This window comes from Solimonas soli DSM 21787, assembly GCF_000474945.1.
GTDB lineage: Bacteria > Pseudomonadota > Gammaproteobacteria > Nevskiales > Nevskiaceae > Solimonas > Solimonas soli.
The window spans coordinates 1-56,245 of sequence record NZ_AXDW01000001.1; the positions used below are offsets into that span (position 1 = coordinate 1).

Genomic DNA, 56,245 nt, shown 5'->3' on the forward strand with positions numbered 1-56,245 from the left:
CGCCTTCGGTGGCGTCGTCGGCGCCTTGCTCTGCGCGGTGATCGCGTGCGCCGGCGGCGGCGTCGCAATGTTGATCTCCGGCGGCGGCACGAACGGCGGCGGTGGCTCCTCGAGCTTCGGCGGCGGCGGCGGCGGTGGCTCGTCCGGCGGCTTCACTTCTTCGATGATCTTCGTTTCGATGGGCGCCGGCAGAATCTCGATCGCCTTGCGCGCCAGTCCGGACACCAGCGCCCAGATCAGCAGAGCGTGGAAAATCACCACGCCCGCAAGACCGATCATCCGGCGACTGTTGTCTGGCTGCGCTTGTCCCAGCTGCATGGCTTGGCTCCGGCCTTACTGCGCAGCAGGGACTTCGGAGGACGGATCAGGAATTTCCGGATCCCTCGCTGCTTCAGGCGCGGAAGCTTCGGGCGCCGCCCCTGCACTCGGCGCAGGCGCCTCGATCGCGCCATCCGCGGTCGGCACCGGCGTCACCGCAGTCGAGCCCGTGGAACCGGTGATCTTCAGCTCCACTCGGCGATTCAGCTCACGGCCTTCGTCCGTGTCGTTGTCGGCGATCGGTTGCGACTCTCCGTAACCGACGGCGCTCATGCGCGAGGCCTCGACGCCGTGCTCGGCGAGGTACTGCATTACCGCACGCGCACGCTCTTCCGACAACTTCTGGTTATAGCTGTCGCTGCCCTTCGAGTCCGTGTGACCACCAATCTCGAACTGAATACCAGGAGCCGCCTGCAGCGCCGCGACCACATCGTCGAGGATCGTCTTCGCATTCAGCGTCAGCGTCGCCCTGTCGAAGTCGAAATTCACGCCGCGCAGGACGATGGTGTCGCCCGCCGCGCAGCCCGACAGATCCGCCTTCTGCCCCGGCTCCGGTGTCTTGCACGGCGGCGGCAGCGGACAGCCCACCTCGTCCACCTGCGTGCCCGGCGGCGTGTTCGGGCACTGGTCCTTGTCGTCGGCGACGCCGTCGCCATCGCTGTCGACCGGTGCCACCGGCGGCACCACGGCCACCGGTTCCGCGGCCGCTGCCACGACCGGCGGCTTGATGCCGAGCGGCAGCTGCAGACCCAGGTTGACGAGCACGTCGTTGAAGTCGTTGGGCGCAAAGCTGTCACCGAAACGGCTGTTGACCGTGGTCGCGCGGTGGCCGTAGCGATACAAGGCCTCGGCGCGCACCGCGAACTCGTAGCGGCCCAGGCGCAGCGGCAGCATGTCGCCGATGCCGACCGAGTACGTGGTCATCAGGAAGTTCTGCGGCTCGACGTCTCCGGGCTTGCCATTCGCCTGCGGCAGGCTCGCCGGGAAGCCGTCGTTCTGCAGCAGGCCGAGTCCGGCCACGCCGTACAGATTGCGGATGAGCGACGAGGACGACGCGCTGAAGGGAAACGCCAGGCCGTAGACGCCGCCGCCGTACTGCTCGACCGAGCCGCCGGCCTTGGCCGACACGCGATAGGTGTCGCCGCGCATTTCCATCGCCCACCAGTCGCGCCGGTAGCCGATGCCGAGCAGGCCGCCGACGGACGACTTCAGTCCCTCGCTGGAGCCCGGAAACATGGCGCTGGCCATCGGCGCGAGATAGCTGCCTTCGTACAGCGGACCGTCGAACAGCGCCGACGTGTCGTCCTGCGCGAGCGCCGCCGTGGTCGCCGTCGCCGCCATGAGACCGACGCCTGCCGTGGCGCAGCGATTGAGAAAATTCTTCATGTTGATCCCCAGATTCGCACTGATTTGAGTAAGCACTTCGTCATCCGCCGGCGAGGATCAGAAATCCAGGCCGAAGCGGATGCCGAACGTGCGCGGCGGGGCGAGATACTCGAGCGTGCCGGTGTCGAGAACGAACTTCGAATACGTGTACTGCTCGTCGGTGAGGTTCTTGCCGAACAGCGTGGTGCGCAGCCGCCAGGGCTGGTACAGGTAGCTGATGGAGGCGTCGACGACGTAGTAGCTGTCCTGCTTCGAGGTCGCCGAGTTCTGCGCGAGGTAGTAGAAGCCGCTGTTGTAGTAGAGGTTCGCCGCCAGTTCGAGATTGCCGTCGCCGATGCCGTCGATCAGCTGGTTGAGACCGAAGCTGCCGCTCAGTTTCGGCGTGCGGGTGATCCTGTTGCCGCTGAAGTCGCGGCCCGTGTCGAGCAGCGGGATCGCATTGCCGCCCGGCAGCGTGCCGAAGAAGATGCCGGTCTGCTCGTCGTAACCGCTGCCCTTCGGATACTTGGTGAAGATGCCGTCGAGATACGTCAGGCCGCCGGTGACGACGAGGCCCGGATCGAGATTGCGCAGCGGCGTCCACTGCGCGTCGAACTCGGCGCCGCGAATGCGCGCGCCGTCGGCGTTCTCCAGCTGCGCGACGCCGCCGCCGAGCACCGAGATGAACTGCACCTGCATATCCTTGATCTTGTTCTCGAACGCGGCTGCGTTCAGGCGCAGCGCGCCGTCGAACAGGGTCGACTTGATGCCCACCTCGGTGGTCTTCACCTCCTCCGGCTTGATCCAGTACGGCTGCGTGTAGACGTTGACGGTCTTGAACGTGCCGCTCTTGTAGCCCTTGGTCCACGAGGCATACGCCATCACGTCCTTGGCGAGCTTGTAGTCGAGCACGAATTTCGGCGCGAGGTTGTGCGTCTTGCGGCGCGGCTTCGAGAACTGGAGCAGCGACGATTCGCTGCCGTCGCTGTTGATCAAGAGCACGTCGGACTGGATGACGTTGCGCTTTTCCTGCGAGTAACGCAGGCCCGCCGTGAAGCTCAGCGAATCGGTGAAATGAATGGTTTCCTGCGTATAGGCCGAAACCGAATTGCTGCCGAGCCGGTCGTGCAGCGAAACGTCCACGCCGTTCGGCAGACCGAGATTGAGCGGAAGGTTCAGCGCATCCAGCAGACGGGTGAAGCCGCTGTCCGTCAGCAGATTGATCAGACCGTTCGGCAGCGGGATGCCGGCGATCTCGCCGTTGGAGAGGCCGCCGAGCACCGAGAGCCGGTTGTCCGGAAAGCCCGACGTTTCATCAAAATAGTAGAGTCCCGCGATAGCGTCGAGCCAGTCCGGCAGGATGCCGCCCTTCTTCGAGACGAACTGCAGCTCGCCCGTGGTCACGTCCGCGAACTGGCCCGGCGCGCCGAACTCGATGAACGGCACGCGCGTGCCGTCGAAGTCGAAGTAGTTGTCGGCGACGATCTTCTGGTGGCTGCCGAGCAGCTTCACGTCCAGCCAGTCGGGGTGATAGTTGAGCGAGCCGTAGACGACCTTGTTGTTCGAGCGGAAGTAGCCCGGCACGTCGCTGTCGGCGCGGTAGGTGCCCGGCGCAACCGTGCTGACGCCGTAGACCGTGTCCAGCACCGATTGCAGGAGACTGGGCGCGACGTTCGGCATCAGGCTCGAGCTGAGGCCAGAGGTCAGATCGATGAAGCCGGCGACGTTGAAGTCGAGATCTTCGCTGATGTCCCACTTCAGCTTGAGGCGCGCCGCGTTCTCGGTGGTGTCCGGCAGTGGGCGCGCCGTCGCGGCATCGCCGCCGATACCGAGCAGGGGCAGCGCCGGATTGTTGATGGTGCCCTTGTAATAGCTGCTGCTCTCGTTGTGCACGATCGACAGGCTGGCCGCGAGCGAATCGACGATCGGGATATTGATATACCCGCGCAGCTTCATGTCGTTGTAGCTTTCGTAGCTCGTGAGCAGCGAGGCTTCGAAGTCCGGACCCGGCGACTTGGTGACGGTATTGATGGCGCCGCCCGTCGAGTTGCGGCCGAACAGCGTGCCCTGCGGACCCTTGAGCACTTCGACGCGCTCGACCGCGCCGAATGCCTGCGAGGCACCGTTCGCGAACGGGTAATAGATGCCGTCGATATAGGTCGCGATGCTCGGATCGGAGTCCGGCAGGAAGGCATCGGAGCCGACGCCACGGATGTAGATGACCGCGAAGTTCACCGTCTGGCCGTAATACATGCCCGGTGTCGCCTGCGCGAGCGCCTTCGGATCGCCGATGCCCTTGGCATCCAGCGCATCCGCGCTGAACGCCGTGATCGAGATTGGCACGTCCTGGATGTTTTCCTTGCGCTTCTGCGCGGTGACGATCACTTCCGCCGTCAGGCGATTGGTGGCGCCGGGCTTCTCGACCTGCACCGGCGCGGGCGGTTCGTCGCCAACCGCCACCGTGTCCTGATATGGCGCCGGCGTCGCGCCATCGCCCTGCGAAGCTTCCGGCTGGGCGACGCTTGCGTCGGTGGCCGACAGCGTGTCCGACGCCGCCGGCGCGAGACCGGGCTCGGCGGCGTTCACTTCTGATTCCGCGGCGGCGGGTGTTGCCGGCTCCTGTGCCCAGGTCGCTGCCGGAAGGGCCGCGGAAAGAGCGAGGGCCAGGGCAAACCTGGATTCGGTGGACATTCGTGCTTCTCCTCTACGCGTTTTCGTTTTCGTTGACCGTCACTTGCGGCCTCGGCGACGGCGGGCCACGCACACACCCCAACCTCCGTCGCCAGTAAATCTATTGATCTTAGTTACAGAAGTCAATATTTGTATCTTGATAAACTGGCTTACCATTGGGGGATGCACAGACGGCCGTCGAGAACCGCCACAGGGATGAAAAAATGAAGAACACAGGCTCAGCGTTTCATCGTGACGCCGAGATCGAGAACCGGATCATCGATGCCACCGTGAAGTGCTTCCATCGGTTCGGCATCCACAAGACGTCGATGGATGACATTGCCGGCGCGGCGAAGGTGGCGCGGCCGACGATCTACCGCTATTTCCCTTCGCGCCATCATCTGGCGGTGGAGGTGCTGGTCCGTGAAATTCGCGATCACGTGCGCATCACCGCGCCCGTGCTGCAGGAGGAAAAATATCCGCCGCAGGCGATGATCGACGCGATCATCCTCGCGGTGTCGACCTCGCGCGATCATCCCTATACCGGCATCATCACCAGCGACGCGGGCAGCGAGCTGCTGGCGCGCGTGCCCGGCTCCGACAAGGCGCTGCTCGACGCTATGGGCGAGATGTGGCTGCAGTACCTGAGCCTGTGGCGCAAGCAGGGCTACATCCGCGCCTCCGTGCGCGACGACGATCTGCTGCTGTGGATCACCTTCTACATGTACACGTCGGTCGGCAAGGGAGATTTCCTCGCCATCACCGAGGATCGCATGCGGCGCATGCTGGCGAGGCTGCTCGCGCCTTCGGTTTTCGACTACGAGAAACTCGCCGTCGACTTCCCGGCGAAGCACAAACGCTTCCTGTCGAAGACCTGAGCCCCCGCAAAGCCCGGCGCCGGGCGCTGCCGCCTCAGCCCATCGCCGCGAGCGATGCCTGCAGACGCTCGCGGCACTCGCGCACCATGCGCTGCACGAGTTCCTCGCAGCTCGGAATGTCGTCGATCAGGCCGATGACCATGCCGGCCGTGATGATGCCTTCGTCGGGCTTGCCGGCATCGAGCGCCGCCTTGCCGCGCGCGCCGGCGACCAGATGGCGGATGTCGTCGAACGTCGCCCCGCCCGGTCGGTTCTCGATGGCGACGGTCTCGTCCGACACGGCATTGCGGAACACCCGCGCCGTGTTCTTCAGCGTGCGGAAGATCAGCTTGGTGTCGCGCTCAGTGCCTTTCACCAGCGCTTCCTTGATCGCCGGATGAATCGGCGCTTCCCGGGTGACCTCGAAGCGCGTGCCCATGTTGACGCCTTCGGCGCCGAGCGCGAGCGCCGCCGCCATGCCGCGTCCGTCGCCGATGCCGCCGGATGCGATCACCGGGATCTTCAGGGCCTTGGCGGCGATCGGAATCAGCACGAGGCCCGGGATATCTTCCTCACCCGGATGGCCGGCGCATTCGAAACCATCGATGCTGATCGCGTCGACGCCGGCGCGCTCGGCCGACAGCGCATGACGGACGGCGACGCACTTGTGCACGATCTTGATGCCGGCGTCCTTGAGCCGGGCCCAATGCTCGGATGATTTCGGCCCCGCCGTCTCGACCACCTTGATGCCGCCTTCGATGATCGCGTCGATGTACTCGCGGTATGGCGGCGGCGAGATCGTCGGGAACACCGTCAGGTTGACGCCAAACGGCTGGTCGGTCATGTCGCGACAGCGCGCGATCTCGGCGGCGAGGGCTTCCGGGGTCGGCTGCGTGAGACCGGTCAGGATGCCGAATGCGCCGGCATTCGACACCGCCGATGCCATCTCGGCGCGACCGACCCATTGCATGCCGCCCTGGATGATCGGATAGCGCACGCCGAGCATCTCGGACACGCGGGTCTTCATCGCCGCCTGCTGCATCGGCGTCTCACTCATATCGTTCATGGCAGGAAACTCGATTGGGTTGGAAATTCTCTTGCATGCCCTACGCCGCCCGCGCCGCCGGGGCTGCTGCCGCGGCGAGCAGGGCATGCATCTCGACCAGCTTGATGCGCGGACGGCCGGCCGCGAGGCCGAGGCGCCGCTCGCAGGCGTCGATGCGCCGCCAGCCGGCGTGATCGACACGCATCGGCGCCTTCTGCGCCAGCAATGCCGCGAACGCCTCGTCGCCAGCGTCGCGGCGCGGCAGCGCCCGCTCGCGCACGTCGTCGAACAGGCATCGCACGGTTTCGTTGGCGCACTGCTTGTTGGTGCCGATGACGCCGCGCGGCCCCCGCTTCCTCGTACGTCGATTCCACATAGCGGTCGCCGACACGCTTCATCGGCCTCGTCAGGCGGCGCGGATGGCGGATGACCTCGGCCGCGGTGCGGCCCTTGCGGCAGAAGTCGCGCCAGCTGAAAGGGTTCTCGCGATCGGGCTCGATGCCGATCACCTTATTGTCGTCGACGGTGATCTTGGTGCCGCACAGACACATGCAGTAATGGCAGTAGCTGTAGACCGTTTCGGTCATTGGCGGCTCCTCGTGCGCCGCCTGCTGGCGGTCTGGCCCGGGCACTATAACTAATGGTGATAGTCTGGTAAATCGCCGTCGCCGGCGTGGCTCAGGGAACGACGACCGCCTTGATGACGTCGCCGCGCTTCGCGGCCGCCATGGCGACGTTGACGTCGGCCAGCGCGAACCGGGTGAGCAGCCGCTCGAACGGGAATCGCCCTGCCCGCCAGTGGCCGATCAGCTGTGGAATGAAGGTCGCCGGGTCACTGTCGCCTTCCATGACGCCGTGCACGCTGCGGCCGTTCAGCAGATGCAGCATCGGCAGCGACACCTCCACGCCGACGGCCGGCAGTCCGAGCATCGCGCAACTGCCGCCGACACGCAGCACGCGCACGGCCTGCGTCAGCACGTCGGGCACGCCGGTGCATTCGACGCTGCCATGCACGCCGCCGCCCGTCAGTTCGGCGATCCGCCGCACGGGGCGCTCGCTGGCGGCGTCGATACAGCAGGTCGCGCCGAGTTCCATCGCCAGCCGCAGCCGCTCGCGGTGGCGATCGACGGCGATGATCGTCGTGCAGCCGGCGATGCGCGCCGCCATCACCGCCGCCATGCCGACCGCGCCGACGCCGAATATGGCGATCGATTCGCCCGCGGACGGTTCCAGCACCCTGAGCACCGCGCCGGCGCCGGTCTGCAGGCTGCAGCCGAACGCGCCCATCAGCGCCAGCGGCACATCGTGCGGAACGCGTACGACGCAGCTGCGATGCGCGAGCGTGTGCGTAGCAAACGAGGATTGTCCGAAGAAGCGCCCCGTGACCGGCGCGCCCGTCGACGTCGCGTAGGCACTGCCGTCGTCGCGATGCCCGCTGAAATTGAGCGTCTGCCCATGCTCGCAGTACGGCGGCCGCGACTGCCGGCAGGCCGGACAATGACCGCAGGCGGCAAACGTCAGGACGACCGCATCGCCCGGCTGCACGTGCGATACCCCGGTGCCGATCGCTTCGACGATGCCCGCACCTTCGTGGCCGAGGATGGCCGGCAGCGGAAACGGCAAGCCGCCGTCGCGGATGTGCAGATCCGTGTGGCAGATGCCGGTGCCGGCGAGCCGCACCCTCACCTCGTCGCGCGCCGGTGCCGCCAGTGTCAGCGTTTCGAGGGCGAAATCCCCGCCAGGCTCACGCAGCACGGCGGCGGTGATCAGGGACATCGCCGGATCGCTTCGCTCAGAAGCGCTCGATGATCGTCGCCGGCGCCATGCCGCCGGCGGCGCACAGCGTCACCAGGCCGGTCGCCACGTCGCGACGTTCCATTTCGTCGAGCAGGGTTCCAAGGATCATCGCGCCGGTCGCGCCGATCGGATGGCCGAGCGCGATCGCGCCGCCATTGACGTTGACGATGTCCGGGTCGATATCGAGATCGCGCATGAACTTGAGCGGCACGACGGCGAACGCCTCGTTGATCTCGAACAGATCGATATCGCCGACCGACATGCCGGCCATCTTCAAGGCCTTGCGCGCGGCCGGGCCCGGCGCGTTGAGCATCAGCGTCGGATCGTCGCCGGCCGTCGCCAGCGCGCGGATGCGCGCCCGCGGCCTGAGGCCATGCGCCTTGGCGTACTCGGGCGAAGCGAGCAGCACGGCAGCGGCGCCGTCGACCACCCCCGAGCTGTTGCCGGCATGATGCACGTGGCGGATCTGCACATCGGGAAAACGCTGGCGGACCAGCTTCGCGTAGGTCGTGCCGCTGTCGTCGAACTCGCGTTCGTACATCGCCTCGAACGCCGGCTTCAGCTGGCGAAGCCCTTCGAGTGTCGTCTGCGGTCGCGGAAACTCTTCATGATCGAGCGCGACGCTGCCGTCATCGCGCTTCACCGCCACCAGGCTGCGCGCGAAGCGACCTTCGCGGATCGCGACGTCGGCACGCTGCTGGCTCTGCAGCGCCAGCGCGTCGACGGCCTCGCGCGAAATGCCTTCGAGCGTCGCGATCAGATCGCCGCAGACACCCTGATGCGGTTGCGGGACGCGCACGCGCAGCGACAGGTTCCAGGCATCGAGGAACGGCATCGGCGGCAGCGTCGTGCTGTACGACATCGACTCGACACCGCCGGCGATGACGAGCTGCTGCATGCCGGACATGATGCCCATCGCCGCCAGATTGACCGAGCTGAGGCCTGAACCGCAAAAGCGGTCGATCGCCATGCCCGGCGCCTTGCAATCGAAGCCGGCGTCGAGCGCCGCCATGCGCGCGATGCAGGCCGACTGCTTGCCGCTTTGCGTGCCGCAACCGGCGATGACGTCGTCGAGATCGGCCGTGTCGAGCCTGTTGCGCGCGGCGAGCGCGCCGAGCACGCTGCTCAACAGACGCTGCGGATGAACATCGGCGAGCGCCCCTTTGCCGAGCTTGCCGATGCCGCGCGGCGTGCGCGCCGCATCAATGATCCAGGCTTCCTGCGTCAAGCGAATCTCCTTCCGTATTATTATCTAACAATAATAGATAGAATGCCGGATGATTACGAGTCGCGCCTGCCGGGTGCGGCCAAGAGGACTTCACAAGCGATGATCACGCTCTACCACAGCCCTGACGCGCGCTCCTTCCGCTGCCTCTGGGCACTCGAAGAAGCGCGGGTGGCGTATGACCTCAAGGTGATGGCCTTTCCGCCGCGCGCGCACGCGCCAGACTATCTGGCGCTGAACCCGTGCGGCACGGTGCCTTTGCTCGTTGACGGCGACAGCACGCTGTTCGAGTCGGCGGCCATCCTTGAATGGCTGTCGGTGCGTTACGCACCGACCACGCTCGGCGTCGGCAGCGAAGACAAGGCCTACGGCAGCTGGCTCAGCTGGCTGCACTTCGGCGAAGCCTCGCTGACGACACTCCTGTCGACGATGCTGCGCTATGCGGTCTTCCTGCCGGAGGCGCAGCGCCAGCCGGCCGTCGTCGCCGACTTCCGCGGTCTGTTCCTCGAACGCCTGCAGCTCGTCGAGCGCGCGCTGGCGGATCACGAGTATCTGGCCGCCGACCGTTTCACCGCCGCCGACATCAGCGTCGGCTATGCGCTGATGCTGGCGCGTATGCTCGATCTGCATCGCGTGCTGCCGCCGGCGCTGCTCGCCTACTGGGCACGATTGCAGGAAAGGCCGGCCTTCAGGGCGGCGCGCGCCGCGCAGAAAGCCGCCGCGCCGGCCGCCGCCTGATCCAGGACGGCATGGTGATCTCGGCCGACGCCGTCAATCGCCCGCGGGGATTCATGGTCGCCAGGAAACAGATCGCCGATTGCATCGAGGGCGATGCCGCACAGCCGGCGGACGGGAGCTTCGCGCCGAAAGCGCAGCCGCCGTGAGGCCCCGACAGCGTGCCGCCCGCCAGCGATGCGGCGGACGGCGCTGCCGTGTCGCTTTTCAGTAGAAGGTCTGCCCTCTGGCCGCCATTTCGCGCAGACGCTGCGGCGCCACCCATTGCGCGCCGAGTCCGGCGTAGCGCTCCGACCAGGCAAGGACCCGCCCGGCGCCCAGCCAGTCGGCGTACTTCAGGGCGCCGCCAAGATACTGCGGCAGACCCAGGCCGAGCATCAGCGCCATGTCGAGCTCGGGCGCCGTCTCGACGACCTGCTCGTCGAGGCAGCGCACCGCTTCATTGATCATCGCCAGCATCATGCGCTCGACGATCTCCGCTTCGCTGAACTCGCGCACGCCGTGCGGCTGCACGGCTTTCAGCAGCTCGTAGCTGTCGGCCGCGACGCTGCGTTTCGGCTTGCCGGCCGGATCGGTGTCGTAGCGGTAGAAGCCGATGCCGTTCTTCTGCCCGTACCGCCGGTGATCGACCATCACCTGCAGCGGGTCGCGCCACGTCGTCTTCATGTGGCCGGGGAAGCCGGCGGCGATGATCTGCGAAACATGGAGCGCCGTGTCCATGCCGATCACGTCGTTCAGATACGCCGGCCCCATCGGCCAGCCGAACTTCTCCATGGCGGCGTCGATCTTCTGGAAATCCGCGCCTTCGGCGACCAGCTGGCCGAAGGCCTGCATGTACGGCGTGAAGACACGGTTGACGAGAAAGCCCGGGCCGTCCCTGACGACGATCGGCGTCTTGCCCATGGCCACGCCGTAGCCGACGATCTTGGCGACCGCGGCTTCGCTCGTGCGCGCACCGCGAATCACTTCGACGAGCGGCATCGCCGGCACCGGATTGAAGAAATGCATGCCGACGAAGTTCTCCGGCCGCTGCAGCGGCGCGGCGAGATCGTCGATGCGCAGGCTCGAGGTGTTCGAGGCGATGATCGCCTCCGGCGCGACGCGCCCTTCGACCTCGCTCAGCACGGCATGCTTGATGCCGAGATTCTCGACCACCGCTTCGACGACGACATCGACCGCATCGAACCCGCTGTAATCGAGCTGCGGGGTGATCGTGCCGATGATCGCGTCGGCGCGCTCCTGTCCGAGGCGGCCGATCTTGACCTGCCTGGCCAGCAGCTTGCGCGCCTCCGACAGCCCGAGGTCGAGCTGCTTCTGCTGGATGTCCTTCATGCGCACCGGCGTGCCGCGCAGCGCGCTGGTGTAGGCGATGCCGCCGCCCATGATGCCGGCGCCGAGCACCGCGGCGTGCCGCGTCGGCGCCGCCGCCTTTGCATAGGCCTTGAACTTCTTCTTCAGCAGCTGATCGTTGAGGAAGATCTGCACGAGCGAGGCGGCGGCCTGCGTCTTGGCGATCTTCGCGAACGCTTCGGCCTCCATGCGAATCGCCTCGCGCCCACCGCAGGGCACGCAGGCCTCCATCAGTTCCACCGCTGCGAGCGCGGCCGGCTGGTGCGGCGCGCTGCGCTTGGCGACCTTGACCTTGGCGTCCGCGAACAAGGCCTGCGCCGCACCCGCCGGCAGGGCCAGCGCGGCGGCTTTCCGGCGACGGCGCTGCTGCCATTCGGTGCCGGCCGACGCGTCGCGCAGCATGGCGAGCGCCGCCGCCCGCAGCTGTTCCGGCGCGACGACCGCATCAACGACGCCCGCCGCCAGCGCCGCCGGGGCTTTCGCCGGCGCGCCGCCGGCGATCCATTCGATCGCGACCTCGGCGCCGGCGATGCGGGCCAGACGCACCGTGCCGCCGAGCCCCGGAAACAGACCGAGCTTCACTTCCGGCAAGCCGATCTGCGCCGCATCCGCCAGCACGCGGTAGTCAGCGCTCAGCGCGAGCTCCAGACCGCCGCCGAGCGCGAAGCCATTGATCGCGACCACGACCGGCATCGGCAGCGCCTCGATCGCCAGCAGCGCCTCGTTGGAATTCATGTTGTAGGCGACCAGCTCGGCGATCGGCAGCTTGAAGGTTTCGCCGAACTCGGTGATGTCGGCGCCGACGATGAACACGTCCTTGGCGCTCGTGACCAGCACGCCGCGCAGCCGTGCCGTCGCCGCGATCGCCGCGACGGCTTCGCCGAGCTGCGTCATCGTGCGCCGGTCGAGCTTGTTGATCGCCTCGCCCTGCCGGTCGAAGCAGAGCTCGGCGTAGTCCTCGTCGAGCGCCTGCACGCGCACGCAATTTCCCTGGTAGATCACTGTCATGTTCCGTCTTCTCCTCGCCGCGCGCGGTATCGTCGTTGGGGGCCGCTCACATCGTCCGTTCGTCGAGCCCGAGGCCGCGGCCGATGATCTCTTTCATGATTTCGTTGCTGCCGGCGAAGATGCGGCTGACGCGCGCATCGCGGTACATCCGGCTGATGCGGTATTCCTCCATGAAGCCGGCGCCGCCATGCAACTGCAGGCAACCGTCGATCACGAGGTTCTCGGTCTCGGTCGCCAGCAGCTTGATCTGTGACGCGGCGGCCGCCGACAGCGCCTGCCGGTTGGCCAGCAGCACGCCCTGATCGACGAGCGTCTGCGCCGCGTCGAGCGCGGTGCGCAGTTCGGCCATCTTGAAGCGCGTGTTCTGGAACGCACCGATCGGCTTTCCGAACGCCTTGCGCTGCTTGACGAAGTCGAGCGTCAGATCGAAAGCGACCTGGGCATGCGCGATCGAGCCGACGGACGTCATCAGGCGCTCCGTGGCGAGGAACTGCGCCAGATACTTGAAGCCGAGCCGCGGATCGCCGAGCACATTGGCCTTCGGCACGCGCACGCCGTCGAAGAACAGCTCGGCGGTGTCCTGCGCGTCGAGCCCGAGCTTGTGCAGGCGGCGGCCGCGCGAGAAGCCGGGCATGCCGGCCTCGACGACGAACAGGCCGATGCCGTGCCGCGAGTCCGGCACCGTACGCGCCGCGACGACGATCAGATCTGCCTGCATGCCGTTCGATATGTAGGTCTTCGAACCGTCGAGCAGCCAGTGATCGTCGCGCTCTTCGGCGCGCGCCTTGATGCCGGCCAGATCGGAACCGGCGGCCGGCTCGGTCATGGCGATCGCGAGAATCTTTTCGCCGCGCACCGCCGGCGGCAGCCACCGCCGGCGCTGTTCCTCGGTGCCGAGTTTGGCCAGATACGGCGCGACGATCATCGAATGCAGGTTGCTGTAGAAGCCGGGATCGCCGTGGCGCACGTTCTCTTCGCAGACGATCTGCTCGTAACGCAGATCGTCGAGACCGGCGCCGCCGTATTCCTCGCCCGCCCACATCATCAGGTAGCCCTGCTCGCCGAGCGCGCGAAAAGCATCGCGATCGACGTGGCCCTGCTCGCGCCAGCGCGGCACGCGCGGCGTGATCTCGGCCTGGTAGAAGCGACGGACCGCGTCGCGGAACTGCTCGTGGTCCGCGTCGAAAATGACTCGCGGCATCATGAAGCCGGATCTCCTCGGTTCACTCGTGGGTGGCCCGCAGGCCATGGTCGTCGCTTCAGCGCGCCTTGCGCGGGCCGAATACCTGCACCACCTGCGCCTTCAGCAGGTCGTGCAGGTCGCGCATCGGCAGCTTCGGCGTCACCAGCCAGCGATAGATCAGGCCGTCGACGGTCGCGCAGAACAGGTCGGCGGCCAGCGCGGCGTCGATCCTGGCGTCGACCGATCCGGCCTTCTGCCCGGCCTCGATCCAGCGCTGCACGTCGCGTCGCTGCGCCTTGTGCGCCTTGGCCACGTTGGTCCGGAAATCGGCGCCGGGATCGATGCTGGCGTAGCGCAGCAGGTACATCGCGCGCATCTCGTCGGGTGCCTCGGCGACGAAGCCGTAGAGGGCGTCGACCACCCGGTCCAGCGCCTCGACGCCGTTGCGGTCGCCGACCGCGTGCTGCACGCGCGCGATCCAGTCGGCGACGAAGGTGTCGTGCAGGCTCGCGAGCAGGCGCGCCTTGGTGCCGAAGCGATGCGTGACGAGGCCACGCGAGTAGCCGGCGCGTTCACCGATGGCCGCCAGGGTCGCGGCGGCGATTCCGCCTTCCACCAGCAGCGACACGGCCGCCTGCGTCATGCGCAGATCGGACAACGCCGTGCGCTCTTCCTGTGTTCGCCTCGTCGGTGCGGTTTCGGGCATGGGCTAATTTACTTGTTGGCGACACGCAACTTATACTGCGACCCATTCTTCGTCAATGCGCGGCACGCGACGCGCCGACGAACCCAGAGGAGAGAACAGCCAGTGAGCGAAGCAGCCGCAGATGCGCCGGTACTCGTCGATCGCCGTGGCGCCGTCGCCATCGTCACGCTGAACCAGCCGGCCAAGCGCAATGCGCTGAACCGCGAACTGTCGTCCGCCCTCGCCCGCACGCTCGCCGAGCTGCAGGACGACGACGGCCTGCGCGCCCTGGTGCTGAGCGGCGGCGCGCACTTCAGCGCCGGCGGCGATCTCGGCGATCTGGCGATCCCGGCACTCGCGATGCGCCAGGCCATGCGCGTCGGCCAGCGCAACGTGCAGCTGCTCAGCGGCGGCCGTCTGCCGGTCGTCGCCGCCGTGCAGGGCAGCGCCTTCGGCGCCGGCTTTTCGCTGGCGATGGCCTGCGATTTCGTGGTCGTCGATGCCGGCAGCACTTTCGGCGCGGCCTTCGGCCGTGTCGGCCTGACGCCGGACTACGGCCTCATGTGGAGCCTGCCGCAGCGCGTCGGCATCGGCATGACGCGCGAGATCCTGATGTTCTGCGAGCCGATCAAGGGCGAGCGGGCCAAGGCGATCGGCCTCGCCGACCGCCTCGCCGAGCCGGGCCAGGTGCTGGCGACGGCGATCGCGCTGGCCGAAAAGCTGGCGAGCCTGCCGCCGGCGACCGTTGCCACGACCAAGGCCGTGCTGTCGCGTCTGCCGATGTCGCTCGACACCATGCTGGCCTGGGAAGCCGACACACAGGCGCTGCTGGTCGGCACCGAGGATTTCGGCGAAGGCATCAAGGCGTTCGGCGAGCGCCGCGCCGCGACCTTCCGGGGCCTGTGATGAACGCGCCGGACACCGTGCAGCTGCGCAGCGCGGCCGAGACCGTGCCGCAGGACTGGCCGCGCCTGCGTGACTATCTGAACACGCAGGGCCTGTCGCTGCAGATCGATCCGCCGCCGCGCCAGTTCGCCGGCGGCTTCGCCAATCTCAACTATCTGGTGCGGATCGACGATCGCGAAGCCGTGCTGCGCCGGCCGCCGATGGGTCCGCTGCCGCCCGGCGCCTACGACATGGCGCGCGAATCGCGCATCCTCGCCGCGCTGCAGCCGAAGTTCCCTCTCGCACCGCGCGCGCTGCACCTCTGCCAGGACGCCGAGGTGCTCGGCGCGCCGTTCCAGATCACCGAGTTCCGTCGCGGCCTGTCGATCCGCGATCAGCTGCCTGAGGCCTTTCGTGGCAACGCGACGATCGGCGCACAGCTGAGCGCCATGCTCGTCGACGTGCTCGCGCAGTTGCACCGCATCGATCCCGCAGCGGTCGGTCTCGGCGATCTCGGCAAGCCGCAGGGCTTCCTGCAGCGCGCCGTCGAGGGCTGGATCAAGCGCGCCACGCTGGCGACATCCGACTGGGGCATGCCGCGCACCGATGCGCTGATCGGCGATCTCGGCGCGTGGATGCGCGGCAAGCGCGTGCCGGATACCAACATCGTGCTGCTGCACAACGACTACAAGCTCGACAACGTGCTGCTCGACGCGCGAACGCTCGCGCCGGTCGCCGTCGTCGACTGGGACCAGGGCACGCGCGGCGAAGCGCTGTTCGATCTCGCCTCCCTGCTGTCGTGGTGGACGCAGGTCGGCGATCCGCCGGTCATGCACGCCCTGCAGCAGATGCCGACGGCGCAGCCCGGCTTCATGACGCGCCGCGAAGTGGTCGACGCCTACGCCCGCGCGACCGGCTTCGACGTGTCCGACTTCACCTTCCACCGCGTGCTGGCGATGTTCAAGACCGCGGTGATCCTGCAGCAGCTGCACTTGCGCTACCGCTCCGGCGCCACCACCGACCCGCGCTACCGCGCCTTCGCGACGATCGCCGAAGACCTGCTCGCGCTCGCGCTCGACGTTTCCGCCGGCCGCTTCTTCTAGAGACCACCGACATGGACTTCTCGCTCTCTCCCCGACTCGTCGAGCTGCAGCAGCGCACACGCGCCTTCATCGCCGAGCAGGTGATGCCGCTCGAAAACGATCCGCGCCAGGGCCCGCACGGCCCGGACGAAGCGCTGCGTAGCGAACTGGTCGAGCGCGCGCGGCGCGCCGGCCTGCTGACGCCGCATGCGTCGCGCGAACTCGGCGGGCTCGGCCTGCCGCACATCGACAAGGCCATCGTCTTCGAGGAGGCCGGATACTCGCCGCTGGGCCCGGTCGCGCTCAACATCCACGCGCCGGACGAGGGCAACATCCACCTGATGGAAGCGGTCGCGACCGCCGCGCAGAAGGAGCGCTGGCTCAGGCCGCTGATCGACGGCCGCATCCGCTCGTGTTTCGCGATGACCGAGCCGGCGCCCGGCGCCGGCGCCGATCCGTCGATGCTGCAGACGACGGCCGTGCGCGACGGCGACGACTACCTCATCAACGGCACCAAGTGGTTCATCACCGGTGCCGAGGGCGCGAGCTTCGCGATCATCATGGCGAAGATGGAGGACGGCTCGGCAACGATGTTCCTCGCCGACATGGCGCAGCCCGGCATCCGCCTCGAGCGCCTGATGGATTCGCTCGACGCCTGCTTCACCGGCGGTCACGGCGTGCTGCACTTCGAGAACCTGCGCGTGCCGGCCACTGATGTGCTCGGCGAGATCGGCAAGGGTTTTCGCTATGCGCAGATCCGTCTCGCGCCGGCACGGCTGACGCACTGCATGCGCTGGCTCGGCCAGGCGCGGCGCGCGCACGACGTCGCCCTCGGCTATGCGCGCAGGCGCCAGGCTTTCGGCAAGTCGCTCGGTGAACACGAAGGCGTCGGCTTCATGCTGGCCGACAACGAACTCGACCTGCACAGCTCGCGCCTGTCGATCTGGCACACGGCCTGGGTGCTCGATCAGGGCCACAAGGGCAATCTCGAATCGAGCATGAGCAAGGTGCTGGTTTCCGAGGCAACCTGGCGCATCGTCGATCGCTGCGTGCAGGTGCTCGGCGGTCAGGGCGTCACGTCCGAAACCATCGTCATGCGCATCTTCAAGGACCTGCGCGCCTTCCGCATCTACGACGGCCCCAGCGAGGTGCATCGCTGGAGCATCGCCAGGAAGGTCCTCGGCCACAGCGACGCGATTGGCGTTAACAGGCCCTAACATGCGAGCGCACTTTGCCGACCGGCTGTTCGATCTCGACGGGCACGCGGCGCTCGTCACCGGCGCCTCGAGCGGTCTCGGCCGTCACTTCGCGCTGCTGCTGGCGCGGGCCGGCGCCGCGGTCGCGGTCGGCGCACGGCGTGCCGACAAGCTCGCCGCACTGGTCGCCGAGATCGCGGACTTCGGCGGCCGCGCTGTCGCGGTCGGCATGGATGTCGCCTCGCGCGACAGCATCAATGCCGCGCTCGACGCCGCCGCCGCACAGCTCGGCACGCTCGACATCGTCGTCAACAATGCCGGCGTCACCGCCACCAAGCGCGTGCTCGAATACGGCGACGACGACTGGGACGCGGTGATGAACACCAATCTGCGCGGCGCCTGGATCGTCGCGCAGGAAGCGGCGAAGCGCCTCGTCGCCGCGCAGAAGAGCGGCAGCATCATCAACATCAGCTCCATCTACGCCAGCCGCGTATCGCCCGGCGTCGTGCCGTACACGGTCTCGAAGGCCGGCGTGAAGCATCTGACGAAAGTGCTGGCGCTCGAATTCGCGCGCTTCGGCATCCGCGTCAACGCGATCGCGCCCGGCTATATCGCCACCGACCTCAACCGCGATTTCCTCGCCAGCGAAGCCGGCCAGCGCCTGCGCGCGCGCGTGCCGGCGCAGCGCTTCGGCGAGGAACACGAACTCGACGGCGCGCTGCTGCTGCTGGCGTCGAAGGCCGGCGCCTACATCAGCGGCAGCGAGATCGTCGTCGACGGCGCCCATCTCTGCAACACGCTCTGAACCCACGCACCATGCATCACGGAGATTCACATGTCTGAAGCCTATATCGTCGCCGCGACCCGCACCGCCGGCGGTCGCAAGGCCGGTCGCCTGTCCGGCTGGCATCCGGTCGACCTGCTCGGTCAGGTCATCAACGGCCTGGTCGATCGCAGCGGCATCGATCCGGCCGCGGTCGAAGACGTGATCGCCGGCTGCGTCAGCCAGATCGGCGAGCAGTCGACGAACGTCGCGCGCAACGCGGTGCTCGCCTCGAAGCTGCCGGAATCGGTGCCCGGCACCTCGGTCGATCGCCAGTGCGGCTCCTCGCAGCAGGCGCTGCACTTCGCCGCGCAGGCGGTGATGTCCGGCACGATGGACGCGGTCATCGCCTGCGGCGTCGAGAGCATGTCGCGCGTGCCGATGTTCTCGCCATCGGCGCTGCCGCAGAAGGCCGGCATGGGCCATTACCAGAGCCCGACGATCAACGCGCGCTACCACGGCGTCGAGTTCAGCCAGTTCATGGGCGCCGAGATGATGGCGAAGAAGTACGAGCTGTCCAAGGCGCAGCTCGATCAGTACGCCTACGAGACCACGCAGCGCGCCATCGCCGCGACCAGGGCCGGCGCGTTCAAGGACGAGATCCTGCCGCTCGAGGTGCGCCGCTTCGACGGCTCGCAGCAGGCGGGCGAGCTGCACACCGTCGACGAGGGCATCCGCTTCGAGGCGACGCTCGAAGGCATCGCCGGCGTCAAGCTGCTGACCGAGAACGGCCGCCTCACCGCGGCGACCGCGAGCCAGATCTGCGACGGCGCATCGGGCGTGCTGGTCGTCAACGAGAAGGCGCTGAAGGCGCACGGCCTGACGCCGCTGGCGCGCATCCACCACATGACCGTGATCGGCCACGACCCGGTCATCATGCTCGAAGCGCCGATTCCGGCCACGCAGCTGGCGCTGGAGAAGGCCGGCTTGAAGATCGACGACATCGATCTGTTCGAGGTCAACGAGGCCTTCGCGCCGGTGCCGCTGGCCTGGCTCAAGGTCACCGGCGGCGATCCGGCGCGCCTCAACGTCAACGGCGGCGCGATCGCGCTCGGCCATCCGCTCGGCGGCTCCGGCACCAAGCTGATGACCACGCTCGTGTACGCCCTGAAGAATCGCGGCAAACGCTATGGCCTGCAGACGATGTGCGAAGGCGGCGGCCTGGCCAACGTCACCATCGTCGAACGACTCTGATCCAATCTTGAGGAGCAACACATGAAACTCGATGCATCGGTCGCCGCCGTCATCACCGGCGGCGCCTCCGGCCTCGGCGAGGCCACCGCCCGCGCGCTGGCCGCTGCCGGCGTCAAGGTCGGCCTGTTCGATCTGAACGAGGAAAAAGGCGAGGCACTGGCCCGCGAACTGGGCGGCGTGTTCTGCAAGGTCAACGTGACCTCGGATGCCGACGTCGACGCCGGCTTCGCGAAATCGCGCGCGGCCATCGGCCAGGAACGCATCCTCGTCAACTGCGCCGGCATCGGCAACGCGATCAAGACCGCGTCGCGCTCGAAGGAAGGCGAGATCAAGCACTTCCCGCTCGACGCGTTCGACAAGATCATCCAGATCAACCTCGTCGGCACCTTCCGCTGCATCGCCAAGTCGGCGGCCGGCATGCTGACGCTGGCGCCGCTCGAGGACGGCGAGCGCGGCGTGATCATCAACACCGGCTCGGTCGCCGCGCAGGACGGTCAGATCGGTCAGGCGGCGTATTCGGCGTCGAAGGCCGGCGTCGCCGGCATGACGCTGACGATCGCCCGCGACCTGTCCAGCGAGGGCGTGCGCGTCAACACCATCCTGCCCGGCATCTTCGCGACGCCGCTGATGAACGCCGCGCCCGAAAACGTCAAGGCCGCGCTGTCGGCGTCCGTGCCCTTCCCCAAGCGCCTCGGCAACCCGCCGGAGTTCGCTTCGCTGGCGCTGGAGATGTGCCGCAACGGCTACTTCAACGGCGAAGTCGTGCGCCTCGACGGCGCCATCCGCATGCCGCCGCGCTGACGCACACCCGGCCCGCTTCGCACGTGAGCACGCTGACGCTCCTGCGGCACGGACAGGCGGCCTTCGGCGCCGAGCGCTACGACGAACTGTCGGCGCTCGGCGCCGAGCAGGCGCGCGCGACCGGCGCCTTCTTCGCGGCGCGCGGCCTGGCTTTTTCGCGCGTGATCTGCGGCCCGCGTCAGCGCCACCAGCAGACCGCGCGCCTGGCGGTCGGCGGCGCGTTCGAAGTCGATGCGGCGCTGGACGAATTCGCCGAGGGCGAACAGGTCCTGCGCGCAGCGGTCCTGCGCACCGGCCTGGCCGCGTCGGGGCGGCCGGCGATGTCCCGTCACGAACAGCTGCGCCTGTACGCCGAGCAACTCGAGCTGTGGGCGCAGGGCCGGGCGTCCATCGACGGCGTGCTGCCGCCCGACGCCTTCCGCGCCCGCGCTTCGGCCTGGCTTTCGAGCATCACGGCCGCTGAGCAGCCGCGGCAGCATCTGCTCGCGGTGACGTCGGCCGGCGTCATCGCCGCCCTGGTCTGCGAGGCGCTGCGACAAGACGGCGAGGCGCTCGCGCGCTACATGCAGCCGATGCGCAACGCGTCGATCACGACCCTGCTCTTCTCCGGGCCGCGCCTTGCGCTGCAGGATTTCAATGCCAGCCAGCACCTGCCGCTGGCGCTCGTGACGTCGATCTGAGCGCCGCGCACCTTGGCGCGACGGCGCGCCGACGGCCCCGGCGCCTGTGCGGTCGGCGCGCCCCATACGGAGCACGGATCAGGCGCAATTCAGCTGCGTCGCTCTAGTTTCGCGCGCAAAGCCGAGGAGAGGCGTCGCCGGCATGGAAACCGTGGAGCAGACCGCCGCAGCCAGTTGCGCCACGGCCGGGCGCAGGCCGGCCGCATGATGCTGAACGAAATACGCGCGGCGAGCAGCGTGCACCTGTGCATCGACATGCAGCGTGTCTTCGCCGACGACACGCCGTGGCACACGCCCTGGTTCGGCCGCGTGCTGCCGCGCGTCGTCGAACTGAGCCGGGCCTGGGGCGAGCGCACGGTGTTCACGCGCTTCATGCCGCCGCGGCAGCCGCAGCAGCGCCCGGGCCAGTGGCAACGCTACTTCGAACGCTGGCGTTCGCTGACGCTCGAGCAGGCCGATCCCGGCCTGTTCGAGCTGGTGCCGGAGCTGGCGGCGCTGGTGCCGCCGGCCCGCGTGATCGACAAGCGCGCCTATTCGCCGTTCCACGACACGGCGCTGCGCGCCAGCCTGGAACAGGGCCGCGTCGAAACCGTCATCGTCAGCGGCACCGAAACCGACGTCTGCGTGCTCGCCGCCGCGCTCGGCGCCGTCGATTGCGGCTTTCGCGTGGTGATCGCCGAGGACGCCATCTGCAGCTCGAGCGACGCGACGCACGAAGCGATCCTCACGTTCTTCCGCCATCGCCTGCGCGAGCAGGTCGAAGTCGCCGATACCGCCAGCCTCGTCACGCTCGCCGGCCCCTAGCACGCGGCGTCAAACGGCGCGGTCTTGGATTTTGCACGACGCCTGCCGACGAACGGCGGCGGCCGGCGCGGCATTCCGCTGGTTTTTGCGAAGGACGACCGTACACTTCAAGGACTCCGTCCCCCCAAAGTGGAGTACCGATGCAGCAACGAGGGCTGGATCCGCTCGGCACGGCCGGCGCGAATGCGGCTGCGGCGGACGCGCCGTCCGAACTGTTGCGCGAAGTTCGCCAGCTCAGCCGCCTGCACGAGCTGACGCGCCGCCTGCTGGCCGCCGCGACCCTCGATGAAGCCCTGCAGGAAGTGCTCGACGCCTCGATCGAACTGCTCGGCGCCGATTTCGGCGCGGTGCAGCTACTGCAGGCCGACGGCGTGACGCTGAGCATCGCCGTGCAGCGCGGCTTCGCACCCGAATTGCGCGAGCCCGCCGAGCACGCGCGCCGCGCCGATGACGCGAGCGTCTGCGCCGCCGCCGCGCTGCGCACGCACGAGCGCTGCATCGTGCCCGATCTGCGGGCCGCCGCCGTCGACGATGCGCTGCGCCGGTTCGCGGCGCACGTCGGTTTTCGCGCCCTGCAGTCGACGCCGCTGGTCGGCAACGGCGGCCGGCTCTGCGGCGTGCTGTCGACGCACTGGCGCGAGCCGCACAGCCCCGCGGAACCGGAATTGCGTCTGCTCGACCTCTACGCGCAGCAGGCGACCCATTACATCGAGCGCATGCGCGCCACGCAGCGCTTGCAGGCGAGCGAGCGTCGCCACGGCTTCCTCGTCTCGCTGCACGAGGCGACGCAGAACCTCAGCGATCCGGCCGAGATCATGGCCGAGACCGCGCGCCGCCTCGGCGAGCACCTCGGCGCCGACCGCTGCGCCTACGCGCAGGTCGAAGCCGACGAGGATCATTTCGTCATCACCGGCAACTACGGACCGCGCGTGCCGAGCATCGTCGGCCGCTGGGCCCTGTCGCGCTTCGGCGGCGAAGTGCTGCGCCTGATGCGGGCCAAGGCGACCTGCGTGGTGCACGACAGCGCCAACGATCCCCGCACGCGCGGCTTCGCGGCCGCCTACGACGCCACGCAGATCCGCGCCGCCATCTGCACGCCGCTGCACAAGGCCGGACGTCTGGTCGCCTGCATGGCCGTGCACCAGGCCACGGCGCGGCAATGGACGGCCGACGACGTCGAACTGCTGGAGATCGTCGCCGCGCACTGCTGGGACGTGCTCGAGCGCGCCCGCGCGCTGCAGCAGCTGGCCGAGAGCGAAGCGCGCTTCCGCGAAATGGCCGACACCTCGCCGGTGCTGATCTGGCTCAGCGGCGCCGACAAGACCGCGACCTGGTTCAACCGGCCCTGGCTCGATTTCGTCGGCCTCTCGCTGGCCGCCATGCTGGACGGCGGCTGGAGCGGCAGCATCCATCCCGACGATCTCGGCCGCGCGCGACTGATCTACGGCAGCGCGTTCGACGCGCGCCAGCCGTTCTCGATGGAATACCGCCTGCGCCGCCACGACGGCAGCTATCGCTGGGTGCTCGATACCGGCGTGCCGCGCTACGGCAGCGGCGCGGTGTTCGCAGGCTACATCGGCTCCTGCATCGACATCACCGAGCGCAAGCTCGCCGAGCGGCGCCTGTCGCGCCGCGCCGCCGAGCAGAGCGCGCTCTACCGCTACACGGATCGCCTGCAGCGCGCCGAGACGCTGGACGAGATCTGCGATGCCGCGCTCGACGCGATCGGCGAAGCGCTGCGCTGCGATCGTTGCGCGATCCTGCTCATGCGCAAAGGCCGCATGCGCTTCGTCGCCTGGCGCGGCCTGTCGGAGCGCTACCGCACCGCGGTCGACGGTCACTCGCCCTGGGACGCCGACACCCGCGATCCGCTGCCGATCTGCATCGACGATGTCGCCGCCTCGGCACTGCCCGAGACGCTGAAAGCGACGATCGCCGGCGAAGGCATCGGCGCGCTGGCCTTCTTCCCGCTGCAGATCGACGCGCAGCTGATCGGCAAGTTCATGATCTACTTCGACGGGCGCCATGCGTTCAGCGAGCGGCAGACCGAGCTGGCGATGACCCTGGCGCGCCAGCTCGGCTTCGCCATCGACCGGCAGATGACGGAGGAGGAACAGCGCAAGGCCGAGCTTGCCCTGTTCGAAGCCAATCGCCGCAAGGACGAATTCCTGGCGATGCTCGCGCACGAGCTGCGCAATCCGCTGGCGCCGATCCGCAACTCCCTGGCGCTGCTGGCGCGCGAGGGCGGCGACCCGAGTGTGTTCAGCCATGCGCGCGACATCCTCGACCGCCAGACCCGCCATCTGGTGCGCCTGGTCGACGACCTGCTCGACGTCTCGCGCATCACCCAGAACAAGCTCGAACTGCGCCGCGAGCGCATCGATCTGGCCGACGCGATCGCCAGCGCCATCGAGACCTGCACGCCGGCGATCGACGAGGCCGGCCACCGCCTGCATCTCGATCTGCCGGACGAGCCGCTGCCGGTCGACGCCGATCCGGTGCGCCTGGCGCAGGTCTTCGCCAACCTGCTGAACAATGCCGCCAAGTACAGCGAACGCGGCGGCGACATCACGGTCAGCGCACGCCGCGACGGCGATAGCGTGAGCGTCAGCGTGCGCGACACCGGCGTCGGCATTCCGCCCGAGCTGCTGTCGCGCATCTTCGACATGTTCGTGCAGGGCGACCATTCGCTCGAACGCGCGCGCGGCGGTCTCGGCATCGGCCTGACGCTGGTGCAGCGCCTCGTGCAGATGCACGGCGGCAGCGTCACCGTGCACAGCGCCGGCGCGCAGCGCGGCAGCACCTTCAGCGTGCGCATGCCGCTGGCCAGCACGCCGATCACCATCGCCGCCGCCGGCACCGGCGCCGGCCGGCACAGGGCCGCCGGCCACGCGCAGCAGCTGCGCGTGCTGATCGCCGACGACAACGAGGACGCCGCCAGCAGCCTCGCGGAGATTCTCGAACTGGGCGGCCACGAAACGCGCATCGCCCACGACGGGCAGGCGGCCGTCGAACTGGCGGAGGCGTTCCGGCCCGACGTCGCCCTGCTCGATCTGGGCATGCCGCGACTCAACGGCTACGACGCCGCGCGCCGCATCCGCGCCCGGCAGCCGGGCGTGCGCCTGATCGCGCTCACCGGCTGGAGCCATGCGCAGGATCGCGCGCGCAGCCACGACGCCGGCTTCGACCATCACCTGGTCAAGCCGGTCGACCTCGGCGTGCTGCAGGACGTGCTCGGCGCGACACCGCACTGAACCGCGCTTCAGCCGCACTTCACCTTGTGCCCGGCCTACTGGCGCTCCGCCTCTTCCGGAGCCTGCCATGACCGACATCCTGCTGCGCCTGTTCGGCGAAGGTCGCGATCTGGACGCGCTGCAGATGGGCGCGCGCGCCGTCGTCGTCTTCATCCTCGTGCTGGTCATGGTGCGCGTCGCCGGGCGCCGTTCCTTCGGCCGCCGCACGTCGTTCGATCATGTCGTCGCCATCCTGCTCGGCGCCATCGTCAGCCGCGCCATCGTCGGCGTGTCGCCGTTCGTGCCCACCATCGTCGCCGCCTTCGTGCTCGTGCTCCTGCATCGCGCGCTCGCCTGGCTCAACGTCGTGCAGCCGGGACTCGACGCCCTGCTCAATGGCCGCGACCGCGTGCTCTTCGAGAATGGCCGCTGGCACGAGCGCGAGCTGCGCCGCGCCCTGATCCATCGCGAGGATGTGCTCGAAGGCGTGCGCCTGGCCGGCGAGTCCACGCTCGATGCCTTCCGCGAGGTGCGCCTGGAGCGCAGCGGTCGCCTGAGCCTGCAGAAGCGGCGCTGAGCGCCGGGCTGGGCACGCGGCCTGCTGCCGCCGTCCTCGCCGCTGGTCCGGCCGCGCTTGCACGGGCCGCGGCGCGCGTGCCACAACAACGCGCAGCACGGACGGCCAGGCATGCATGGAGGCGGCCGATGGACAAGTTCTTGCAGGACGCGGTGCGCGGTGCGCAGGCCGGCGCCTGGGAGTACCTGCGCGCCGACGATCAGGCGACGCACACGCCGTGGCGCTTCCGCCCGAGCAGCGAGTTGAAGGCCCTGATCGGCTTTGCCGATGCCGAGCTCGACGAGGCGCCCGAGCCATGGATGACGCGCGTGCATGCCGAGGACCTCGCCACGTTCCGCCGCGCCCTCGGCCACTGCTTCCACGGCCTGAGCGAGCGTCTCGACGTGATCTTCCGCGTCCTGCATCGCGACGGCGGCTGGCGCACCGTGCGCGCCTCGGGCGCGGTGGAACGCGACGACGACGGCCGCGCGCGCCGGCTCTGCGGCCTGACCTGGGACGTCAGCCACTACGTCGCCGCCCACCGGCGGGCCGGCATGATCACGCGCGCCTTCGACTCGGCGGTCGGCGGTCTTGCCATCTGCGACAGCGCTTTCAAGGTCCTCGAAGCGAACCGCGCCATGCACCAGGTCGCCGGCTGGCCGGACGGCGAGATCTGCAATCGCCCGCTCGACGACGTGATGTTCGGCGCGACCGGCCAGACCTTGCCCGAAGCGGCGGCCGCCGCCGTGCAGCGCAAGGGCCTGTGGATCGGCCGGGTCGAAGCCGTGCGCCGCGACCGCAACACCTATCCCGCCGAAATCCGCCTCAGCGCGATCCGCGGTGACGACGGCGCGATCAGCCACTACGTGGCCCTGGTCTTCGACCTGCAGACCATGCGCCCGCCACCGGCCGAGGCGGCGGCGGCACGCGCGCCGGCGCAGCACGGCAGCGGCCAGCTGCTGCCGATACTGGAGCTGGCGATCAAGGAGGCGGTCGGCATGCGCACCGGCCTGGTCGTGCTGCTGCTCGGCATCGACAGCCTCACGTCGATGATCGAGGCGTATGGGCGGCAGCGCGTCGATGCGATTCTCGACGCCTGCGCCGACCGCCTGCGCGAGGCGCTCGACGACATCGTCGTGGCGTCGCGCAGCGAGCGCGACCGCTTCGTCGTGGTGATCGCCGACGTCATGGAGGAGCGCGTCATCGAACAGGCCTTCGCGCGCCTGCTGCACGCGCTGGCCGGCGTCACCGTCGACGGCCGGCCCTACCATCTCACCGCCAGCGCCGGCGCCGCGGTGTTCCCGCTCGACGGCTCGCGCGGCGAGGTGCTGCTGCAGCGCGCCGAAGGCGCGCTCGAGGAGGCGCAGCGCCGCGGGCGCAGCGCCGGCCGCCTCGAGCTGTACCGGCCGCAGTTCAGCGACCACGCCTCGGACCGCGTGCATCTCGAGTCGAACCTGCGCCGGGCGATGAAGACCGGCGCCTTCGAATGCCATCTGCAGCCGAAGGTGCGCCTCGAGGACGGCCGCTGGGTCGGCGCCGAGGCGCTGATGCGCTGGCGCATCGGCGATACCTGGATCGCGCCGAGCCGCTTCATCCCGATCGCCGAGCAGAGCGGGCTGATCAAGGACATCGGCCGCTGGGTGCTGTGGGAGGCGGCGGCGCACATCGCCAGCTGGCGGCGCGACGCGCTGATCGGCGAGGACTTCCGCGTCGCCGTCAATCTCGCCGGCGCGCAGCTCGACCACGAGCTGATGCGCACCGTGCGCGCCGTGCTCAGCTACAACCAGCTGCCGAGCGAGGCACTGATGCTGGAGCTGACCGAGACCATCATCGTCAACGACCCCGAACGCGCGCGCAAGCTGCTCGAGGAACTGCGCCGCATCGGCGTGCGCATCTCGGTCGACGATTTCGGCACCGGCTACACCTCGATGAGCCAGCTGCAGACGCTGCCGGTCGACGAGCTGAAGATCGACCGCTCGTTCGTGCGCGGCCTGCCGGGCGACGACGCGTCGTGCGCGATCGTGCGCTCGGTCGCCACGCTCGCCCAGGGCCTGAAGCTCGATGCCGTCGCCGAAGGCGTGGAGACCGAGACGCAGCGCGCCGCCCTGCTCAAGCTCGGCTATCGCTATGGCCAGGGCTTCCTGTTCGCCAAGGCCATGCCGCCGCTCGATTTCGAGCGCGAGCTGCGCGCGCAGCGGCAGTCGCGCAGCGACGGCGCGCCTTCGCGCGGCCGGCGCGGCTGAGGGCGCGCCGTCAGCGGCGGCCGCGCGCCGCGCGCCGCTCGTCGCCGACCAGCACGCGGCTCAGCGGCGTCGCCGTCGTGCCGTGCAGCAGCAGCGAAACCAGGGCGACGAGACTGACCGCCGGCCACAGCCGGGGCAGATCGAGACGGCCGCCCCACTGCAGCGCGTAGAACACCGCGGCGATGCCGATCGGCCCGAACCAGCCGGCGAACAGGCGATCGCGCCGCGTCGCCAGCGACGGCAGCCAGCGGCCGAGCAGCAGCCAGGCGAGCGGGCGGCGTACAAAGATCAGCAGCAGCGCGAACAGCACGCCGCGCGCGCCGAACTCGCGCCACTGCGCCCACGGCAGCAGGGCGCCGAAGAAGACGAAGAACGGCAGCTCGAAGAAGCGGCTGATCGCCTGGTGGAAGCGGTCGTGGCGCTCCTGCTCGTTGTCGCGCAGCGCCTCGTTGAGCCAGGCGCCGGCCACGAAACAGGCGAGGATGCCGTCGGTGCCGAGCAGGCGGCAGGCCGTCATGGTCGCCACGGCGAGCGCCAGCGCCAGGGTCACCAGCGAGGTCATCTCGGCTTCACGGTGATGGCTGGCCCACTGCAGGAGGCGGCCGCTCAGATAGCCGGTGAAGGTGCCGACCACAAGCGCGACGGCGATCTCGTGCGCGACCGTCTGCCACCACATCGTCCAGGCCGCGTCGGCATCGCCGCCATGCGTCAGCAGCGCCGCCGGCACCAGCAGCAGCGGCAAGGCGAAGCCGTCGTTGGCGCCGGATTCGGCGCTGATCGTGTTGCGCAGGCGCTCCGGCACGACGCGCGAGGCGAAGCGGCCGTTGATGATCGACGCGGCCAGCACCGGATCGGTCGGCGCCAGCGCGGCGGCGAGCAGCAGGGCCGGCAGCGCCTGCCACTGCAGCAGCAGCATGGCGAGCCCGGCGCCGATCAGCCACACCAGCAGCATGCCGGGCAGCAGGATCAGCGCCAGCTCGCGCCAGCAGCGCCGCAGATAGCCGCTCGGCAGGCGCAGCGCCGCGCCGACCACGGCGATCGCCAGCGCGAAGCGCGCCGCTTCGACGGTGGCGCCGCCGCTGGCCGGACGGCGCGTGGTCTCGTCGAGCCAGCCGAAACCGAGCGGCCCGGTCAGCATGCCGACGATCACGCACAGCATCGGTTCGGACAGCCACAGGCGGTTGTTGACCACGCCGCTCGCGGCGCCGAGGAACAGCAGCACCAGCGAGACGATCAAGGCCGCGAGATAGAACTCGCCGGCGCCGCTCATCGCCGCGGCCCCAAGCCGCTGCCGCCGCCGCCCGCGTGATGACCGGCACGCATCGCGTCAGTCGTTCGAGGCGCGATTGCGCGCGACGTCGGCTTCGATGAAGCGCACCGCCTCCGCCAGGCCCTGCTCGCTCGCGCAGCGCAGCGCGCCCCCGATCATGCGCCGCAGGTTCTGCGGCGGCCGCGACTGCGAGAAGGCGGCCTGCAGGGCGCGATCGAGGCGTGCCGCGCTGTCGTCCTGGTGATCGTCACGCATGAGTGTTGCCTCCTTGATCGTCGCCGCCGAGGCGGGCGTCGTGGCGCGCGCGCCAGACCTCGGGCCGCTGCGGCTTGACGAACAGCATGAGCACTTCCGGGTGATGCTCGCGCACGCGCGACTCGATGTGGTCGACGCAGGCCTCGATGTCCGGCGTGCGCAGCGTGTCGTGGAATTCGGCGCTGAGCGCGCCGACCACCTGCTCGGGGCCGAGCTGCGTCGTCAGCACGCCATTGACGCGCACGATGCCCGGTGTCTGCGCGGCGATGCGGCGCAGCGCTTCGTCGAGCTGCGGATGCGCGGCCTCGCCGACCAGCAGGCCCTTGCTCTCGCGCGCCAGGAACAGCGCCGTGGCGCCGAGCAAGGCACCGATGCACAGCGAGGCGAGGCCGTCGAACACCGGCATCGCCAGCGCGTGCGAGAGCGCCACGCCGGCCAGCGCCAGCAGCAGGCCGAGCAGCGCCGCGCTGTCCTCGAACAGCACGGTGAAGGTGCTCGGGTCCTTGCTGTCGCGCACCGCCTGCAGATAGCCGAAGCGGCCCTTGGCGCGACGGAACTCGCGCAGCGCGAACCACCACGACACGGCCTCGAACACGAACGAGATCGCCAGCACTGCGTAGGCGGCGCGCGCATCGGCCAGCGGCTGCGGATGGCGCAGCTGCGAGATGCCTTCGTAGACCGACACGCCGGCGCCGAGCGCGAAGATCAGCAGGGCGACGATGAAAGTCCAGAAATACAGCTCGCGCGCGTGGCCGAGCGGATGCAGGCGGTCCGGCGGCTGCCGCGCGCGGCGCATGCCGTACAGCAGGAGCAGTTCGTTGCCGGTGTCGACCAGCGAGTGCACGCCTTCGCTGAGCATCGCCGAACTGCCGGAAAGGCCGGCGGCGACGAACTTGGTGAGGGCGATCGCCAGGTTGCCGGCGAGCGCCGCGTAGACCACCGGCTTGGCGCCGCCCGGCGCGGCGCGCGCCGACGCGCGCGTCGCCGGCTCAGTGGCCGCGCGGTTCATTCTTGTTGACGCCGCGCAGATTCAGCGCGGCGAGGCAGAACTGCAGGACGATCAGCGCATAGGCGTGGTCGTGCCAGCCCCAGACCACCCACAGCACATTGCTCAGCAGGTAGATCCAGAAACCGGCGCGGCGACGGCCCTTGTGCTGCGCGGCGACGAGCCAGGCGCCGGCGACGGTCGCCGCCATCGCGAGCCACTGCACGCCATCAAGCATCGGTGCCGGGCTCCGGCCCGCGCCGCCGCAGCCACCCGGCAAGTTCCTCGCTGCCGCCGATGCGCTCGCCGTCGGCGAATACCTGCGGCGCCGTCGGACGGACGCCGAGCGCGCCGAGCACGCGGGCCCGCTTCGCATCCGGCAGTTCGATGTTCTCGTAGCGCAGGCCGGCGCCGTCGAGCGCGCGGCGCGCGGCCGCGCAGTACGGACAACCCGGCTTGGCGAAGACCACGATGCGCGGCGGCCGCGGCGCCTGCGGCGCCAGGCAGCCGAGCATGGTGTCGGCGTCGGACACCTCGTAGGGATCGCCGTCGGCGTCGCGCTCGGCGAACAGGCGCTCGACGACACCGTCGCGCACCAGCATCGAATAGCGCCGCGAGCGGCGGCCGAGGCCCAGCGCGCGGGCGTCGAGCAGCATGCCCATGGCCGACGTGAACTCGCCGTTGCCGTCGGACAGCAGCTGCACTTCGCGCACGCCCTGATTGCGGCCCCATTCGTCCATGACGAACGGATCGTTGACGGAGACACAGAACACGGCGTCGACGCCGTGCCGCCGCATCAGCGGCGCCAGCTCCTCGTAGCGCGGCAGGTGCTGCGACGAGCAGGTCGGCGTGAATGCGCCGGGCAGCGCGAACACGACGACGCGGCGCCCGGCGAACAGCGCCGTGCTGCGCACGGCCTGCCAGTGCCCGTCGCGGCGCACGCGCAGCGCGCAGTCGGGAATGCGCCCGGGTACCGGCGGCCGCGCAGCCGCCACGCCGCCCGTCCGCCCGCCTGCCTGGTCGACGTCCGTCATGCCGGTCACGGGCCGCGGCGCCGCGCTCAGGCCGCGCTGCGCGGACGGATATCCTCGATCGACACCACACCGACCAGGCGCTTGTCGCGATTGACCACCGGCAGGCGACGGACCAGCAGCTGGTCCATGTTGCGCGCCACGTGCTCGCAGTCCTCGTCCTCGTAGCAATACTTCGGTTCGTTGCTGGCGATCGACTCGAGCCGCGTGCGGTTCGGATCGCGATTGTCGGCAAGCACACGGGCGACGATGTCGCGGTCGGTGACGATGCCGATGATGCGATCGTCGCGCGTGACCGGCACGAAGCCGATGTCGTGGGCGGCAAGACACTGCGCCGCCTGCAGCGCCGTGGCGTCGGCGGCGAGCGTCTGCACGTCGCGGCTCATCACTTCGGAAACTTTCATGGCGAATCTCCATCTGGCTGAGGTTGGCTCGGAAGCACAAGCCCGTGCGCCGGGACGGCGCCGGGTGTCGCGGATCCGCAATCGCGATGCCCACTCCGCCTCCACATTGTCGCGCGCCGATGAATAGCGGCTGACAGCGTCCGTTCAGCGCCGCGCCGCAATGCTCGGCAGCACCGCCACCATCCCGCACATCCCTTGAACTTCGCGACGCCTTCCCCCGCCTTGCGCCACTGCCCGCGGCTGCGCACGCGCGTCGCCGCGCGGCGCGTGCCATGAAGCGCGCGCCACGATCCGCAGCCGCCGCGCTGCCGGCCTGCCTGCGCTATTCCAGCGACCGCGAAGCGGGCATCAGGCGCGTGCGCGCCGGCAAGGCATTTCGCTACCGCGACGCGCAGGGACGGGTGATTCGCAAGCGCGCCGAACTGGCGCGCATCGCCGCCCTCGCCGTGCCGCCGGCCTATCGGCGCGTGTGGATCTGCGCCGATCCGCGCGGCCATCTGCAGGCCACCGGCTACGACGCGCGCGGCCGCAAGCAGTACCGCTATCACGCCGGCTGGCGCCGGCTGCGCGACGCGCAGAAGTTCGAGCGCATGGTCGAGTTCGCGCGCGCCCTGCCGCGCCTGCGCCGCCGCCTGCAACAGGACCTGCGCCGGCCCGGCCTGCCGCGCGAGAAGGTGCTGGCGGCCGTCGTCGCCCTGCTCGACCGCACGCGCGCGCGGATCGGCAATCGCGAGTACGCGCGCGACAACGGCAGCTACGGCCTGACCACGCTGCGCGATCGCCATGCGCGCTTCGAGCGCCCGGGCCGGCTGTGCCTGCGCTTCATCGGCAAAGGCGGCGCCGCGCACGATCTGGCGATCGACGATCCGCAGCTGGCGCGCATCGTGCGCCGCTGCCAGCAGCTGCCCGGCCAGACGCTGTTCCAGTATCTCGATGCCGAAGGCCGGCGCCATGCCGTCGATTCCGGCCAGGTCAATGCCTATCTGCACGAGGCCATGGGCGCCGAATTCACCGCCAAGGATTTCCGCACCTGGGGCGCGACCCTGCACGCCGCGGCGCTGCTCGGCTGCACGCCGCGGCCGGCGCGCGGCGGCGAACGCGCCTTGCAGCGCTGCGTCAACGAAGTCGTGCGCGAAGTCGCCGCCGGCCTGCGCAACACGCCGGCGGTCTGCCGCAAGTCGTACATCAATCCGCTGCTGTTCTCGATCTGGCGCGACGGCGCCCTCGACGGCGCCGGCCTCGACGCGCAGGGCGCGCCACGCCAGACCGAACGCGCCGTGCTGCGCCTGCTGCGGCGCGGCGCGTCGCGCTGAAGCGGGCTGCGGCGCAACTGGCAAGACCCACGTCCCTCAGCCCCTCCCCCCGCGGGCGGGCGGAGGGGAGAGATGCGACGGGACTGCGGCGCCGGATTCGGCAGCTCGGACGCGATGCGTTGGAGCGGACTGCGGCGCGACTGGCGAGACCCACCTCCCCCAGCCCCTCCCCCCGCGGGCGGGCGGAGGGGAGAGATGCGACGGGACTGCGGCGCCGGATTCGGCAGCTCGGGCGCGATGCGTTGGCGCGGGCTGCGGCGCGACTGGCGAGACCCACCTCCCCAGCCCCTCCCCCGCAGGCGGGCGGAGGGGAGAGATGCGACGGGACTGCGGCGCCGGATTCGGCAGCTCGGGCGCGATGCGTTGGCGCGGGCTGCGGCGCCGATGGGCGAGATCCGCCTCCCCGATGGGCGAGATCCGCCTCCCCGACCCCTCCCCCGCAAGCGGCGGAGGCGAGAAGGTGAGCGAGCGGGATTGGCGCGACGGAGGCTGTGCGTGGCTCCTCTCCGCCCCGCCGGGGCGGAGAGGCTGGGTGAGGTGGGGCCGGCATTCGCGTCGCGCTCGAGCGGCGCGTCGCTCAAGGCTGGTCGCGCCGGTCCGCGCCTTGCTTCGGTGCGCTGTCCCGGCGGCCCGGCGTCGCGCCGGTCAGCGGCAGGCCCTGCTCGGAGCCGACGCCCTGCGCGGGCGGCGCCGCGGCGTCCGGACCGCTGCCGGATGTCGGCGCACCGGGCGGCTGCCGGCTGCGCTTGCCGGCGGCCGGCGGCGCCGGCTGCGCGGCGAAATACGCGGCGAGCGCGCGGATGTCGTCGTCGTCGAGCGCCCTGGCGATCGACGGCATCTGGCCGCTCGGGTCGGTGTGGCGGGCACCGCTGCGCCATTCCTTGAGCGCGTTGACGAGATAGCCGGCTTGCTGGCCGGCCAGCGGCGGATAGCGCGGCGCCGCGCCGCGGCCTTCCGGGCCGTGGCAGTTGGCGCAGGCTTGCAGCTGTCGCGACTCGTCGCCGACCGCCGACAGCCTGGCGGCGCGCCGCGCGTCGCCCGCCGACACTTTCGGCGGCGCCGGCGTCTGCGACGGCTCCAGCGTCGCGTAGTACGCGGCGACCGCGTGGCGCTGCTCCCGCGTGAGGTTCTTGGCGATCGGCTGCATGATCGGATTCACCCGCGTGGCGTCGGCAAAGGCGTCGAGCTGCAACTCGATGTAAGCGCGCGGATGACCGGCGATACGCGGGTAGCCGCCCGCCGCATTGCCTTCGCCCTGCTGGCCGTGACAGCTCGTGCATGGCGGGATGCCGGCCGTGCCGACGCCGCTGGTGGCGACGCCCCTGCCGGCCAGCCGCAGCTGTTCCTCCGGCACGTCGGTCGGCGACGGCGGCGGCTCGACCACCTTGATCGGCGTGTCCACGGCTTTCTCGGCCGTCGATTCCTTGCGCTGGCAGCTGGCGAGCAGCAGGCCGATCGCGAGCGCGGTCACCACCACGCAGCCGCCGACCAGGCGCTGCCGCTCGCCGCACGATTCATGTCTCATGTCGACACCAGCGGACCGGGATTCTTGAGGTAACGCGTGACGATCGCCTCGGCGGCGCGCAAGGCCAGCGCGCCGACCGTGTTGGTCGGGTTGTAGCTGGCGTTCTGCGGAAAGTTCGAGGCGCCGATCACGAACAGGTTCGGCACGTCCCAGCTCTGCAGCCAGGGATTGACGACGCTGGTCGTCGGATCGCTGCCCATCACCGTGCCGCCGGTGTTGTGCGTGGTCTGGTACTGCGTGATCGTGTACGGCCCCTTGCGCGGCGTGCCTTCGACCTGTCTGGCGCCCATCGCCTTGCCGATCTCCACCGCCTTCTCGGTGATGAAGGCCGACATCTTCAGATCGTTGTCGTGGAAGTCGAAGGTCATGCGCAGCAGCGGCAGGCCCCAGGCGTCCTTGTAGGTTGGATCGAGATCGAGATAGTTGTAGACGGTCGACACCGAACTGCCGTGCACCGACATCACCGAGGTGTGGTTGTAGTGCTCGACCACCGCCTTCTTCCAGGCCGAGCCCCAGGCCGGCGTGCCGGACGGCGTCGGGTGGAATTCGATCGGCCGGCCGTTGGTCATCACCTCGCCGATGTAGGCGCCGCCGACGAAGCCGTGCGGGCCGTGATCGAAATTGTCGGAGACGAAGTCGGCGATCAGCGTGCCGTTGGCGCCGGAGCGCATGAACGGATTGATGTTGATGCTGCGGTCGAAGAAGACCTTCGGCGCGCTCATGGTCTGATAGGCGTAGTTGCGGCCGACGACACCGCTGCGCGTCTTCGGATCGTAGGGCTTGCCGATGCCGGACAGCAGTAGCATGCGCACGTTGTTGAGCGCGTACATGCCCATGATGAAGAGCCGCGCCGGCTGCTCGAACTCGCGCCCGCTGGCGTCCACGTACGAGACGCCGGTGGCATGCCTGCCGCTGTGGTCGAGATGGATGCGCGTGATCTGGCAGCCGGTGCGCAGCTCGAAGTTCTTTTCCTTCTCGAGGATCGGCAGCAGGATGGTCTGCGGCGTCGACTTGGCGTAGTGCTCGCAGCCGAAGCGCTCGCAGTAGCCGCAGAACATGCAGGCCTTGAGCGACACGCCCTCGGGATTGGTGTACGGCTGCGAAAGGTTCGACGAGGGCTGCGGGAACGGGTGATAGCCGAGTTCGGCGGCGGCCTTGCGGAACATCGCCGAGCCATACGGCTCCTTCATCGGCGGCGTCGGATAGTCGCGCGAGCGCGGATCCTCGAAGGGATTGCCGCCGTCCTGCTTGCGGCCCTTGAGGTTGCCGGCCTTGCCGCTGGTGCCGAGCAGGTACTCGAAGCGGTCGTAGTGCGGTTCGAGCTCCGCCGCCGTCACGCCCCAGTCCTGGATCGCCAGGTCGGGCGCGATGAATTTTTCGCCGTAGCGCTCGATGCTGTGCGAGCGCATGCGGAAGTCGGTGTCCTGGAAGCGATAGGTCTGGCCGTTCCAGTGCACCATGCTGCCGCCGAGACCGGTACCGGGCAGGAAGCTCTCCCAGCGGCGGATCGGCAGCGCGGTCTGGCCGGCGTTGTTGCGGAAGGTCACCGTTTCCTTGGTGTTGTCCTGCATCAGCGCCTTGCGCACCGCGTAGCGCAGTTCGTCGTGCATCTGCGGACCCTGGAAATCCGGCACCGTGTGCCGCGGCGGGCCGCGCTCGAGGCCGACGACCTTGAGGCCGGCGCGCGTCAGCTCGCGGCCGAGGAGCGTGCCGACGAGGCCGACGCCGAGGCATACCGCGTCCACCTCGGGAAGTCGCGTGGCCATCAGGATCGGCCTCCGCCGCGCGGCGCATCGTGATCCCCGCCGGTCGGCGCCGCGCCGTGACCGTCGTGGTAGACGCCGTCGGCCGGAATGTCCGGATCGACGTGCACGTCGCCGCGCACGCCTTCGGCGAGGCTCATCGGCTCGCGCTCGAACTTGATGCCGTGCTGGTCGACGAGGTGGTAGTAGCCGGCGTAGGCGCCGGGGAAGCCGATCATCTTCCAGGCCAGCATGTCGCGGTTGCCGCCGTAGACCGGATCGCTGAAGTAGCCTTCGATCGTCATGCCGAGCAGCGACTCGAAGAACACCGCCGACGGCACGCCGCCGAGATCCTTGCCGCCCTTCTGCAACAGCGTCAGATAAGCATCCTGCTCGGCGGGCGGCAGCGCGTCGAAACGCTTGCCCTTTTGCTTCTGCACGTCGTCGTCGACGGCGCGCAGCGCGGTGCGGAACAGCTCGGCCGGCGTGTACGGCAGCTGGTAGCCCTGCGAAGGCATGCCCTCCTTCCACGGCCCGCTGCGATACAGACGCTCGCCGGCGCCCCAGGCGCCGCCGAGCTGCTTGTCGAGATAGTTCTGCACGCCCACTTCGCGCGCGCCGGGGCCGATGTCGTCGAGCGGAATGAGGCGCGCGACCGCGGCTTCGATGAAGCGCGCTTCCTGCGGATTGAAGAACACATAGGCATCGCGCGCGCCCGTGCCCGCCTTCGCGGCCGGCGCCGGTAGCGGCGCGCTCGCCGCGGGCAGCGCGGCACCGGCCACCGCCGCGGCGCCGGCGGTCTTGAGAAACTGTCGTCGCGAAGCGTCCTGCATCTGTGTCTCCTGCTGGCAAGGAATTGCGGCGCCGCCAGCCCGCACATGCGATGCCCGCCGCGCGGCGCGGGCGCGGCGCGAGGCGGGGACTCGAGACGCGCGCGGCCGGCGCGACGCGCGACAGCGGCGCCGGCGTCGTGCAAGCTGCACGTTGCCCGCCGCGCCGTCCGCTTCCGCCGCTGGGCATCGCGCTTGCGAAGCGCCGCGCTCCGATCCTCGAAGGAGTTTCCGCATGTCGAGCCCGATCCGCGCCTCGCGCTGCCGCGCCCGCCGCATCCTCGTCACCGGCGGCGCCGGCTTCATCGGCTCGCATCTCTGCGAGCGGCTGCTGGCGCGCGGCGACGAAGTGCTGTGCGTGGACAACTTCTACACCGGCTCGCGCGAGAACCTGCACGGCCTGCTCGACCATCCCGACTTCGAGCTGCTGCGCCACGACATCACCTTTCCGCTCTACGTCGAGGTCGACCAGATCTACAACCTCGCCTGCCCGGCGAGCCCGGTGCATTACCAGTTCGATCCGGTGCAGACGACCAAGACCAGCGTGCACGGCTCGATCAACATGCTCGGCCTGGCCAAGCGCGTGCGCGCGCGCATCCTGCAGGCGTCGACCAGCGAGGTGTACGGCGATCCGGAAATCCATCCGCAGAGCGAGCACTACTGGGGCCATGTCAATCCGGTCGGCCGCCGCTCCTGCTACGACGAAGGCAAGCGCTGCGCCGAGACGCTGTTCTTCGACTATCACCGCCAGCACGGCCTGGAGATCAAGGTCGCGCGCATCTTCAATACCTACGGACCGCGCATGCACCCGGACGACGGCCGCGTGGTGTCGAACTTCATCGTGCAGGCGCTGCGCGACGAGCCGATCACCGTCTACGGCGACGGCGCGCAGAGCCGCGCCTTCTGCTACGTCGACGAACTGGTCGACGGCCTGATGCGCCTGATGGACGCCGAGGCCTCGATCACCGGCCCGCTCAATCTCGGCAACCCCGCCGAATTCACGATCATGGAACTCGCGCAGAAGGTGATCGCGCTGACCGGCTCGCGCTCGCGCATCGTGCGCCGGCCGCTGCCGCCGGACGATCCGCGCCAGCGCCGGCCCGACATCACGCTGGCGCGCACCCTGCTCGACTGGCAGCCGCAGATCGCGCTCGACGAAGGGCTGCGTCGCGCGATTCCCTACTTCGAGCGGCTTGTGACGCGCGGCGGCCTGGCGCCGGCCGGCGCGGCCGCCGCCTGAAAGGCGCATGCGCCGGACCTCGCATCGTCGCGCCACGGCGCACGGGCGCGCGGTTCACGACGCTGCGCGGCGCGCGGTTCAGCGGTCCTCGCCGTGGTCGCGGCGCGTGCCGCGGCGCCCGCGCTCGGCGGCCGCGAGCGCCTCGGCCTCGTGGCGCTCGAAGTAGTTGGCATCCGCGGCGTGTGCGCGCGCACGGCGGCGCAGCGCCTCGGCCTCGCCGCGTCCGACCGGCTCCTTGTCGGCGCGCTCGGCTTCGTCGGCGCCGCCGCCCGCGCCGATCGCGGCGCCCGGCACGCTGCTGAGCCTGCCGTCCTGCGGCACGCGGCCGCGCGATGCATCCGGTGTGTGCGAGCGCTGCTCGTCGAGCAGGGTTTCCGGCGTCATGTCGTCGGCGGTGACTTCGTGATCCGCCATCTCGCCGGCGGTGCGGCCGGCCTCGCGCACGCGCGCCGGCGGAAATTCGTCGCGCCGCTGCCGGCGCGGGCGCGGATCACCGACGCGACCGCTGCGCTCGTCGCCCTGCGCGAAATGCAGTTCGCGTGGCGGCTCCTCGTTGACGCGCGGGGTGCGCCCGCCGCGGCGCGGCCCTCGCAGGAGCGTCCCGCCGCCGCCGCCGCGCGCGCCGCCGCTCGATTCGCCGCGGGTCGCCTTGTCCGTCTTTGCCGTCGTGGCCATCTCTCGTCCTCCTGGTCGGTTGAAGATCGAAGCGGGGATGCGCCGGCATCCTGCGCTTCTCTGTGCGACCGGCCGTTTGCGCAAAGATTCCTCTTCACGGCGGGTTCAGCTCAGGGCGGCGGCGGGCCCGCCATGTGCGAGCCGTCGATGCACCCCCATCACGATCGAGAGGACCTCATGTCGAGCACGCACAGCAGCCGCGCCGATGACGCCCGTCAGGAGGCGGCGCGCGCCAGCAATCCCCGGGACCGGCGGCATCCGCGCGAGACGCCGTCGTCGACGCCGCCCGGCGGCGCATCGGCTCGCGACCGCGGCACGCGCGTGGGCGCCGACACGCCGGGCCCGCTGGTGGCCGGCACCGGCGCGCATCGCCGCGAAGGCGCGCCGGACCACGTCGGCCGCCGCGAGACCGGCAAGCGGAAAGGCGCCGCGGCCGACGACGACGCCCTCGACGCCGTCGCGCGCGAGGCGATGGCCGCCGGCGATCCGCCGGCCTCGCCGGCCTCGCCCGCGCTGTCGCGCAGCCGCGGATAGGAGAGCGCGATGCACGATGCCCCGAGCGATGCCCCGCCCGCCGTCGCGCGCGGCAGCGCCTGCGCCGACAGCCGCGCCGCCGAATGCGCGATCGACCTGGCGGCGCCGCTGCTCGAAGCCGCCGCCTGCCACACCGCCATCAACCAGAGCGGCGTCGTGCACGTGGTGATCCTGGACCCGGCCCTGACCCCGGCGAACGCCACCTTCGAACAGGCGATCCTGCTCGAAGCGAGCTTCGGCCTCGATCGCGCGCGCTGGGATGCCGACTATGCCGGCTTCGCGCGCGCCAAGGCGCGGCTCAGCTGGGAAACCGGGCTCGACAGCCAGGTCGTGCTGACGCAGCAGCCGCAGCGCCTGCGCCGCGGCGACACGCTGCTCGGCGGCGCCGTCGTGCTCGACGGCATCGTCGTCTCGATCAGCGGTTGCGAAGCGATGTACGACGAGGCGCTGGCCGGCAGCGTCGCGCTGCTGCTGCGCGCCGCGGCGCGCCAGACGGTGATGGCGCTCGGCGGCCGCAGCGCCGTGCCGTGAATGGCGTTCGCGGCATCGCCATCCACGTCTTCAGGCGAGCGTACTTTCAGGCGAGCTTCATGCCGCGCCGCGCAAGCCGGCGATGCACCTCGATCATCAGCCCTGTCTGCATCTCGGCGCGCTGCATCGGATCGCCGTCCAGCCAGACCTGTGCTTCGAACTGGTAACCGCCGGCATCGGCGCCGGTGAAGAACACGCGGGGCGGCGGATCAAGCGCCGGCTCCGGCCGTGACTTCAGCGCCTCGCCGATCGCGGCACGGATCTCCTCGACGTCGTGCTCGCGCACGATCCTGAACGGCAGCAGCAGCGAGCTCAGCTCGCCGCGGCTCTCCCAGTTCTTCACGTACTCGGTGATGAACTTCTGGTTCGGCACGATGACCGTCGCGCCGCGACTGGTGCGCAGCACGGTGCTGCGCGCGCGGATGGCGATGACATCGCCCTCGTTGCCGCCGATCTCGATGCGGTCGCCGATACGCACGGGCCGCTCGAACATGACGATGACGCCGCTGATGACGTTGCTGAAGATGTTCTGCAGGCCGAAGCCGACGCCGACGCCGAGCGCGCCGGCCAGTACGCCGAACGCCGACAGGTCGATGCCGACGTTCTGCATGATGATGATGAAGCCGATGGTCAGCACTGCATAGTGCACGAGCGTGCCGATCGTCTGTTGCATCGAACGGTCGAGATGGCTGCGCCGCAGCAGGTGGCGCAGCAGCCGGTTCTGCAGGACGCGCGCGACCGTCAGCAGCAGCAGGCTGGCGACCAGCAGCGCGAGCAGCGTGCCGATCGTGACCACGTTGTCGCCGACCGTGAACAGCACGGTGTCGACGATGCCGAAGCTGTCGCGTAGAGCCGCCATGCCGGGATCCGGTGAAAGGTCTGCCCGCGCTGTCGCAGGCGGCGTGCCCCCGCGCCGCCACGCGAGGACGGCCCGCCGCATGCGCGCGGACGGCCGCGTCACGGTTCATGCAACGGCGCGCGTAACGGCTCGGGCATGGCAACTGCTCTGCGCCTACGTCCGCCATTCCGACGTCCACCCGGAGCACGAGCACCATGCACAGAATCGCGCTGATCAGCGAGCACGCGTCACCGCTGGCCACGGCCGGCAGTGTCGACAGCGGAGGTCAGAACGTTTACGTCAGCCACCTCGCGCGCCAGCTCGGCCGGCGCGGCTACGGTGTCGATGTCTTCACGCGACGCGACCGCCCGTTCCTGCCCACCGTGCAGCACTGGCAGCCGAACGTGCGCGTCATTCACGTGCCGGCCGGGCCGGCGCGTTTCGTGGCGAAGGAAGCGCTGCTGCCGATGATGGGCGAGTTCAGCGATTTCCTGCTGCGCTTCTGCCGCGAGACCTCGCGACCCTACGATCTGCTGCATGCCAACTTCTTCATGTCGGGCCTCGCCGCCTGCGAGACCGCGCAGGCGCTCGACATTCCGCTGGTGATGACTTTCCACGCGCTCGGCCTGGTGCGCCGCGCGCACCAGGCCGAGCGCGACGGCTTCCCCGACCAGCGCTTCGCCATCGAGCGCGAGCTGGTGCGCCGCGCCGCGCGCATCGTCGCCGAGTGTCCGCAGGATCACGCCGACCTGCGCGCGCTCTACGATGCCGATGCCGCCAAGCTCGACATCGTGCCCTGCGGCTTCGATCCGCAGGAATTTGCGCCGCTCGAGCGCGACGCCGCGCGTGCCGCGCTGGGCTGGGAGCCGCGGCGCTTCACGATCCTGCAGCTCGGCCGCATCGTGCCGCGCAAGGGCATCGACAACGTGATCGGCGCGCTGGCGCTGCTGGTGCAGCGCGGCGTCGATGCGGAACTGGTGGTGGTCGGCGGCAATTCCGAGATGCCGAACGAGGTCGCCACGCCGGAACTCGGGCGCCTCGCACGACTGGCGTGCGAGCTGGGCGTGCGCGAGCGCGTGCGCTTCATCGGCCGGCGCGGCCGCGAGCGTCTCCATCATTTCTACTGCGCGTCCGACGTGTTCGTGACCACGCCCTGGTACGAACCGTTCGGCATCACGCCGGTCGAGGCCATGGCCTGCGGCGTGCCGGTGATCGGCGCGGCGGTCGGCGGCATCCGCACCACGGTACGCGACGGCGTCACCGGCCTGCTGGTGCCGCCGCGCGATCCGCAGGCACTCGCCGATCGTCTCGCCGAGCTGGCCGCCGATCCGGCGCGGCGCGCCGCGCTCGGCGCCGCCGGCCGCCGCCGCGCCTGGCGCCACTACACCTGGCAGCGCGTCGCCACGCAGATGGAGGCCGTTTACGCGCGCGCCCTGCGCTCGGCGCGGCGTCCGCTGCCGCTGCCCGCCGCCGTCGAGATCGGAGCCCGCCCATGATCGCCCCCTCGTTCGCCCGCATGCCCCTGCGCCTCGAAGAACAGCGCGACGACGAAGCGCGCCGCGCCGCGACCGGCGGCGCGCTGTCGGGCAAGGTCGTCGTCGTCACCGGCGGCGCGCGCGGCCTCGGCGCCGCCATCTGCCGCGCGGTGGCGGCGCAGGGTGCGGTGACGGTGGTCGGCGATCTGCGCGCCGAAGGCGCCGAGCGCGCCGCCGGCGCGCTGCGCGAGCGCGGTCTGCGCGCGACCGCGACCGCCTTCGACGTCGGCAGCGAGGCCTCGGTATCGGCCGCGCTGGCGACGCTCGCCGCCGAGCACGGCCGCATCGATGCGCTGATCAACAACGCCGGCATCGACGTCACGCTGCCGATCGAGGAGCTGTCGGTCGCGCAGTGGGAAGCCGTGCTGCGCACGAACCTGCACGGTCCGTTCCTGACCACCAAGCTGGCCCTGCCCTATCTGCGCGCGAGCCAGGGCCAGGTGATCAACATCGCCTCGACCGCCGCCAAGCGCGCCTGGCCGAACGCGGCCGCCTACCACGCCAGCAAGTGGGGCCTGCTCGGCCTGTCGCACGCGCTGCACGCCGAGCTGCGCGGCCAGGGCATCAGGGTCACCGCGATCGTCGCCGGCGGCATGCGCACGCCGTTCCTGCTCGACCGCTTCCCCGACCTCGATCCCGAGCTGCTGCAGGAACCGGACAACGTCGCGCAGGCCATCGTCTTCGCCCTCACCCTGCCGGCCGGCAGCGTGGTGCCGGAGATGACGGTGCTGCCGATGCGCGAAACCTCGTGGCCGTGAGAGGCCAGGGAGAACCGAGATGCGCCCCGCGATCTTTCTCGACAAGGACGGCACCCTGCTCGACGACGTTCCCTTCAACGTCGAACCGGCGCGCATGCGGCTGGCGCCGGGCGCCGCCGAAGGCCTGTACCGGCTCGCGCAACTGGGCGCGCCGCTGGTCGTCGTCAGCAACCAGTCCGGCGTCGCCGAGCGACGCTTCGACGAAAGCGCGCTGCATCGGGTCGGCGATCATCTCGCCGCGATGTTCGGCGCCTGCGGCGCGCGCCTGGCCGGCTTCCACTGGTGCCCGCACGCGCGCGACGCCGCGCCGGCCTGCCCCTGCCGCAAGCCGGCGCCCGGCATGCTGGTCCGCGCCGCCGCCGAGCTGGCGCTCGATCTGTCGCGCTCGTGGATGATCGGCGACATCCTCGACGACATCGAGGCCGGCCATCGCGCCGGCTGCCGCGCGGTGCTCATCGACAACGGCAACGAGACCGAGTGGCGCGCCGGCCCGAAGCGCGAGCCGGATTTCGTCGCGCACAGCCTCGCCGACGCCGCCGAAACCATTGCGCTGCGCTGGCCGGCGCTGGCGGCGGCGGCCTGATGCCGCCACGGCTCGACGCCGCCCGCCTCGCCGTCTGGCGTGCCGCGCGGCGCATCCTCTGCGTGCGCACCGACAATCTCGGCGACGTGCTGATGACGACGCCGGCGCTGCGCGCGCTGCGCGAGGCGGCACCCGGCCGCCATCTGACGCTGCTCGCCTCGCGCAGCGGCGCCGCGGCGGCCGCGCACATTCCGCAAGTCGACGAGGCGATCGTCTACGACGCGCCCTGGGCCGCGCACCCGGCCGACGCCGGCATCGCCGCCGACGAGTCGCTGATCGCGCGTCTGCGCGCCGGGCGCTACGACGCCGCGGTGATCTTCACCGTGTTCAGCCAGAGCCCGTTGCCGGCCGCCATGCTGCTGCGCCTCGCCGGCATCCCGACGGTCGCCGCGCACTGCCGCGAGAATCCCTACCGGCTGATCAGCGACCGCATCGTCGAACCGGAGACCGGCATGCCGACGCGCCACGAAGTGCAGCGCCAGCTCGATCTGGTCGCCGCGCTCGGCGCCGGCTGCCGCGACCCGCGCCTGTCGTTCCGCGTCGACGCCGGCGACCGCGCGACGGTCGCCGCGCTGCTGCGCGAGCACGGCATCGCGCCCGGTACGCCCTGGCTGCTCGTGCATCCCGGCGCCAGCGCCACCTCGCGCCGCTATCCGCCGGAGCTGTTCGCCGCGGCGCTGCGCCTGCTGCGCCGCGAAACGCGCCTGCCGATCGTGTTCGGCGGCACGCCCGAAGAGTGCGCGACCGTCGACGCCGTGCGCGCCGCGGCCGGCGGCGAAGGCACGCACTCGTTCGCCGGCCGCCTGACGCTCGGCCAGTGCGGCGCCGCGATCGCCGCCGCCGGCGTGCTGATCGGCAACAACAGCGGCCCCGTGCATCTCGCCGCGGCGCTCGGCACGCCGGTCGTCGATCTCTACGCGCAGACCAACCCGCAGCACACGCCCTGGCAGGTGCCGAGCCGTGTGCTCATGCACGACGTCGACTGCCGCTGGTGCTACCGCAGCGTCTGCCCGAGCGGGCACCACGCTTGCCTGCGTGGCATCGAGCCGCGCGCCGTCGCCGATGCCGCGCTGGAGTTGCTCGCGACACGACAACCGCAGGCTGCGGCTTAGGAGAGAAGTCATCCCGATGAGCGTCAGCTACAACACATCGTCGTTTCGCCGCCGGAATCGCATCACGCACGCGAGGAACGAACGGCTGCGGCGCTACGCGCCGCCCCCTCACCCCAACCCTCTCCCCGCATGCGGGGAGAGGGAGTCAGAGTGGCCGTCATTCCCGCGAAAGCGGGAATCCAGAGCGGCGAGCACCGCGCTCATCGATGACGACATCAAGCGGTAACGGAGACCCATCGCCATGATCACCCTCGGCATCAACGCCGCCTTCCACGACTGCGCCGCCTGTCTCGTGCGCGACGGCGACGTCGTCGCCGCCGCCGAGGACGAGCGCTTCACGCACGTCAAGCACGGCAAGCGGCCGTTGCCGTTCACCAGCTGGCAGCTGCCGTTTCATGCGGTCGACTACTGCCTCGCCGAGGCCGGCGTCACGCTCGCCGACGTCGACCGCATCGCCTATTCCTTCGATCCCACGCTGCTCGCCGCCGATGGCGCGCCGGCGGCGCGCGAGACCGGCAGCGTCCCGGCCTGGGACGGCGTCATGGTGCGCGCCTCGACGCTCGCCGATCTGGCGAAGCTGCCCGCCTCGATCCGCCTGCCGCTCGAGCCCTCGCGGCGCGCGCGCGCGACCCCCACGACCAGCCCCTGGGATCCGCTGTTCCTCGCCTACGTCGTCAACGCGCCGCGCCAGCTCGTCGACGGCGCGCCGCATCATCTGCGCCGGCGCTTCAAGGGCGCCACGCACGAGCAAGTCGCCGAGCGCTGGCGCTACGTCGAGCATCATCTCGCGCACGAGGCCAGCGCTTTCCTCGCCGCGCCCTTCGAGCACTGCGCGGTGCTGACCATGGACGGCCGCGGCGAGCGCGCGACGACCAGCTGCGGCGTGTTCGAGCACGGCCGCTACCGGCGGCTGCGGCAGACCAATCTGCCGCACTCGCTCGGCCTGCTCTACGAGGACGTCACGCGCTGGCTCGGCTTCCTGCACAGCTGCGACGAGTACAAGGTCATGGCGCTCGCCTCCTTCGGCACGCCGCGCCACGCCGACGTGTTCCGCGGCCTGATCAGCGTCGACGGCGACGGCGGCTACGTGGTCGCGCCGTTCGACCTGGTCGAGCTGTTCGGCGCACCGCGCGAGCGCGGCGGACGCCTCGAGCAGCGCCATTACGACATCGCCGCGTCGCTGCAGCTGGTGCTCGAGGAAACCGTGCTCAAGCTGGTCGGCTGGCTGCACAAGGCCTCGGGCGCGCGCCGGCTGGCCATGGCCGGCGGCGTCGCGCTCAATTGCGTGATGAACGCGCGCGTGCGCGACGAAGGGCCTTTCGACGAGGTCTGGGTGCAACCTGCCGCCGGCGACGCCGGCACGGCGCTCGGCGCCGCGCTGTGGGTCGACTGGACCGAGAGAGCGCGCGCGCCGCGCGAGTCGCACTGGGTGATGCACCATGCCTGTCTCGGTCCGCGCTACGGCGAAGACGAGATCGAGCGGTTCCTCCGCTGGTCGAAGCTGCCGTACCGGCGCCTCGGCGACCTTGCCGAGGAGACCGCCGCGCTGCTTGCCGAGGACAAGGTGATCGGCTGGTTCCAGGGCCGCATGGAATTCGGGCCGCGCGCGCTCGGCGCGCGCTCGATCCTCGCCTCGCCGTGCTCGCCGGCCATGCAGCAGCGCCTCAACGAGATCAAGGATCGCGAGGACTTCCGGCCGGTGGCGCCGGTCGTGCTGGAGGAGCGCGCGCTCGAATGGTTCCGGCGCCGCGAGGCCGTCGCCCTGCAGGCCGTCGTCAACGCGCCGCCGCCGGCGAGCGGCAAGCAGAGCGGCGTGCCGGCGCCGTTCATGCTGTTCGTGTTCGACGTCGATCCGGCCAAGGCCGAACGCATTCCCGCCGTGCGCCACGTCGACGGCACGGCGCGCGTGCAGACCGTGCGCCGCGAGCAGAACGAGCCGTACTACGAACTGCTGCGCGCCTTCGAGCGCCGCACCGGCGTGCCGGTGCTGGTCAACACCTCGTTCAACACGCGCGGCGAGCCGATGATCTGCTCGCCGCGCGATGCGCTCGAAACCTTCTGGACCTCGCCGCTCGACGCGCTGGTCATCGGCCCGTTCCTGATCGAGAAGCCGCAATGGACGACGGCCTGAGCCCCGCCCTCGAGCCGGTCGGCATGACGGAGGATCGGCCCGCGGCTGCGCCGCAACCGGCGGTATCGGTGGTCGTGCCGACGATGGGCCGGCCGCAGATGCTGCAACGCTGCCTGCTCGCGCTGCTGAACCAGAAGCTCGCCCGCGACGACTACGAGATCATCGTCGCCAACGACCGCCCCGATGCGGCGACGCGGCGCGCCGTCGCACATCTGCAGCGCCTGCATCGCGACGGCCCGGCGCTGCGCTATCTGGCGGTGAACGACGGCCGCGGCCCGGCGCATGTGCGCAATGCCGGCTGGCGCGCCGCGCGCGGCGCGCTCATCGCCTTCACCGACGACGACACCATCCCCGATCGCGCCTGGCTGGCCGACGGTCTGCGCGAGCTGCGCCGGCAGGGTGTGTGCGCGCTCGGCGGCCGCGTGATCGTGCCGCTGCCCGCAGCGCCGACCGACTACGAGCGCGACGCCGCCGGCCTCGCGCAAGCCGAGTTCGTCACCGCCAACTGCTTCGTGCGGCGCGACGCGCTCGCCGCGATCGGCGGCTTCGACGAACGCTTCGAGGCGGCCTGGCGCGAAGACTCGGACCTGCAGTTCACGCTGCTCGAGCGCGGCCTGCCGCTGGCGCGCACCACGGGCGCCGTGGTCATTCACCCGGTGCGGCCGGCCGGCTTCGGCGTGAGCCTCCGGCAGCAGCGCAAGGTGCAGTTCGACGCGCTGCTCTACAAGAAGCATCCGCGCCTGTATCGCCAGCGCATCCGTGCGCGGCCGCGCTGGGACTACTACGCGATCGTCGCCCTGCTGATCACCGCGCTGCTCGGCGCCGTCGCCGGCGCGACGGCGCCGGCGCTGGCCGCCTTCACCGGCTGGCTGCTGGCGACACTCGCCTTCAGCGCGCGCCGCCTGCGCGGCGCGCGACGCGATGCGCGGCACGTCGCCGAGATGCTGCTGACCTCGGCGGCGATCCCGCCGCTCGCGGTGTTCTGGCGCATCGTCGGCAGCCTCCGCTTCCGGGTGGCCTTCGCGTGAACGCCGCCCTGCCCGCCGACGCGCCGCTGCTCGCGCGACGTCCGCGCCGCATCGCCGTGTTCCGCGCCCTGCATCTCGGCGACCTGCTGTGTACGGTGCCTGCCCTGCGTGCGCTGCGCGGCGCGGCGCCGCAGGCCGAGATCACGCTGATCGGTCTGCCCTGGACCCAGCCGTTCACGGCGCGCTACCGGCACTATCTCGATCACTGGCTCGAGTATCCGCTCGGCGAGGAGCTGCCGGACGACCCGCGGCACGAGCCGCGCCTTCGCGATTTTCTCGGCGCGGTACGCGCCCGGCGCTTCGATCTCGCCATCCAGCTGCACGGCAGCGGCGAGCGCAGCAACGGCCTGGTCGCCGCGTTCGGCGCGGCGCGCGTCGCCGGCTTCCGGCCGGCCGGGGCGCCGTCGGCCGACGGCGCTGCTTTCCTGCCGTGGCGCGACGACGAGGGCGAGATCGAGCGCTGGCTGCGCCTGCTGCGTCACCTCGGCGCCCGCGGCGACGACGTCATCGATCTGCCGGTGCAGGCGCTGGAACGCTGCGAGAGCTCGCTGCTGCTCGCACAGGCCGGCCTCGCCGGCCGCCGCTACGTATGCATCCACGCCGGTGCGCGCCTGCCTTCGCGGCGCTGGCCGCTGGCGCGCTTCCGCGCGGTCGCCGCGCGGCTCGCCGCCGCCGGCTACTCGCTGGCCCTGACCGGCTCGGCCGCGGAGATCGCGCAGAACAACGAGCTGCGCAACGGCCTGCGCCTGCCGCCGGGCATCGCGCTCGGCGATTTCGCCGGCCGCACCTCGGTCGGCGCGCTGGCCGAGATCGTCGCGCGTGCCGCGCTGCTGGTCGCCAACGACACCGGCATCTCGCACGTCGCCGCCGCGGTCGGCACGCCGAGCATCATCATTTCCTCCGGCGGCGACGCGAAGCGCTGGGCGCCGCTGCGCCGCGATCTGCACCAGGTGCTGGCCGAGGCGCCGCCGTGCCGGCCCTGCCTGCACGTCGAATGTCCGTATCCCGGCCATCCCTGCGCGACGGCGATCGACGTCGAGGCCGTGCTCGCCGCCGCCCGTCAGCTGCTCGATCGCGGAGTCCGCCATGTCGCCTGAGGCATCGAGGCCGAAGCCGCTGCGCGTGCTGACCTGGCAGGTGCACGGCAACTACCTCTACTACCTCTCGCAGGTGCCGGTCGAATGGTGGCTGGTGACGCGGCCCGCTTACCCGCCCGGCTACGGCGGCCGCGGCGCCGGCCTGCCCTGGGGCCGCAACGTGCACGAGGTGCCGCAGGGCGAAGTGGCGCGGCAGGCCTTCGATCTGGTGCTCTATCAGTCGCGCCAGCACTGGGACGTCGACCGCCACGACGTGCTGAGCGCGGCGCAGCGCGAGCTGCCCTGCATCTATCTCGAGCACGATCCGCCGCAGCAGCATCCCTGCGACACGCCGCACCGGGCGCAGGACGCCGATCTGCTGGTGCACGTGACGCCGTTCAACGCGCTGATGTGGGACAACGGCGAGCTGCCGACGCGCGTCATCGACCACACCGCCTTCGTGGCGCCCGACGCGGCGTGGCGCGGCGACGATCCGGCCGGCATCGCCGTCGTCAACCATCTCGCGCGGCGCGGCCGTCGCCTCGGTCACGACCTCTACCTGCGCGCGCAGCGCGAGGTGCCGCTGGCGCTGGCCGGCATGGACTCGCATCTCGTGCCCGGCGGCGTCGGCGAGATCGTCAACGCGCAGCTGCCGGACTTCATCGGCGGCTATCGCTACCTGTTCCAGCCGGCGCGCTGGACGAGCATGGCGCTGGCGGTGGTCGAGGCGATGGCGATCGGCATGCCGATCGTCGGCATGGCGACCACCGAGCTGCCCACGGTGATCGAGAACGGCGTCAACGGCTGGGTCGATACCAATATCGAGACGCTGATCGACGTCATGCGCATGCTGAGCCGCGACCGCGACACGGCGCAGCGCTGGGGCGACGCCGCGCGCTCGACGATGCAGCTGCGCTTCGGCCCCGAACGCTTCGTGCGGCAGTGGCTGGAGGCACTGGATGAAGCGATGGCGCGCCCGAAGCGCGCGACGGCGCGGGCGGCGGCTTAGCGGCGCAGCTTCTTCGCTTGCTCTGCGCTGCCCTGGTTCCTCTTTTGCGTTTGATTTCGCCTGCCGGCGCCCGGCTTCTCTTTGCTTGTGCACCAACCGTAGGCGCCTCCAGGCGAAGAAAAGCACCTCGCGCCACAGCGCGAAACCAAAAGCCCTCAACGAGACCCGAGGTCCCTTGCAAGCAGCGCGTCACCCCGCCCGCCGCAGCTCCGCCGGCGGCAGCTTCATCATGCCGCGGTATTTAGACACGGTGCGTCGCGCCACGCGGATACCCTGCTGCTTCAGCATGCGCGCCAGGCTGACGTCCGACAGCGGCGCCTGCGCGTCTTCGCTGTCGATCAGTTCGCGCAGCACCGCGCGCACCGATGCCGGCGAGCAGCTGCCGACGCGCGTCGGCAGCTCGCGCGAGAAGAAGTGCTTCAGCTCGTACATGCCGGACGGCGTGGCCATGTACTTGTTCGACGTCGCCCGCGAAACCGTCGATTCGTGCAGGTTCAGTTCCATGGCCACCTCGCGCAGCTGCATCGGCCGCAGCGCCAAGTCGCCATGCACGAAGAAGCCGGGCTGGCGGCGCAGGATTTCGTTGGCGACGCGTTCGATCGTCACCAGACGCTGGCCGGCGTTGCGCAGCATCCAGCGCGCCTCCTGCAGCTGCTGCGACAGCGCCGGGCTGCGCCGCTCGCGATTCTGCTGCAGGAACAGATCAATGTAGCGGCGATTGAGCCGCGCGCGCAACTGCAGCGCCGGATTGCCGACGGCGACGAGCCGGCCGCCGCGCGGCACGACGATGACGTCCGGCACCACATATTCGGCGGCCGGCTGCGAGTAGCGATGGCCGGGATACGGATCGAGACGGCGCAGCAGCTTGCAGGCGCGGCTGACGGCGCATTCGTCGGCGCCGGTGCGGCGGCGGATCGCCGCGAAGTCGCGACGGGTCAGCAGGTCGAGGCATTCGTTGAGCACGGTCTGCGCGAGCGCGCGGTCATCCTCGTCGGCATCGATCACGCCGAGCTGCAGGCGCAGGCATTCGTGCAGATCGCGCGCGCCGATGCCGACCGGATCGAGGCGCCGCACGAAGGCGAGCGCGGTGTCGATCTCGGACGGCTGCGGCGCCGGATCGAGCCCGGCCGCTTCGGCGTTCGCCAGGACGTCGTCGCGCAGATAGCCATCGTCGTCGAGTGTGGCGATCAGCAGCTCGATCAGCGCGCGATCGCGCGGATGCAGCGGCGCCGCGTCAAGCTGCGCGCGCAGATGCGTATGCAGATCGCCGGGCGCGGCGATGTGATCGAGCGCATTCCACTCGTCGTCGCCGCGCATGGCGCGCGCGCCGTCGCGATCCGGATAGGCGCCTTCCGGCAGGGGCAAGTCGTCGACTGCATCCTCGCCCTCGTTGTCGCTTTCTTCCAGAAAGGGGTTGTTGGCAAGTGCATTCTGCAATTCCTGCTCGAACTCGACGGCCGGTAGCTGCAGCAGGCGGATGGCGTGCTGCAAACGCGGTGACATCGAGATGGTGGCCTGTCGGGACAGTGATATCAGCGCCTGGCTCATCGGCTTTTTCTCCTCTGCAATCGACGGGAAATTCGCTTCGCGAGCTGTTTGGCGCAACGCCCGTGCCAGTGCCGGTACGGCCACCGTTCAGGTACGCCGCTTGCGGTCCTGCGGCTCGAACCACGGAGGACCGCATGGCCATTTCGACTTTTTCCCAGGAAGGCATGACGCCGATCATCGGCGGCAGCGACAACACCTCGGGCCCGGGCCCGGAAGTCATGGCGGCCGATACGCTGGAAGGCGATCGCGTCGTCAACGCGGCGGGCGAGGATCTCGGCAAGATCCGCGACATCATGATCGACGTGCCGAGCGGACAGGTCGCCTACGCGGTGCTGTCGAGCGGCGGCCTGCTCGGCATCGGCGACAAGCTGTTCGCAATTCCCTGGTCGGCGATGACGCTCGACGCCGACCGCCATTGCTTCGTGCTGGACGTCGATCGCAATCGCCTGAAATCGGCGCCCGGCTTCGACAAGGAACACTGGCCGTCGATGGCCGATCCGGCCTGGGCGACGTCGGTCCACGAGTTCTACGGCACGCGGCCGTACTGGTCCTGACGATGAAAACCTAGGCCGCGCGCGGCTCGGCGCCGATGCCGAGGGCGAACGATCCGGCGGCGGCCGCGTCGCCGGGCCGGGAGGTGTTCCGCGCGCTGGCGCGCGCCGTCTGGCGCCGGCGCGCGCGTGCCGGCCTCGCGCTGGCGCTGCTGGTCGCCAGCAAGCTCGCCTTCGTCGGCGTGCCGGCGCTGCTGAAGCAGATCGTCGACCGCTTCAGCCATCCGGAATCTCTCGGCATCCTGCCGGTCTTCCTGCTGCTGGCCTACGCGCTGCTGCGCCTCGCCGGCGGCGTCTTCAACGAGTTGCGCGACATCGTCTTCTCGCGCATCAGCGAACGCATCGTCGCCGACTACACGCGGCGCGCCTTCGCGCACCTGCATGCGCTCGGCGCCCGCTTCCACCTGACGCGGCAGACCGGCGGCGTGGTGCGCGACGTCGAGCGCGGCACGGCGGGCATCGGCTTTCTGCTCGGCATGGCGCTGCTGACGATCCTGCCGACGCTGGTCGAAATCGGCGCCGTGGTGGCGATCATCGCGGCGGCCTACGCCTGGCCGTTCATCGCCATCATCATCGTCACCTTCGTCGCCTACACGGTCGCCACGCGCCTGCTGACCGAGCGCCGCGCAGCCTTGCAGCGGCAGCGCATCGAGCTCGATGCGCGCGCCAACGGCCGCATCGTCGACAGCCTGCTGAACTACGAGACGGTCAAGGCCTTCGCCAACGAGCGCTACGAATCGCAACGGCTCGACGCGCTGCTCGAGGAGCGCCAGAGCATCGCCCTGCGCACCCAGCACGCGCTGTCGACGCTGCACGTCGCGCAGAGCACGGTGATCGCGGCCGGCGTCGGCGCGGTGATGCTCTACGCCGGCCAGCGCGTCGCCGCCGGCATCCTGACGGTCGGCGACCTGGTGCTGATCAACTCGTACATCCTGCAGGTCTGCCTGCCGCTGAACTCGCTCGGCTTCGTGTTCCGCCAGGCCAAGGACGCCATGCTCGACGTCGAGCGCCTGCTGCGCCTGCTGCGGCAGCCGGCCGACGTCATCGAGCGGCCCGGCATGCCGACCCTGCAGGTGACGCGCGGCGAGGTGCGCTTCGAAGCGGTGTCGTTCGGCTACGACGCGGCGCGGCAGGTGCTGTGGGATGTCGACTTCACGATCCCGCCGGGCGGCACGGTCGCCGTGGTCGGCGGCAGCGGCTCGGGCAAGTCCACGCTCGCGCGCCTGCTGCTGCGCTTCTACGATCCGCAGCAGGGCCGCGTGCTGATCGACGGCCGCGACATCCGCGAGGTCACGCAGGCCAGTCTGCGCCAGCAGATCGGCATCGTTCCGCAGGACACCGTGCTGTTCAACGACAGCATCGCCTACAACATCGCCTACGGTCAGCCGGGTCTCGGCGCCGGCCGGCCGCCGGCTTCGCTCGCGAGCGTGATCGACGCGGCGCGCGCCGCACACGTGCACGAGTTCATCGGCAATCTGCCCGAGCAGTACGACACGCCGGTCGGCGAGCGCGGCCTCAAGCTGTCCGGCGGCGAGAAGCAGCGCCTCGCCATCGCCCGCGCGCTGCTGCGCAATCCGCCGATCCTGATCTTCGACGAAGCCACTTCGGCGCTCGACACGCGCTCGGAGCGCGCGATCCAGGCCGAGCTCGATCGCATCTCCAGGGACCGCACCACGCTGGTCATCGCGCATCGCCTGTCGACGGTCGTCGACGCCGACCAGATCCTCGTGCTGGAGCGCGGCCGCGTCGTCGAGCGCGGCCGCCACGCCGAACTGCTCGCCGCCGACGGTCTCTACGCGCAGATGTGGGCCCTGCAGCAGACCCAGGGCGAGATCGAGAAGACCGAGCAGAAGCTGGCGATGCAGCCGGTCAATCTCCTCGCCCTGCTGGCCGGCGTGGTCGACGCGCTGCGCCCGGTGCTGGAGGCGCGCAGCATCACCCTCTACACCGCGCTCGACGAGCAGAGTTCGCGCGTCACCGGCGATCCGAGCGGCCTGCAGAAGCTGTTCTGGGACCTGTGCACGAGCGTCATCGATCTCAGCGCCGCCGGCGGCCGCATCGAACTGGAAGTGGAACGCGCCGGCCCCCATGCGCGCGTCGTCGTCGCCGGCCAGCGCGCGGGCGCCGGTGAACCGCCGCCGGCGCCGCGCGCCAGCGAGCTGCCGCTCGATCCGCTGCGCGCTCGCTCGGTGGTCGAGCTCAACCGCGGCACGCTCGATCTCGCCGAGCACAGCGACGGCGCCTTGCGCTACTGCGTCGAGCTGCCGCTGCGCGCGGTCGACGAAATCCGTCCGGCGCGCGAGAAAAACGGCGTGCGGCCGTTCGGATCGCTGGACGGCCTGCGCGTGATGGCGATCGACGACGAGGACGACGCGCGCGAGGCGCTTGGCGCAGTGCTCGAAAGCCGCGGCGCCCGCGTGCAGACCGCGCGTTCCGGTCATGCCGCGATCGAGCAGCTCGCCCGCCTGCCGTCCGACGCCTGGCCGGAAGTGCTGATCTGCGACATCGCGCTCGGCGACGAGAGCGGCTATGACGTGCTGCGCCAGCTGCGCGCGCTGGAGGGCGCGCGCGACGTGGCGCTGGAGCGCCGCCTGCCGGCGGTCGCGCTGACCGGCTATGCCGGCGCCGACGATCGCATGCGCGCGCTGATGGCCGGCTTCCAGATTCACCTCGCCAAGCCGGTCGATCCGGAGGAACTGGTGGCCACGGTCGGCACGCTGGCGCGTCGCAAGCCGGCCGCGCGCGCGCATTGAGCGCGCAGGGCACGCGGCTTGCGGCCGTCGATGCCCCGCATCCCACCGGAGATTCTTCCATGCGCAGACCTTTCTCCCGTCATCCGGACGACTACGAGCGCCGCCGCCGCGATCCCGTCGGCGGCGGTCACCAGCGCGGCGCGCACGGCTATGGCGGCGCCGGCAGCAACGATTCCGATCTCGAACCGCCGGGCGGCTCCTGGGGCAATCGCGAGGTGCGCCACGTCGATTCGCGCGGCGCGGCGCCGGGCGGCGACGAGCACCCGCGGTGGCGTCGCGACGACTGGGACGAGGATCGCTACGGCTATCCCGAGGCCACCAGCTACGCGCGCGAAATGCATCGCGGCCGCGACGCCTACCAGCCCGAGGGCCGCTTCGCGCAAGGCGACGAAGGCTGGCGCGACGGCGGCATCGACTTCGAGGGCGGCCGTTCCCGGGGCCAGGCGCACGCGCCCGACGGCGGCAGCGGCCACGGATATCGGCGACGCGACGAGTGGCAGCGCCGCGCGCCGCGCGACGAGGGCCGCGAGCGCGGCGACGATCGCGACTATGGCTCGCTCGGCGCGCGCCGGACAGCGCGCTTCGGCGCCGGGCCGGCAGCTGGCGGCGTCTGGCGTGCCGAGCGCGGGCCGAAGGGTTACACACGCTCCGATGAGCGCATCCGCGACGACGTCTGCGAACGTCTTTACCACGAGCCGGGCATCGACGTGCGCGAGGTGAGCGTGCAGGTGCAGGACGGCAGGGTGATCCTCGAAGGCACGGTGCCCGATCGCGCCATGAAGCATCGCATCGAGGATCTTTGCGAGCGCTGCATCGGCGTGCGCGACATCGAGGACCGCATCCGCGTCGAACGCGTGAGCGACGCCGTGCACCGCGCCGAAGCGAGTGCCGATCAGGCCGACGACCGGCGCGAGGCCGCCGAGGACGGCAGGCCGCGCGGCGTGCTCATCGGCAGCCGGCACTGACGGGCGCCGGGATGGGCCGCGCCGCGGCGGCCCATCCCCTGCCGGCCCGTCTCAGCGCGGAGCGCCGCGACTCCTGCGCCGCGCCGTGCTGCGCCGCCGCGCCGGCACCTTGGCGCCTTTCTTGCGCGCCTCGGACAGGCCGATGGCGATGGCCTGCTTGCGGCTCTTCACGGTGCCGCCCTTGCCGCCCTTGCCGCTCTTGAGCGTGCCGCGCTTGGCGCGATGCAGGGCCGCGCCGACGCGCTTCGAGGCCGATTTGCCGTACTTGCGCGTGGTGCCGCGCTTCTT

General features: G+C 70.3%; 51 protein-coding genes and 2 pseudogenes (1 of these 53 cut by a window edge). 29 read left to right on the top strand and 24 right to left on the bottom strand.

Translation table 11 applies throughout. The features are described from left to right. From K344_RS0100005 to K344_RS19325, 3 genes and pseudogenes are all read right to left on the bottom strand, one after another. A pseudogene (locus K344_RS0100005) lies at positions 1-318 on the bottom strand (energy transducer TonB); the annotation flags it as partial. Between the two features lie 15 nt (positions 319-333). Next, complete coding sequence (locus tag K344_RS24735; RefSeq protein ID WP_051361696.1) at positions 334-1,704, bottom strand: OmpA family protein; 1,371 nt, start codon at positions 1,702-1,704, stop codon at positions 334-336. Between the two features lie 57 nt (positions 1,705-1,761). Next, positions 1,762-4,269, bottom strand: coding sequence for a TonB-dependent receptor (locus K344_RS19325; protein ID WP_051361697.1), 2,508 nt, complete (start codon positions 4,267-4,269; stop codon positions 1,762-1,764). Between the two features lie 308 nt (positions 4,270-4,577). Here K344_RS19325 and K344_RS22655 point away from each other — a divergent pair, with 308 nt between their 5' ends. Then, positions 4,578-5,231: a TetR/AcrR family transcriptional regulator gene (locus K344_RS22655; protein ID WP_028078959.1), complete on the top strand. Its 654-nt coding sequence runs from the start codon at positions 4,578-4,580 to the stop codon at positions 5,229-5,231. Between the two features lie 34 nt (positions 5,232-5,265). Here the strand turns inward: K344_RS22655 and K344_RS0100025 are convergent, their stop codons facing one another. The 5 genes and pseudogenes from K344_RS0100025 to K344_RS0100045 all read right to left on the bottom strand — a co-directional run bounded on the left by K344_RS0100025 (position 5,266) and on the right by K344_RS0100045 (position 9,280). Next, positions 5,266-6,237 (bottom strand): NAD(P)H-dependent flavin oxidoreductase, encoded by a 972-nt coding sequence (locus K344_RS0100025; protein WP_028078960.1) that lies wholly within the window; start codon positions 6,235-6,237, stop codon positions 5,266-5,268. Positions 6,238-6,316: 79 nt separating this feature from the next. Then, positions 6,317-6,646, bottom strand: a complete 330-nt coding sequence (locus tag K344_RS24510) for a hypothetical protein (RefSeq protein WP_245586050.1) — start codon at positions 6,644-6,646, stop codon at positions 6,317-6,319. Between the two features lie 94 nt (positions 6,647-6,740). Next, positions 6,741-6,842, bottom strand: a pseudogene (locus tag K344_RS24880) (hypothetical protein); the annotation flags it as partial. A 91-nt stretch (positions 6,843-6,933) separates the two neighbouring features. Next, a complete protein-coding gene (locus K344_RS0100040) occupies positions 6,934-8,031 on the bottom strand; it encodes an NAD(P)-dependent alcohol dehydrogenase (RefSeq protein WP_028078962.1) in 1,098 nt (365 codons plus the stop codon). A gap of 16 nt (positions 8,032-8,047) precedes the next feature. Then, the gene (locus tag K344_RS0100045; RefSeq protein ID WP_043113411.1) at positions 8,048-9,280 is read right to left on the bottom strand and encodes an acetyl-CoA C-acetyltransferase; all 1,233 of its coding nucleotides are present in this window, start codon (positions 9,278-9,280) and stop codon (positions 8,048-8,050) included. Positions 9,281-9,379: 99 nt separating this feature from the next. Between K344_RS0100045 and K344_RS0100050 the strand changes: the two genes are divergently transcribed. Both K344_RS0100050 and K344_RS24740 read left to right on the top strand, forming a co-directional pair. Beyond that, complete coding sequence (locus K344_RS0100050) at positions 9,380-10,015, top strand: glutathione S-transferase family protein (RefSeq protein ID WP_028078964.1); 636 nt, start codon at positions 9,380-9,382, stop codon at positions 10,013-10,015. 11 nt (positions 10,016-10,026) lie between these two features. Then, the gene (locus K344_RS24740; RefSeq protein ID WP_281169414.1) at positions 10,027-10,161 is read left to right on the top strand and encodes a hypothetical protein; all 135 of its coding nucleotides are present in this window, start codon (positions 10,027-10,029) and stop codon (positions 10,159-10,161) included. Positions 10,162-10,219: 58 nt separating this feature from the next. Here the strand turns inward: K344_RS24740 and fadB are convergent, their stop codons facing one another. The 3 genes from fadB to K344_RS19335 are packed head-to-tail and all read right to left on the bottom strand — an operon-like array spanning position 10,220 to position 14,196. Beyond that, positions 10,220-12,370, bottom strand: a complete 2,151-nt coding sequence (gene fadB, locus K344_RS0100060) for a fatty acid oxidation complex subunit alpha FadB (protein ID WP_245586052.1) — start codon at positions 12,368-12,370, stop codon at positions 10,220-10,222. A gap of 46 nt (positions 12,371-12,416) precedes the next feature. Further along, positions 12,417-13,571, bottom strand: coding sequence for an acyl-CoA dehydrogenase family protein (locus K344_RS0100065; protein ID WP_028078966.1), 1,155 nt, complete (start codon positions 13,569-13,571; stop codon positions 12,417-12,419). Positions 13,572-13,629: 58 nt separating this feature from the next. Then, on the bottom strand, positions 13,630-14,196 hold the full coding sequence (locus tag K344_RS19335; protein WP_051361799.1) for a TetR/AcrR family transcriptional regulator: 567 nt from the start codon (positions 14,194-14,196) through the stop codon (positions 13,630-13,632). A gap of 165 nt (positions 14,197-14,361) precedes the next feature. On the opposite strand from K344_RS19335, the gene K344_RS0100075 reads away from it, so the two are divergent. From K344_RS0100075 to K344_RS0100125, 11 genes are all read left to right on the top strand, one after another. Then, a complete protein-coding gene (locus K344_RS0100075) occupies positions 14,362-15,144 on the top strand; it encodes an enoyl-CoA hydratase/isomerase family protein (protein ID WP_028078967.1) in 783 nt (260 codons plus the stop codon). After that, positions 15,144-16,226 carry a phosphotransferase family protein gene (locus tag K344_RS0100080; protein ID WP_028078968.1) on the top strand — a complete coding sequence of 361 codons (1,083 nt, stop codon included), beginning with the start codon at positions 15,144-15,146 and terminating at the stop codon, positions 16,224-16,226. Before K344_RS0100075 ends, K344_RS0100080 begins: the two co-directional genes overlap by 1 nt. 11 nt (positions 16,227-16,237) lie before the next feature. After that, positions 16,238-17,422, top strand: a complete 1,185-nt coding sequence (locus K344_RS0100085; RefSeq protein WP_028078969.1) for an acyl-CoA dehydrogenase family protein — start codon at positions 16,238-16,240, stop codon at positions 17,420-17,422. 1 nt (position 17,423) lies between these two features. Continuing rightward, a complete protein-coding gene (locus K344_RS0100090; protein WP_028078970.1) occupies positions 17,424-18,206 on the top strand; it encodes an SDR family NAD(P)-dependent oxidoreductase in 783 nt (260 codons plus the stop codon). Positions 18,207-18,236: 30 nt separating this feature from the next. Beyond that, on the top strand, positions 18,237-19,418 hold the full coding sequence (locus tag K344_RS0100095; protein WP_028078971.1) for an acetyl-CoA C-acetyltransferase: 1,182 nt from the start codon (positions 18,237-18,239) through the stop codon (positions 19,416-19,418). 21 nt (positions 19,419-19,439) lie between these two features. Next, positions 19,440-20,219: an SDR family NAD(P)-dependent oxidoreductase gene (locus K344_RS0100100; RefSeq protein WP_028078972.1), complete on the top strand. Its 780-nt coding sequence runs from the start codon at positions 19,440-19,442 to the stop codon at positions 20,217-20,219. Between the two features lie 23 nt (positions 20,220-20,242). After that, positions 20,243-20,899 carry a histidine phosphatase family protein gene (locus K344_RS0100105; RefSeq protein WP_028078973.1) on the top strand — a complete coding sequence of 219 codons (657 nt, stop codon included), beginning with the start codon at positions 20,243-20,245 and terminating at the stop codon, positions 20,897-20,899. A gap of 204 nt (positions 20,900-21,103) precedes the next feature. Beyond that, a complete protein-coding gene (locus K344_RS0100110; protein WP_043113504.1) occupies positions 21,104-21,703 on the top strand; it encodes a cysteine hydrolase family protein in 600 nt (199 codons plus the stop codon). 140 nt (positions 21,704-21,843) lie between these two features. Next, positions 21,844-24,957, top strand: a complete 3,114-nt coding sequence (locus K344_RS22660; protein ID WP_051361698.1) for a GAF domain-containing protein — start codon at positions 21,844-21,846, stop codon at positions 24,955-24,957. Between the two features lie 67 nt (positions 24,958-25,024). After that, complete coding sequence (locus tag K344_RS0100120; protein WP_028078975.1) at positions 25,025-25,513, top strand: DUF421 domain-containing protein; 489 nt, start codon at positions 25,025-25,027, stop codon at positions 25,511-25,513. A 128-nt stretch (positions 25,514-25,641) separates the two neighbouring features. Further along, the gene (locus K344_RS0100125) at positions 25,642-27,735 is read left to right on the top strand and encodes a putative bifunctional diguanylate cyclase/phosphodiesterase (protein WP_028078976.1); all 2,094 of its coding nucleotides are present in this window, start codon (positions 25,642-25,644) and stop codon (positions 27,733-27,735) included. A gap of 10 nt (positions 27,736-27,745) precedes the next feature. On the opposite strand, the gene K344_RS0100130 is transcribed toward K344_RS0100125, so the two are convergent. The 6 genes from K344_RS0100130 to K344_RS0100155 are packed head-to-tail and all read right to left on the bottom strand — an operon-like array spanning position 27,746 to position 31,680. Beyond that, entirely contained in the window at positions 27,746-29,005 is a 1,260-nt protein-coding gene (locus K344_RS0100130) for a cation:proton antiporter domain-containing protein (RefSeq protein WP_028078977.1), read from the bottom strand. Between the two features lie 57 nt (positions 29,006-29,062). Then, positions 29,063-29,260 carry a hypothetical protein gene (locus K344_RS0100135; RefSeq protein ID WP_028078978.1) on the bottom strand — a complete coding sequence of 66 codons (198 nt, stop codon included), beginning with the start codon at positions 29,258-29,260 and terminating at the stop codon, positions 29,063-29,065. Then, complete coding sequence (locus K344_RS19345; RefSeq protein WP_051361699.1) at positions 29,253-30,269, bottom strand: cation diffusion facilitator family transporter; 1,017 nt, start codon at positions 30,267-30,269, stop codon at positions 29,253-29,255. Before K344_RS19345 ends, K344_RS0100135 begins: the two co-directional genes overlap by 8 nt. Next, entirely contained in the window at positions 30,250-30,483 is a 234-nt protein-coding gene (locus K344_RS0100145; RefSeq protein ID WP_028078979.1) for a hypothetical protein, read from the bottom strand. The genes K344_RS19345 and K344_RS0100145 overlap by 20 nt, the downstream gene beginning before the upstream one ends. Beyond that, a complete protein-coding gene (locus K344_RS0100150) occupies positions 30,476-31,279 on the bottom strand; it encodes a glutathione peroxidase (protein ID WP_084196853.1) in 804 nt (267 codons plus the stop codon). Before K344_RS0100150 ends, K344_RS0100145 begins: the two co-directional genes overlap by 8 nt. 26 nt (positions 31,280-31,305) lie before the next feature. Next, positions 31,306-31,680: a CBS domain-containing protein gene (locus K344_RS0100155; RefSeq protein WP_028078981.1), complete on the bottom strand. Its 375-nt coding sequence runs from the start codon at positions 31,678-31,680 to the stop codon at positions 31,306-31,308. A 272-nt stretch (positions 31,681-31,952) separates the two neighbouring features. On the opposite strand from K344_RS0100155, the gene K344_RS19350 reads away from it, so the two are divergent. Then, positions 31,953-32,993 (top strand): DNA topoisomerase IB, encoded by a 1,041-nt coding sequence (locus tag K344_RS19350; RefSeq protein WP_051361700.1) that lies wholly within the window; start codon positions 31,953-31,955, stop codon positions 32,991-32,993. Positions 32,994-33,570: 577 nt separating this feature from the next. Here the strand turns inward: K344_RS19350 and K344_RS22665 are convergent. The 3 genes from K344_RS22665 to K344_RS19360 are packed head-to-tail and all read right to left on the bottom strand — an operon-like array spanning position 33,571 to position 37,093. Further along, entirely contained in the window at positions 33,571-34,518 is a 948-nt protein-coding gene (locus tag K344_RS22665; RefSeq protein ID WP_051361701.1) for a c-type cytochrome, read from the bottom strand. Further along, positions 34,515-36,284 carry a GMC family oxidoreductase gene (locus K344_RS0100170; RefSeq protein ID WP_028078982.1) on the bottom strand — a complete coding sequence of 590 codons (1,770 nt, stop codon included), beginning with the start codon at positions 36,282-36,284 and terminating at the stop codon, positions 34,515-34,517. The genes K344_RS22665 and K344_RS0100170 overlap by 4 nt, the downstream gene beginning before the upstream one ends. Continuing rightward, entirely contained in the window at positions 36,284-37,093 is an 810-nt protein-coding gene (locus K344_RS19360) for a gluconate 2-dehydrogenase subunit 3 family protein (protein ID WP_051361702.1), read from the bottom strand. The genes K344_RS0100170 and K344_RS19360 overlap by 1 nt, the downstream gene beginning before the upstream one ends. A gap of 232 nt (positions 37,094-37,325) precedes the next feature. On the opposite strand from K344_RS19360, the gene K344_RS19365 reads away from it, so the two are divergent. Continuing rightward, positions 37,326-38,330, top strand: coding sequence for a UDP-glucuronic acid decarboxylase family protein (locus K344_RS19365; RefSeq protein ID WP_051361703.1), 1,005 nt, complete (start codon positions 37,326-37,328; stop codon positions 38,328-38,330). 78 nt (positions 38,331-38,408) lie between these two features. Here K344_RS19365 and K344_RS23735 read toward each other — a convergent pair whose 3' ends face one another. Beyond that, a complete protein-coding gene (locus K344_RS23735) occupies positions 38,409-38,744 on the bottom strand; it encodes a hypothetical protein (RefSeq protein WP_157622691.1) in 336 nt (111 codons plus the stop codon). On the opposite strand from K344_RS23735, the gene K344_RS23740 reads away from it, so the two are divergent. Together K344_RS23740 and K344_RS19375 are read left to right on the top strand one after the other, a co-directional pair. Then, positions 38,733-39,539, top strand: coding sequence for a hypothetical protein (locus tag K344_RS23740; protein ID WP_157622692.1), 807 nt, complete (start codon positions 38,733-38,735; stop codon positions 39,537-39,539). The genes K344_RS23735 and K344_RS23740 overlap by 12 nt on opposite strands. A 9-nt stretch (positions 39,540-39,548) precedes the next feature. Then, positions 39,549-40,070 carry a hypothetical protein gene (locus K344_RS19375; RefSeq protein WP_051361705.1) on the top strand — a complete coding sequence of 174 codons (522 nt, stop codon included), beginning with the start codon at positions 39,549-39,551 and terminating at the stop codon, positions 40,068-40,070. Between the two features lie 46 nt (positions 40,071-40,116). On the opposite strand, the gene K344_RS22675 is transcribed toward K344_RS19375, so the two are convergent. Then, entirely contained in the window at positions 40,117-40,929 is an 813-nt protein-coding gene (locus K344_RS22675; protein WP_051361706.1) for a mechanosensitive ion channel family protein, read from the bottom strand. Positions 40,930-41,123: 194 nt separating this feature from the next. Here K344_RS22675 and K344_RS19385 point away from each other — a divergent pair, with 194 nt between their 5' ends. The 8 genes from K344_RS19385 (at position 41,124) to K344_RS19395 (ending at position 50,140) form a co-directional block, all read left to right on the top strand. Beyond that, positions 41,124-42,404 carry a glycosyltransferase gene (locus tag K344_RS19385; protein WP_043113518.1) on the top strand — a complete coding sequence of 427 codons (1,281 nt, stop codon included), beginning with the start codon at positions 41,124-41,126 and terminating at the stop codon, positions 42,402-42,404. After that, complete coding sequence (locus K344_RS0100210; RefSeq protein ID WP_211234440.1) at positions 42,401-43,201, top strand: SDR family oxidoreductase; 801 nt, start codon at positions 42,401-42,403, stop codon at positions 43,199-43,201. The genes K344_RS19385 and K344_RS0100210 overlap by 4 nt, the downstream gene beginning before the upstream one ends. Positions 43,202-43,220: 19 nt before the next feature. Next, positions 43,221-43,784: a D-glycero-alpha-D-manno-heptose-1,7-bisphosphate 7-phosphatase gene (locus K344_RS0100215; RefSeq protein ID WP_028078985.1), complete on the top strand. Its 564-nt coding sequence runs from the start codon at positions 43,221-43,223 to the stop codon at positions 43,782-43,784. Next, complete coding sequence (locus K344_RS19390; protein WP_051361707.1) at positions 43,784-44,896, top strand: glycosyltransferase family 9 protein; 1,113 nt, start codon at positions 43,784-43,786, stop codon at positions 44,894-44,896. Before K344_RS0100215 ends, K344_RS19390 begins: the two co-directional genes overlap by 1 nt. 241 nt (positions 44,897-45,137) lie before the next feature. After that, positions 45,138-47,027: a carbamoyltransferase family protein gene (locus tag K344_RS0100225; protein WP_028078986.1), complete on the top strand. Its 1,890-nt coding sequence runs from the start codon at positions 45,138-45,140 to the stop codon at positions 47,025-47,027. Further along, positions 47,012-48,055, top strand: a complete 1,044-nt coding sequence (locus K344_RS0100230; RefSeq protein ID WP_084196772.1) for a glycosyltransferase family 2 protein — start codon at positions 47,012-47,014, stop codon at positions 48,053-48,055. Before K344_RS0100225 ends, K344_RS0100230 begins: the two co-directional genes overlap by 16 nt. Continuing rightward, on the top strand, positions 48,052-49,152 hold the full coding sequence (locus tag K344_RS0100235; RefSeq protein ID WP_051361708.1) for a glycosyltransferase family 9 protein: 1,101 nt from the start codon (positions 48,052-48,054) through the stop codon (positions 49,150-49,152). Before K344_RS0100230 ends, K344_RS0100235 begins: the two co-directional genes overlap by 4 nt. After that, positions 49,142-50,140: a glycosyltransferase gene (locus tag K344_RS19395; protein ID WP_051361709.1), complete on the top strand. Its 999-nt coding sequence runs from the start codon at positions 49,142-49,144 to the stop codon at positions 50,138-50,140. Before K344_RS0100235 ends, K344_RS19395 begins: the two co-directional genes overlap by 11 nt. Positions 50,141-50,329: 189 nt before the next feature. Here K344_RS19395 and rpoN read toward each other — a convergent pair whose 3' ends face one another. Then, positions 50,330-51,688 (bottom strand): RNA polymerase factor sigma-54, encoded by a 1,359-nt coding sequence (gene rpoN, locus K344_RS0100245; protein ID WP_028078989.1) that lies wholly within the window; start codon positions 51,686-51,688, stop codon positions 50,330-50,332. 134 nt (positions 51,689-51,822) lie between these two features. On the opposite strand from rpoN, the gene K344_RS0100250 reads away from it, so the two are divergent. The 3 genes from K344_RS0100250 to K344_RS22680 are packed head-to-tail and all read left to right on the top strand — an operon-like array spanning position 51,823 to position 55,957. Then, positions 51,823-52,242: a PRC-barrel domain-containing protein gene (locus K344_RS0100250; RefSeq protein ID WP_028078990.1), complete on the top strand. Its 420-nt coding sequence runs from the start codon at positions 51,823-51,825 to the stop codon at positions 52,240-52,242. 35 nt (positions 52,243-52,277) lie between these two features. Beyond that, the gene (locus K344_RS0100255; RefSeq protein ID WP_051361711.1) at positions 52,278-54,992 is read left to right on the top strand and encodes an ATP-binding cassette domain-containing protein; all 2,715 of its coding nucleotides are present in this window, start codon (positions 52,278-52,280) and stop codon (positions 54,990-54,992) included. A gap of 59 nt (positions 54,993-55,051) precedes the next feature. Then, on the top strand, positions 55,052-55,957 hold the full coding sequence (locus tag K344_RS22680; RefSeq protein ID WP_051361712.1) for a BON domain-containing protein: 906 nt from the start codon (positions 55,052-55,054) through the stop codon (positions 55,955-55,957). Positions 55,958-56,008: 51 nt separating this feature from the next. Here the strand turns inward: K344_RS22680 and K344_RS0100265 are convergent, their stop codons facing one another. Continuing rightward, on the bottom strand, positions 56,009-56,245 hold the 3' portion of the coding sequence (locus K344_RS0100265; RefSeq protein WP_028078992.1) for a DUF6496 domain-containing protein. 27 nt of this gene lie beyond the right edge of the window; only the last 237 of its 264 coding nucleotides appear in the window; its start codon lies beyond the right edge, outside the window; it ends in the stop codon at positions 56,009-56,011.

Excerpts from the sequence above, each read along its gene's own strand:
- K344_RS24735 (WP_051361696.1), bottom strand. The coding sequence starts at position 1,704 with ATGAAGAATTTTCTCAATCGCTGCGCCACGGCAGGCGTCGGTCTCATG.
- K344_RS22655 (WP_028078959.1), top strand. The coding sequence starts at position 4,578 with ATGAAGAACACAGGCTCAGCGTTTCATCGTGACGCCGAGATCGAGAAC.
- K344_RS0100025 (WP_028078960.1), bottom strand. The coding sequence starts at position 6,237 with ATGAAGACCCGCGTGTCCGAGATGCTCGGCGTGCGCTATCCGATCATC.
- K344_RS0100040 (WP_028078962.1), bottom strand. The coding sequence starts at position 8,031 with ATGTCCCTGATCACCGCCGCCGTGCTGCGTGAGCCTGGCGGGGATTTC.
- K344_RS0100050 (WP_028078964.1), top strand. The coding sequence starts at position 9,380 with ATGATCACGCTCTACCACAGCCCTGACGCGCGCTCCTTCCGCTGCCTC.
- K344_RS24740 (WP_281169414.1), top strand. The coding sequence starts at position 10,027 with ATGGTGATCTCGGCCGACGCCGTCAATCGCCCGCGGGGATTCATGGTC.
- fadB (WP_245586052.1), bottom strand. The coding sequence starts at position 12,370 with ATGACAGTGATCTACCAGGGAAATTGCGTGCGCGTGCAGGCGCTCGAC.
- K344_RS0100065 (WP_028078966.1), bottom strand. The coding sequence starts at position 13,571 with ATGCCGCGAGTCATTTTCGACGCGGACCACGAGCAGTTCCGCGACGCG.
- K344_RS19335 (WP_051361799.1), bottom strand. The coding sequence starts at position 14,196 with ATGACGCAGGCGGCCGTGTCGCTGCTGGTGGAAGGCGGAATCGCCGCC.
- K344_RS0100080 (WP_028078968.1), top strand. The coding sequence starts at position 15,144 with ATGAACGCGCCGGACACCGTGCAGCTGCGCAGCGCGGCCGAGACCGTG.
- K344_RS0100085 (WP_028078969.1), top strand. The coding sequence starts at position 16,238 with ATGGACTTCTCGCTCTCTCCCCGACTCGTCGAGCTGCAGCAGCGCACA.
- K344_RS0100090 (WP_028078970.1), top strand. The coding sequence starts at position 17,424 with ATGCGAGCGCACTTTGCCGACCGGCTGTTCGATCTCGACGGGCACGCG.
- K344_RS0100095 (WP_028078971.1), top strand. The coding sequence starts at position 18,237 with ATGTCTGAAGCCTATATCGTCGCCGCGACCCGCACCGCCGGCGGTCGC.
- K344_RS0100100 (WP_028078972.1), top strand. The coding sequence starts at position 19,440 with ATGAAACTCGATGCATCGGTCGCCGCCGTCATCACCGGCGGCGCCTCC.
- K344_RS0100110 (WP_043113504.1), top strand. The coding sequence starts at position 21,104 with ATGATGCTGAACGAAATACGCGCGGCGAGCAGCGTGCACCTGTGCATC.
- K344_RS22660 (WP_051361698.1), top strand. The coding sequence starts at position 21,844 with ATGCAGCAACGAGGGCTGGATCCGCTCGGCACGGCCGGCGCGAATGCG.
- K344_RS0100120 (WP_028078975.1), top strand. The coding sequence starts at position 25,025 with ATGACCGACATCCTGCTGCGCCTGTTCGGCGAAGGTCGCGATCTGGAC.
- K344_RS0100125 (WP_028078976.1), top strand. The coding sequence starts at position 25,642 with ATGGACAAGTTCTTGCAGGACGCGGTGCGCGGTGCGCAGGCCGGCGCC.
- K344_RS0100130 (WP_028078977.1), bottom strand. The coding sequence starts at position 29,005 with ATGAGCGGCGCCGGCGAGTTCTATCTCGCGGCCTTGATCGTCTCGCTG.
- K344_RS0100135 (WP_028078978.1), bottom strand. The coding sequence starts at position 29,260 with ATGCGTGACGATCACCAGGACGACAGCGCGGCACGCCTCGATCGCGCC.
- K344_RS19345 (WP_051361699.1), bottom strand. The coding sequence starts at position 30,269 with ATGAACCGCGCGGCCACTGAGCCGGCGACGCGCGCGTCGGCGCGCGCC.
- K344_RS0100145 (WP_028078979.1), bottom strand. The coding sequence starts at position 30,483 with ATGCTTGATGGCGTGCAGTGGCTCGCGATGGCGGCGACCGTCGCCGGC.
- K344_RS0100150 (WP_084196853.1), bottom strand. The coding sequence starts at position 31,279 with ATGACGGACGTCGACCAGGCAGGCGGGCGGACGGGCGGCGTGGCGGCT.
- K344_RS0100155 (WP_028078981.1), bottom strand. The coding sequence starts at position 31,680 with ATGAAAGTTTCCGAAGTGATGAGCCGCGACGTGCAGACGCTCGCCGCC.
- K344_RS19350 (WP_051361700.1), top strand. The coding sequence starts at position 31,953 with ATGAAGCGCGCGCCACGATCCGCAGCCGCCGCGCTGCCGGCCTGCCTG.
- K344_RS22665 (WP_051361701.1), bottom strand. The coding sequence starts at position 34,518 with ATGAGACATGAATCGTGCGGCGAGCGGCAGCGCCTGGTCGGCGGCTGC.
- K344_RS0100170 (WP_028078982.1), bottom strand. The coding sequence starts at position 36,284 with ATGGCCACGCGACTTCCCGAGGTGGACGCGGTATGCCTCGGCGTCGGC.
- K344_RS19360 (WP_051361702.1), bottom strand. The coding sequence starts at position 37,093 with ATGCAGGACGCTTCGCGACGACAGTTTCTCAAGACCGCCGGCGCCGCG.
- K344_RS19365 (WP_051361703.1), top strand. The coding sequence starts at position 37,326 with ATGTCGAGCCCGATCCGCGCCTCGCGCTGCCGCGCCCGCCGCATCCTC.
- K344_RS23735 (WP_157622691.1), bottom strand. The coding sequence starts at position 38,744 with ATGGCGGATCACGAAGTCACCGCCGACGACATGACGCCGGAAACCCTG.
- K344_RS19375 (WP_051361705.1), top strand. The coding sequence starts at position 39,549 with ATGCACGATGCCCCGAGCGATGCCCCGCCCGCCGTCGCGCGCGGCAGC.
- K344_RS22675 (WP_051361706.1), bottom strand. The coding sequence starts at position 40,929 with ATGGCGGCTCTACGCGACAGCTTCGGCATCGTCGACACCGTGCTGTTC.
- K344_RS19385 (WP_043113518.1), top strand. The coding sequence starts at position 41,124 with ATGCACAGAATCGCGCTGATCAGCGAGCACGCGTCACCGCTGGCCACG.
- K344_RS0100210 (WP_211234440.1), top strand. The coding sequence starts at position 42,401 with ATGATCGCCCCCTCGTTCGCCCGCATGCCCCTGCGCCTCGAAGAACAG.
- K344_RS0100215 (WP_028078985.1), top strand. The coding sequence starts at position 43,221 with ATGCGCCCCGCGATCTTTCTCGACAAGGACGGCACCCTGCTCGACGAC.
- K344_RS19390 (WP_051361707.1), top strand. The coding sequence starts at position 43,784 with ATGCCGCCACGGCTCGACGCCGCCCGCCTCGCCGTCTGGCGTGCCGCG.
- K344_RS0100225 (WP_028078986.1), top strand. The coding sequence starts at position 45,138 with ATGATCACCCTCGGCATCAACGCCGCCTTCCACGACTGCGCCGCCTGT.
- K344_RS0100230 (WP_084196772.1), top strand. The coding sequence starts at position 47,012 with ATGGACGACGGCCTGAGCCCCGCCCTCGAGCCGGTCGGCATGACGGAG.
- K344_RS19395 (WP_051361709.1), top strand. The coding sequence starts at position 49,142 with ATGTCGCCTGAGGCATCGAGGCCGAAGCCGCTGCGCGTGCTGACCTGG.
- rpoN (WP_028078989.1), bottom strand. The coding sequence starts at position 51,688 with ATGAGCCAGGCGCTGATATCACTGTCCCGACAGGCCACCATCTCGATG.
- K344_RS0100250 (WP_028078990.1), top strand. The coding sequence starts at position 51,823 with ATGGCCATTTCGACTTTTTCCCAGGAAGGCATGACGCCGATCATCGGC.
- K344_RS0100255 (WP_051361711.1), top strand. The coding sequence starts at position 52,278 with ATGCCGAGGGCGAACGATCCGGCGGCGGCCGCGTCGCCGGGCCGGGAG.
- K344_RS22680 (WP_051361712.1), top strand. The coding sequence starts at position 55,052 with ATGCGCAGACCTTTCTCCCGTCATCCGGACGACTACGAGCGCCGCCGC.